The following is a 57,671-nucleotide window of genomic DNA, read 5'->3' on the forward strand; positions in this document are numbered from 1 at the left end:
TTCAAAACGTGAAAATGTAGATATTTTTGCGACCGGAGATATTTTGTCCTTGACAAAAGCCTTCTAATGAGTGAACCCGCCAGGAGTCGTGTAATGTTTACGCTGAATAGTTACGATTTGTTTGACTATAAATTTGAAATTGAAATGGTAGTAATTTGTGGTATAATTCCAAACATCAATAAAGGGGCCCATAGCTCAGTTGGTTAGAGCAGCGGACTCATAATCCGCGTGTCCAAGGTTCGAATCCTTGTGGGCCCACTTTTACTTTCCAACCCATTCACAGTCTACAGTTTCCAGTCGGCAATCAGCAGTCTACAATCTGCAATTTGCCGACTGCCGGACTGCACGCTTACTCTCCCGACAGCTTAAAATACTCGATAACCTGCTTCATGTCCTCCCGCGCGGCCTGGCCGGGGTCTATTTTTAAGAGTTCCAGTAAATAACTTTTTGATTTTTCGGCATCCCGCTTATTGACAAGATACAAAAATACAAGCCTTTTATAAGCATTTACCTCACCGGGGTAACGAACAATCATATGTTGAAATACGTTTATCGCATCATCGGCCATACCCATCCTGTAGCAAAGATTGCCCAGCGCAAGGAGGGCATTAAAATTGTCCGGGTCTAACTGAACCGCCCTGCGGTATGCCTGAACAGCCCTTTCTCCCTCTTCCAGGTTTTCATAAGCAAAGCCAAGATTGTAATAACTCTGCGGCTGATTTTGGTTTAACGCAACCGCTTTTTCAAAATACTCAATAGCATCATGCATCTTCCCCCGCTTTGCATAGTTTACCCCTACATTATTTATGGCAAGGATATATTTGCTGTCGTACAGAAGGGATTCTCGAAACTCCTCAAGGGCTTCATCAAGCTTTTCCATTGAATTGTAAACACTGCCAAGCCCATTGTGCGCATGCGAATAATCCGGTTTTATCCTGAGCGCCTCAAGATATTCCTCCTTTGCCTTATCAAGCTGCCCCCGGTTGTAATAAATATTGCCTAGATTGTTGTGCGGCTGCGCGTAATATCTGTCAAGCCGGATTGCCTCTATGTATTCTGCCTCTGCCTTTTGTTCTAATCCCTGTTTCGTATATACTATGCCAAGATTGCTGTGTATGCTGGCGTCTTCAGCATTGCAGAGCAATGCGGCCTGATATTCCTTTTGGGCCCGTTCAATATTCCCCTTTTCCAAATAAACGTTTCCAAGATTGCAATGCGCACGATGGCTTTGCGGAGACCTTACCAGGGTCTTTGTCCACAATGAAAATTCATCCCGCCAGTCTCCGTTTTTCCTTATAATAGAAAAGCCATTGCTGCCTACCATAAAAATTATGATGACCAGTTGCACCACTTTTCTTAAAGGAATAGCACGGGAAGACAGCGTTGTATCGGTAATACGGTAGATAAGTATCCCCTTTACCACACAAAAGCCCATAACGGGAAGATACAGATATCTTTCCGCCATAATATTTCCGATAGGAACAATATTCATAACCGGCAGGAGCGTGATGAAAAACCAGGCCATCCAGCAGGCAAAGAAATGCCTCACTTTGCATAGTTTCGCAAGGATGACAAAAACGGCACATAAAAACAAGACGGAGAGAATGCCTGACCACTCCAGAGAAGATTTTACAAGGGGCACCACATAGTCCGCATTCAGGTTAAACGGAAAGAAAGACGCCTTGATATAGGATGCCAGCACCTTAAGCATCGTAAAAATATTCAGCCAGAATCCCCCAGGCTGATACTCCGCCTGCACTGCCGGATTTCTTAATACTACAAATCGTATCACGATGTAAAACAGTGAAACGGCAAAATATCCAATATAAATACCTTTAAGCCTTCGCAAAATGCCTTGCCGCATGCCTTGGCCTGAAAAGATAACAAATAAGAATAAAATAGCCGGCAGGGTTATGGCCATTTCTTTTGAAAAAAGCGCAAGAAAATACGTAAGGAGAGAGAGGCAATAATACATGATAAAACGTCTTTTCTCCCCATTGCTTTCAAACAGCAATGTGTCAGATTTTACAAAACAGATGAGAGAGATAAGCATAAATGTTGCAGAAAGAAGATCCTCGCGATATCCAATAGCATTTACTGTTTCCGTAAGAATCGGATGTGTGATAAAAAAAAGTGTGGAAAGCCACAGTATCTTTTTATTTTTTATCACCTGGCGGAAGAAAAGATAAAAAAGCGTGGTATTTACTGCATGTAATAAAACGTTTGTCAAATGAAAACCAAAAGGGTTGAGCTGCCAGAGGCTATAATCAACAAAATAAGAAAAGGTCACAAATGGCCGGTAACTCATCTCCCCTGAAATGATAAAATAATCTGCAGAAAACAATGCGGGAAAATACTTCCAGTCCTTGATAAAACCGTTGTCCACGATAACCTTGAAATCATCATAAACAAATTTCCCGTGAGTGGCATTTATATAAAGCAGAAGGGAAAAGACCGGTATTAAGACAAGAATACAGGAAAAAAGGGAGGTACGTTTTGAATTTGATTTGATGAACAAAAAAGGCGTTTCCTATCATTTAATAAAAATATATCAACATTACGCTACAAAAAACGTCTTCCTATAATATAATATGAAAATATCGGAAACAAAATATTTTTACAAACTCTCTTAAATATACTATGGAAACGACCATTCAAACAGATTTTATAAAATTCCTCGGTACGGCCGGGGCGAGGATTGTCGTATCGAAACAACTCCGCGCATCAGGGGGCATTTGGTATTCATTGCACGGTTTCAACGTTTTGGTAGATCCGGGTCCTGGATGCCTTGTAAGATGCCTTTCAAGCAGGCCAAAAATGGACCCGATGCAACTGGATGCAATTATCCTCTCCCACAGGCATCTGGATCATGCCGCAGATGTGAATGTTATGATTGAAGCAATGACTGAAGGAGGATTTAAGAAAAGAGGAACACTCTACGCCCCCGAAGATGCATTAACGGAAGATCCGGTTGTTTTCCACTATGTAAGAAACTATATCACTAAAATAATTATCATAAAGGAAGGCGGGCGTTATCAACTGTCAGACGGTGTCTACTTTGAAACACCACTTAAACATCAGCATCCAAGTGAAACATACGGCATTAATTTCATTACCCCTGAATATACCATTTCACACATCGTCGATACCCGTTACTTTCCGGATTTATTGAAGTGCTACAATGGCGACACATTGATTATCAACGTTGTCCGCTATAACGCTGACCGCGATACAAGAAAGTGGCTGTATCACCTGACAATAAGAGACGTCAGAGAAATAGTTACCACACTAAAACCAAAAACTACATTATTGAATCATTTTGGAATGACCATGCTCAAGGCTCACCCCCACAAGGTTGCCGAACAATTATCAGCGGAAACAGGACTCAACATTATAGCCGCAAGCGACGGGATGCGATTTAATTTAAAAAAGTAGGGGCTAAGCATCTGCCGGTTTGGGTAAGAACGCATTTATGAAGATTTATGGCAAATGCTTCGCCCCTACAACAGGCCTGAAGGACAGAAAGCATATCGCTACGCCAGGCGTGTTCAGGTTATAAACATGGACCCGCCTGAAAGATCCTCCATATTTCTTATAGAGTGGATGCAGGAGCTTCCAATGCAATTACATTCCCATAAAATATGAGGAGTTACCCCTTACTTTTGAGATAACAGAGTTCATTTGGCCCAGTCTGGGAAGCTAGGGAACGAACGTTTTGCTTTTTCAAAAGACTAAAGTGTTACTAAAATGTTACTTTTCCTTCATCTTTTTGCTTATACCTTTGAGGATAAAAAATAATAAATCATAAGCAGAAAAAATGAGGGAAAATAAATATTTTACATTTTAAAAAATAGCGTATAATAAAGTTCATTGTTTCATTGGTCTGTCGTTTTTGATTGCCGACAGGCATTATGAAACATACAAAACGTTTCGGTTCAGTCATGGACGACTTAATCAACCGGAAGGAGGGGCACTAAGCAGGGACACTAAATCCTGCGTTTTTCTCTTGTTTGCACCACCCTGAAAACTCACATGCAAAATGAAAATTCCTTTACTATTAAATTATGAATACCGTAAACAAAGACCATATTGAAAAAGCATATCCTGATTATAAACACCTTATAGAAAAGGCATTTCAAACTGGCCAGTCCCACATTTTTAGCTGGTGGAACGAGATTACTACTGCCGAAAAGCTGCATCTTTTGAAACAGATATCTTCAATAGATTTTACGCTTTTACAAAAACTTTTTCACGAAAGCTTTATTTCAGCTTCTGACATGTTTCAGAAAAATTTACAACCCCCACCGATTATTGGCATTCCGGAAAATATTACTGGAAAAAAAGCTGCTGAAAAGGCGAAACAGGTGGGGGAGGAGTCCTTGTGCAATGGAGAAATTGCCATCCTTACCGTTGCGGGAGGACAGGGAACACGGCTGGGAATCGATGGACCAAAGGGCATGCTCCCCATATCGCCAATCAACAAAAAAAGCATTTTTCAACTTCATGCCGAGAAAATACGCGCTCTTCAAACGAAATACAACGCAATGTTTCCCTGGTATATTATGACAAGCGAAACAAATGATCACGACACGCAGGAGTTTTTCCGTTCAAACAAATTCTTCGGGCTTGACCAACAACGGGTATATTTCTTTACCCAACGAATGATTCCCACAGTAGATATGAACGGAAAAATTTTGATGAATGCAAAGTCAAATATTGTAATGAGCCCGAACGGTCATGGGGGCACAATTATTGCGCTTCAGGAAAAAAGTATTATAAATGATATAAAAGAACGGGGGGTCAGGCACATCTTTTATCACCAGGTGGATAACGTGCTTATAAAAATGGCAGACCCTGTATTTATTGGCTATCATCTTATGGATGGCGCGGATGTGTCATCAAAGGTGGTTAAAAAACGCAGCCCTGATGAAAAAGTAGGAGTGATTGTTTCTCTTGACGGACACTTGCACGTGGTTGAGTATTCGGAACTGAGCCAGGAGGACAAATATGCAAAAAACAATGATGGCACTTTAAAATATAATGCAGGAAATATTGCGATTCACATATTCAGCATCGCCTTTCTTGAAAAGCTGTTTCAAATGGAAACCTACCTTCCGTATCATATCGCAATAAAAAAGGTTCCTTTTATTGATTTGAACGGCAATTTGATTACCCCGAAAGAAAATAACGCCATTAAATTTGAAACATTTATATTTGACGTTTTAAAGCACGTGAAAAATGGTGTACTTATGGAAGTTATCCGCAAGGAGGAATTTTCTCCGGTAAAAAATGCAGAAGGAGACGATTCTCCCGCAACAGCGCAACAAGACATGGTAAATATATTTGGCCAATGGTTGCGAAAGGCGGGGGTTGCCATCCCGAAGGATTCTAATGATAATGTAAAGGGACTTATTGAAATCAATCCCTGTTTTGCATTTAATGAGGAGGACTTAATAAAAAATGTGGATAAGGATTTGGAATTTAGAGGTTTTTTGAATCTTTAGTATTGAAATTTGAATATTGAACATTTTTCTTATTGCGTAACATGAGTTACACGGTTTTGGAAGTTAATGCTCAATGTTCCATCGCATAAGACCGGAAGTATGGTAGCGGCGGAGGGAATCGAACCCCCGACCTGCGGCTTATGAGTCCGCTGCTCTAACCATCTGAGCTACACCGCCATTTGTTTAGATTCTTCAAATCTGATTTGGGAAGGGTTGTTTAAGAAGAATTGTGGAACAGATGAATCGAAATGGTATTTATATAAAAAAGATAACATCTGTTATCATCGTTTTCAAGGAATTTTCTCTAATTATGGCAACTATTTAGCCAACCGGGGGAAAAGCAGTAACATACGTCATTGCCCCATAAAAGCTAACGTGTTTTTGATATTTTTTGTACAATTTATTTTTATTAACAACTAAATTTAATAGAGAAATAAAATGATACGTCAACCAGCAGTAGCGGGGTCTTTTTACAGCGGGGATAAAAGCCGGTTACAACATGAGATCGATACTTTTATCATCAAGGATTGTGAAAAACAATCTGCTCTGGGGGCAGTTTCTCCTCATGCGGGCTATATGTACTCCGGCAGTATTGCCGGAAGTTTATATTCGCACATTACGATACCGGATTTGGTAGTGATATTGTCACCAAATCATACCGGATATGGCAAGCCCTATTCAATTTGGCCAGGAGGTTCCTGGATAACCCCTTTTGGAGAGATAGCAGTAAATGAGGAAGCGGTGGATGAATTGGTTAATAGTTGCCACCTTATAGAAAGAGACAAGGAGGCTCATTTGTATGAACATGCTGCAGAGGTACAAATACCCTTTATTCAATATTTTAATCAGAAAACAGAGATAGTTGTAATGACCATAGCCTCCAGAAAAATTCAGGACTTGAAAACCATAGGGAAGTGCATGTCCCAGATGCTGCAGAAATTGCACCCCGATGCGCTCGTAGTGGCATCTTCCGATATGACGCATCACGAGCCGCAGGCGTCTGCAAACAAGAAAGATAACATTGCCATCAATGAAATTTTAGCGCTTAACGAAGACGGCTTATACAACAAGGTGCGCGAATTACGCATTTCCATGTGCGGAATATACCCTGCAGTGATTATGCTTACTTGCTCCAAAGAACGTGGCGCAAAAGAAGCAATACTCGTACGCTACGCAACGAGCGGGGACGTCACCGGCGATTATGATCAGGTGGTAGGGTATGCGGGAATTATCATTCGATAGCTTCTGGTTTTGAAGGGAAACGCTCGACCAAGCTCCGGCTTTGAAAATCATTCAGAGACGAAAATATTGTATGCCATTTTCCATATCAGTCATAATACCAACTTATAATGCTGAAAAAACAATCGGGCAATGCTTACATGCCCTGAAACAACAAAATTATCCATCCGCTTCATATGAAGTAATTTTGGTAGATGACGGTTCAAAAGATGCAACGGGTGAAATTGCAAGGACGTATGATATAAAATATCTCCGGCAGGAAAATAGCGGGCCTGCGACGGCAAGGAACAAGGGAGCAATAGTGGCAAAGGGAGAAATTATTTTATTTACCGACTCCGATTGTGTGCCGGAACCTGATTGGATAAGGGAAATGGCTGCGCCGTTCAACGATAAAAGCGTAATGGCGGTAAAAGGGGCATATAGGAACAGGCAGAAAAGTATTGTAGCCCGTTTCGCCCAGCTTGAGTTTGAAGAGCGGTTTGAAATGCTGAAAAAGGCTGCATCAATCGACATGGTTGACACGTATTCCGCGGGTTTTCGTAAAGATGCGTTTCTTCAGCTTGGAGGTTTTGATACGAGTTTTCCCGTTGCGAACAATGAAGATACGGAATTGTCGTACCGCATGTCAACGCTGGGATTTAAAATGGTATTCAATCCAAACGCCATTGTTTTTCATTTAGACCATCCCGCTTCGGTAAAAAGGTATGCAAGGCTTAAATTCTGGAGGGGGTACTGGCGGACGGTAGTATATAAAAAATTTCCCGGCAAGATGCTTAAAGATACCTACACCCCTCAAACATTAAAATTACAGATTCTTTTTCTGTTTTTATTCCTAATGAGCATTTCCTTTTCTGTTTTTTCCCCCACTGGCTTGTATGCGGCATTTGGCGCAGGTGCATTTTTCTTCCTACTATCCCTGCCTTTAATGATATTGGGCGTCAGAAAAGATTGCCTCGTTGGATTATGTGTTCCGTTTTTACTTGTCCTCAGGGCAGGTGCTCTGGGATTTGGAATGTTATGGGGAATGGTGCGAACACGGTTTTATTAAATTATAATTAAAATATGGTAACCACGGAATACACGGAAAAAAAGAATTTGGAAGAGGATGATGAGTGAGAATGGAGAAAATTTTGTTGGAAGAAGAATCGTATGCTAAATGAGGTTATATGAGAATGTATTGTAAAATAAATTTCCGTGTATTCCGTACTACTATCCATCAATTTCTTGTTTTTTATGCGTGTTTTTCATGCCGCCATTTCCGTAAGTGCTTTAATATCAAGGGCTGAAGCGGTCATCAGTGAACAAGAGAACTTCTGGCCTTTCTCCGTCAAAACATAGCGGTTGGCCCTCGGAACTTTGCGGATTAGACCGTGTGCCCGCAGCATCTTTATCCGTCGGGTCGTTCGTCCGGAATATTTCTTTTGCTGATCCTTGCCGGATTGTTCGGATTCCCGGTAAAGCCACTTACGCAAATCATGGTTGCGGAATCCATTTATCGCGTTTTCGCCTTTGGACAGGAACATCAGCATCTGGTAATCATCCTGCTGCCAGGGATTCAAACCTCGATACCTCTTGCCCTCTTTGACAACCTTGTTACAAGCGCTGCTCACCACTTCTTTCAGTTTCTCCTCTACCTGAGCCGCCGCCAAAGCATCCCCATAACGATCATTGCATTGTTGGCTCACCTCACACCGTCGATGAAGATCGCTTACGCCCTTACGCATCTTCTGCCATGACGCCGGTTTGCCTTCATCATCATTGGGACTCCGAAAGACCTTAAAGTCCCGCGTATTATTGATCGTTGTCTCAATACGCAAGAGACTACCGCTCTTGTTATACATCTTCACTGAATTATAATTCACACTGTGCTTGACCCGTATACCTTCATAGCGTCTTCGATAGTCGCTGATAACCTCATCAGGGGCAGCGCCTGCAAGGTTACGCCTACCCAAATACTTCATCACCGAAGAACTGTCGCAAACCCGCATCGCATGATGAACAAACGATGGAAACAACTCCTCCAATGCCTCAACCGATTTAAACATGATGTCCGTCGCCCACTCCGTCTCATCCGCAGACCAGTAATACTCCGGTTCCAACGGACGAAGAATCTGCGACAATGCCGGGCAACTGCCCAACGCAAGCCCGTTCAGCAGCTTCGCCCAGTCAGTCTTAAGCTGCTCATGGAGCAGAACCTGCGCAGCCGCAATATCCTCTATACGCACAAAACAGTTGCCGTCCTTAACATAATCAATACCTTGCTTCTGAAGTTGCCGCTCCAGCCAATGACGACCATTGAGACAAATGAAAATATTAAACGGCGCCCAACTCTGGATACGAACATGACCAAAACCAAACACTGGATCGTTAAAATAATGATACACAAAGACACACTTGCGGGGCGCCATTACCAACTCGAGCTTCTTGCTGGCCTTGTTGCCCTTGACCATCGGCGCAATACAAGGCTCTACCACACTCAACAGGCAGATGGAACCTTCCGTAATCCTCTTATCCGCCGCGATCTGGCGAGCCAACTTCTCCTTATCAACACCGCTGCTCATCAAATACCGCACCTCGATACCCAAATCTTTCGCCCGCGATTCACAACTGTCTCGCACCTGTGCCGTAAGCCCATTGACCCAACCGGAAAAATCCTTAAGCAGAATTCTCGCTTGGTTCATGAATGTTCCCATCCCACGCTCACTGGCCAACCACCGCAATGTCCCGCGAAAACGAATCCTGTCCAGACCGCTTATTGCACCCACGATCCTGTCTCGATATAATTCCATCAACTTATTCATAAGTAGTGTCCTCCAAATTGTCTGATTACTATTTACGAGGATACTACTATACTTTATAATAAACTAAAAATCACCTTTTTGGTTGCGGCCAAAGGCCGCGCTAGGTGTTCCGTGGTTTTACTCCTTTATTCCAACCTCTCCGGCTTGGAGGGTTATGGAGATAACATTGACAGACAATATCGAAAAAACCTATAAAAGTATCTGCAGAATCTGTCACGGCGGCTGCGGCGTCATTGTATCAGTCCAAAATGGCAAGGTGGTAAAGGTAAAGGGCGATCCGGCGTCACCGATGAACAAGGGCTGGATGTGCATTAAAGGAGTAATGACTCCCGAAATAGCAAATCATCCCGACCGATTAAGGACTCCCCTTTTACGTAAAGGCAAAAGAGGGGGCATGCAGTGGGAAAGCATTTCATGGGAAAGGGCGCTGGAAGAGATAGCCCGTAAACTGGACGCCTTGAAAAAAGAACACGGTGCGGAATCGATTGCACTGGGACAAGGAACGGGAAGACACCATTACATGCATGTCGTGCGGTTCGCAAATGCGCTGGGTACGCCTAACTGGTATGAACCTGGTTTAGCGCAGTGTTTTATCCCGAGAATTACAGTTAGCAATATTATGTATGGCGGTTTTGTTGTCGGGGATTACTATGGAGACGTACCGCCAAAATGTATTTTATTCTGGGGGCACAATCCACTGGTATCGGGGCCGGACGGTGAATTGGCAATTTCCGTCAAAAGGGCATTGGATAAGGGGGCAATCGGCATCGCCGTTGATCCCAGGAGATCGGAGACTGCAAAACGCTGCAAGCAATGGCTGCCTGTCAGACCAGGAACTGATGCTGCATTAGCACTGGCAATGATGCACGTTATTATAAAGGAAAATATTTATGATAAAGAATTTGTGGAGAAATGGACGCATGGGTTTTCTGAGCTTAGGGAACATGTAAAAGCGTTCACCCCTGAATGGGCGGAGACGATTACATGGGTAGCTGCATGTGACATCGTAAATGCTGCGCGGACATATGCCCTGAATAAACCTGCAATATTAGAATGGGGGCTGGGCATTGAACAGAACACAAACTCCCTGCAAACCGTCAGAAGCATTGCCATTTTACGCGCATTAACAGGCAACATCGACAACCCTGGCGGTGATATTATTGGTAAAAATATCATCCGCAGTTACCCTACCCTCAAAGAGAAATTACCGGAAGGCATGTTGAAAAAGCGCTTAGGGGCGGATACATTTAAACTCCTGGGTGGCTGGAGGGCGTTCATGCCGTCTGCGCACATCCCTGCATTATTTAAGGCAATGAGAACGTGCGATCCTTATCAAATAAGGGCGCTTCTTATCTTTGGAAACAACCCTTTGACTACAGTAGCAAATCCGGGAGAGGTATATGAAAGCTTGCAAAGGCTGGAACTATTGGTGGTTACTGATCTTTTTATGACGCCTACTGCTGCACTGGCGGATTATGTCCTTCCCGCGGCATTTTGGCCTGAAGTTGAACAGGTAATTGGATATCCCCTGGTGGTAGAAAACATGGTCATGGCTCAACAAAAAATCACGCAACACGCAGAATGCAGGCAGGACGAATGGATAATCAATGAACTCTCCAAACGGCTTCACCTGCCAGGAAGCGAAGAAAGCCTGGAAGACGTAATGAATTATCAATTGGAACCTCTGGGAATAGATTATCAGAAGTTAAAAACCTCAGGATTCTTTTATCCGCCGCATCAATACAAAAGGTATGAGGAAAAAGGGTTCAGAACTCCTTCGAAAAAGGTAGAACTTTATTCAAAATCATTACAGAGATTGGGGTACGATCCTCTGCCAACATACAAAGAACCCCCGGAAAGCCCGGTGCAATCGCCTGAACTGGTGGAACAATTTCCCTATGTGCTCATTACGGGATGCCGTAAGAAAGAATTTTTCCAGAGCGAACACAGACAGATACCCTCTCTGAGAAAAAGGAGGCCGCATCCCCAGGCAGAAATGCATCCGGAGGTTGCCGCAGAAAAGGGAATAAACCATGGTGATTGGGTCATTGTGAGTTCTCCGCGGGGAAGCATCCGTATGAAGGCGCAGGTAACGGAAGATATTCATCCACGGGTGATAAGCGTGGAACATGGATGGTGGTTTCCTGAAAAAGCGGGTCCGGAATTCGGTGTTTGGGAATCGAACGCCAACGTATTAACAAACAACAAACCCCCTTACGACCCCGCCTTTGGGTCTTATCAACTAAGAGGTTTGTTGTGCGCTATTGAAAAGGAAAAAACATGAGAAACAATCCTGAATAATTGTAACACTTTAGCTTTTTGAAAAATCTAAAGTGTTACAGAGAAAAACTTTGTCCTGGCGCTATCTTACTTCGTAAGGGCAATCTTTACTTTTGGTTTATCTTTCACACCGCCTACGCTAAACTTCACATCGGCTTTTCCTTTATCCTTCTTCGCCCTTATGGTGAACGTTGCCTGTCCACTTGCATCTGTTTTTGCGCTGAGAGGTTTTACGTTAATCATTTTCCTGTTAGCCGAAGAAAGCTTCCGTGTTACTTTCACGCCCTCTGCCGTACATCCATCATTATCAGTTACAATAATTGTAACTTCTTCGCTGCTGCCTTTTGAAAGAATCAAGGTATCCGGATCAACAGACGCAGACGTTGCCATAACCTCTAAAGTATCGGGGCATTCATATGGAGGCGGTGTTGGAACAACGACAGCCGACAGCGCAAAGTCAAGCGTGGCTGTTTCTCCCGCCGTTAACGTTACACCCGTTACTGTTTTCAAAGTGTATCCGGTAGCTAATGCAATGAACGTATAACTTCCGGCGGGGATATTATCAATCTGATAATATCCATCCGCACCTGTCGTAGCGGTGAACATCCCGGACTGATTACGCACCGTTGCTCCTGCTACTCTCAACCTTCTATCATTATCCGTTACAAACCCTGCCAGCGTACCGGTTGCTACGCCAGGCGTTGGCAATACCACAGGTGTCGGATTTTGACCTGATGTATTTGCAGGATACAAATAAGTAATCCCATCCATGTCGTCCTGATGCAGCGTCCTTTGGCTGGTATCTCCGGGAGAACCGTAGCCATACATAGTTTTTTCCGAATCGCTTTTATCATAGAGATCCTCCAGGCTGAGGGAATGGCCGAGTTCATGCGTGCCTACATTCTGCACGTCAAATTTATCTGACGAGCCGTCTGTACTCCAGGTATTTTTGGTGTTAAAACGTATATCGCTGTCAATCATCTCTCCAGACGTATAAAACCAGAAAGAATTTTGCCCCAATACCCCTTCATCCTTAATAACCCCAAAATCAATAATATTAATGCCATCCTGTTCTCCGTGACTATTTTTTGAGGTTGTTCCACCGTCTACGAAAGTAAAAGAAGAGGTGTCAACGTCTGTCCACGTCTGCATTGACGCCAATAGAGCGTCAAGGCTGCCGGAAGGACCGTCAGTAGTGTTGATAAGATACGTTACCGTATCTTTTTTCCATTTTATTTCTTTTCCACTGTTTGTGGTACTGACTTCAAATCCATATATTTTTAAACAGCAAAGATTTAATGCTATGATTACGATAAAGGGAATAATATAGTTCCATCTTGTTTTTGTCATAATTATTCGACTCCTTTTATCTTGTTTATGAGGGTTTCTACGGACACTTCATTGTCGATTACCTCTTTACCATCAATAACAGAGAAACCGCTTTTTCTCGCTATGCCCTGGTTGTCGATATGATATTTTCCCTGTGCCTTTCCGACGATGCGAAATACGTCTTCTTTCTGTTCCGCCTTTTTGCTTTTCACTGTTTTAAGGAATAAGAGTATTTTTTCTCCTTTGCTGAGAACAGCCATATCCGATATCCTTAGTCCTATGCCGTCCACTTCTCCCCCTTCATATTCAACGGTAATGGTGTTTTGAACGGCTTTACCGCGGATAACCTCACTTATCTTTATTGAGGCGGTGGTAAAAATAGTTTTTCTGTCACTGCTCCAGTACGATTGAACATCCTCAACAGTGCCCGTGATAACGGCATGCGATGATTTTGTGAGTTCTTCCGTACTGAGTCCGGTCATAACGGCATGTGCATGATTCGTGAAAACACAAATAGATAGTACGGCTGCGAGTACTGCGGCAAAAGATGTTTTTATCATAATTTCCTCCTGACAGGTTAAATATATTTTTTCGATATCTGCAAAAAAATCATAGCGACATCATACCTAATAATATTGGAGCGGTTATTCTGCATGAACATGCCAGGCAAAAGATATTTATCAGGTTACATTAACTATGAAATCCAAGGGTATCTCAGGCGACCATCAATAATCTTGAAAAGGTAAAAAAAGAGGCGTGATGTATGAGGAACGACAAAAGACTTTTCTTCGTGGTATTGAACATTATAGATAACGGAGCTTTCATCAAAAATCGTGCATTGAAAAATATTTGGCAACTATTCAACGCAATATATTTGCACTGAATAGTTGCCTTTAGATTTATATTAACCCTTACCCAAGGTCTTCTTTCCCGGTTTCCATTCAACCGGGCAAAGTTCTCCGGTCTGTAAAGCGTTAAGCACTCTCAGAATTTCTTCAACACTTCTTCCAACACCTAAATCGTGAACAAGTTGGTATTTTATTTTTCCTTCAGGATCAATAATAAATGTGCCCCTTAACGCAATACCTTTATCCTCAATCAACACTCCATATTTTCTAGAGACTTCTTTTGTGATATCACTGAGCAGCGGGTAATTAAGTTTACCAAGATCCTTAAGCCAGGCCTTGTGTGAGAATACGCTGTCAATGCTTACCCCGAATACCTGGGCATTGAGCGATTTAAAATCTCCGTCTTTCTTTGAAAATTCTGTTATTTCCGTTGGACAAATAAAGGTAAAATCCAAGGGATAGAAAAACAGCACCACCCACTTACCCTTATAATTATCCAGACTAAAATCCTCAAATTTTTCACCCACAACACCTTGCAGTGTAAAACAAGGCGCACATTGTCCTACTTGTATACCCATATTTCCCTCCATTCTTTAATATGAAAATATTACCATTCAATAATGATTGCTGATTATATAACACTGAATATGAAAGTCAAGTAATATTTCGTTCTTATTTTTTTATCACGAAAAAGGTCAGTGCCATTACTTGAAAAACAATGGCTAGTAATAGATAGGAATGAACATCTCCGTTACGGTGAAGGTAGGCAAAAATGAGGGAGCCAAATACAAAGCACTGTATTACAGAGGCCAGGATTGGCAGCCAGGAGGCGGGTTCATAGGTAAGAGTGCGGTTAATATTCTTTACTTCGCGTAATATAGATTCCATGATATAGTCATTTTCTTCATATTTTTCTTCCGTTTTTGTTTGTCCGGCAAGGCAAGCGCCGCAGATTACCGTTCCGCCTTCCTGATACAATGCATTTCCTGATTCAATATCAATTTTTGAAAGACTTCTTTTGCAATTGGCGCATACTCTGATTTCTAACATAGGGGATTAATTATTCGAAAGGTTTTCATATTTTGTAACAATTTAGTTTTTTGAAAAAGACTCAAGTGTTACCTAAACTGGCATAGCCAGCATTCCTCAGTCTGCAATCTGCCGATTGTAGATTGCCGACTGCAGAAGGGACAATTAAATATTTTGCCAAAAAGCACGCACTGACGAATGGAAGTGTGCAAAGAAGTTATCGATAAGGTACTGAATTGTTGTCATCTTTTTTATTTCAAGCGGTAAAGGTCTAGCTTTCTATAAAGAGTTCTCTCGCCAATCCCAAGCATTCTGGCGGCTTCTTCTCTATTGCCTCCCACACTGGCTAATGTGCATTTAATGAGTTCTATTTCTGCATCCTCCATAGTCATTCCCGCCATCAAACCATGGGAGACTGGCATCTCGTCGCTCTTTTTTTCGATATGATCGGGCAGGTCTTCTACATCTAAATATTTTTTTGTGGTAATAACTACCATGCTTTCTATGCAATTCTTTAGTTCTCTGATATTGCCCGGCCACTGGTATCTTAATAATATTTTTCTGGCTTCAGGGGTAATTTGCAAAATTTCCTTACTATATAATCTGGAAAATTCGCGAATGAATGCATCAAGGAGCAATGGAATATCTTCAAGCCGTTCGCGGAGAGGAGGCAGTTTGATGCGAATAACATTTAATCTGAAGTACAGGTCTTCCCTGAATTTTCCTTCTTTTATAAGATTTCCAAGTTCCTGATTCGTGGCAGCGATTAAGCGCACATCTACTTCAATGGACTCATTGCTGCCGATGCGCGTAATCATTCCGTCTTCTAACACACGCAACAGTTTCGCTTGTGCGGAAAGAGGCATGTCGCCTATTTCATCAAGAAAGAAAGTGCCGCGGTGTGCGTATTCAAACTTCCCCTTCCGCTGATACAACGCCCCGGTAAATGACCCTTTTTCATGTCCGAACAATTCGCTTTCCAGAATATTTTCCGGAATTGCGGCAGAATTAAGAATTACCAGAGGATTGTGTTTCCTCAGGCTGTTATTATGTATGGTTTTTGCTATCAATTCCTTCCCTGTGCCGCTTTCCCCGGTAATCAATACAGTGGCATTCGTTCCGGAAATCTGATTTACCATGGTCAATACCTTTTGCATACTGGCGCTGTTGCCAATAATTCCTGTAAGGCCATATTTTTCATCAAGCTGTTTCTGGAGCAATATGTTATTTCTTACCAGATTTTGTTTTTCAACGAGTTTATTAATTTCTGCGCGCAGATGGTTAATATTAATTGGTTTCAGAAGAAAGGTAGCGGCACCTTTTTGCATGGCATCAACGGCTGTTTCAACAGTGCCGTATCCTGTTATCAAAATAATTTCCGCTTCGGGTAATTTTTCCTTAGTCGCTTTAAGAATTTCCATGCCGCTGAAATCATGCATAATCAGGTCGGTAATTACGACATCTATCTCTTCTGTTTCAATAATCTTCAATCCCGCTTTGCCACTGGTAGCAACAATACATTTATATCCTACCTTTTGTATTGCTTCCGCCGTAGCATTCGCGTGTTCTTCGTTATCATCGATGATCAGAATTGTCGTATTATACTGAGACATTTTCGAGGTTTATGGGTAATTGTATGGTAAAATTTGTACCTTTGCCTTCCTGGCTTTGAACGCTAATTGTGCCTCTGTGTTCTTCTATAATTTTTTTCGTAGTAGGAAGCCCGAGTCCGGTCCCGGCAGTTTTTGTAGAATAGTACACCTGAAAAATTTTATTGAGCGAATCGTTGGAAATGCCATGGCCTGTATCGGTGATATCTATCTGTACCGACTTTTTTACTTTTGAGGTTCGAATCATAAGTTCCCCTCCGTGCTCCATAGCCTGCTGCGCGTTGATAATAACATTAAGAAAGGCTTGTTTTATAAGTTTACTGTCAATATAACATAAAGGCAAACCAGGATGATAGCTTTTAAGAACAACGACATTTTTTTGTTTAATTTCCGGTGTTGCAAAGTTGATTACTTCATCCAGAATTTCATTAACAGCACAGTATTCTAATTCCAGTTTTTGTCCTTTGGCAAACCGGAGAAAATCATTCAGGATTTCTTCTAATCTTAGTGCTTCTTTCTGGATAATCTCTATTTTTCTATAAACTTTCCGGGTGTCGTCTCCTGAAGCGCCAATGATATTTTGCAGGTCTTCTTTTAGGAGTTGTAGATGAATGTTTAGGGTGCTTAGCGGGTTTTTAATCTCATGGGCAAGTCCCCCTGCCAACGTTCCGGCAAACGCCAATCGTTCAGAATCAATCGTGCGTTTTTCCAGTTCTTTTGTTTTACGGATTATTCCCCTGTTATAATAGTAATATGCTAACGGAACTACGATTATTACAGATGCAATAGCGCCGATCAGATATTGAATCACTTTTTTATTAAAAAAAAGAGCCAGGAAGATGGCTGAATGTGCTTCCTCCCGGCTCGTTAAATGATATTTTATATATTTTTTAAGAAGCTACGCGATTAACTTTTTGGGCTTGCAGGCCTTTCGCTCCTTCGACGACTTCAAATTCTACCTTTTCTCCGTCTTCGAGTGTTTTGAATCCGTCACCGCCAATATTGGAATAGTGAACAAAGACGTCTCCTCCGCCATCTTGCTCGATAAAACCAAAACCCTTTTTTGCATCAAACCACTTGACTTTGCCAATCGCCATTATCTCATTCTCCTTATATTTAATACTTACCACTTTAAAAAAACGAACAAACTTAGCAACATTTTTCTTTACCGTACGATTCTACATCCTCCTAAAAAGATAAAAAAGATATAAAATAGATATATTATTTGTTTACAGAATCTCTAATACGTCCTCCTTTTTGAAATTTTCTCAAATATTATACCCAATTATAGTTAATTTTAATTCTTAGGAGTAAGGGGTTGTTCGCTTTCCTTTAAAGCAGCTTTCCTGCTTAATTTGACTCTCTTCTGGTCATCTATGCCGATTACTTTTATCATTATTTCCTGGCCTACCTCCACAACATCACCCGCCTTTTCAACATATTCGTAAGAAAGCTCGGAAATATGTACCAAGCCATCGTGCCCGGGAATTATCTCAACAAACGCCCCATATTCTTTTATTGATAAAACTTTTCCCTTATACGTTTTTCCAACCTCAACTTCCTTCGTCATATTTTCAATCCATGTTTTTGCTTTTTCTGCCGATTCACCAAGGGTTGCGGAAATGATTACCGTTCCATCATCTTCAATTTCAATTTTTGCCCCGGTTTCTTCCTGTATTTTCTTTATGTTTTTTCCGCCAGGGCCAATAATCATTCCGATTTTTTCCGGGTTAATTTTAATCTGTACAATTTTTGGCGCGTATACAGAAATTTTTTCTCTCGGTTTTTCAATGACTTTTTCCAGTTCCTGAAGAATATGAAGCCTGCCCTCCCTGGCTTGCGCCAGTGCATCACGCATTATTTTCTCAGTAATTCCAGCAATTTTTATATCCATTTGCAAAGCAGTTACGCCCTGCGCGGTGCCTGCAACCTTAAAATCCATATCTCCCAGGTGATCTTCGGTCCCTAATATGTCAGATAAAATACATACACTGTTCTCTTCTTTCACCAAACCCATAGCAATGCCGGCTACAGGAGCTTTTATAGGCACACCGGCATCCATTAAAGCAAGCGTCCCGCCGCAAACTGATGCCATCGAAGAAGACCCGTTAGATTCGGTTATATCAGACACCACACGGGTTGTGTAAGGGAATTTGTTCGGTGGTGGAAGGACTTCTGCCAGTGCCCGCTCCGCCAATGCGCCATGCCCGATTTCTCTCCTGCCAGGACCTCGCAACGGCTTTGTTTCACCAACACAAAAAGGCGGAAAATTGTAATCCAGCATAAATTTCTTTGAATATTCATCTTCAAGTCCGTCCACTTTTTGTTCGTCCGATGTGGTACCTAGGGTTACCACAACAATTGCCTGTGTTTCTCCCCTTGTAAACAAAGCAGAGCCATGTACTCTGGGGAGAATGCCAACCTCACAGGTAATAGGTCTTATATCCTTCAATCCGCGGGAATCGGGTCGCAATCCTTTAGACACTATTTGTTCCCGGACTACAATTGTTTCAACTGTCTCAAATATTGCTTTAATTTCTTTTGGTGTAGGTGCATTTTCGACGCCTTCTACACAGTATTCATTAATTATGGCCGCAAGTATTTCATCAAGCGCTTCTTTTCGGTATCCTTTTCCAGGAGTCAGATTCTTTTCTACAATAGCGGTATAATATTTTTGTTTAACTTCTTCCATGAGTTCTTTATTCATCATGGAAGGAGCAACAATTTGCTTTTCTTTTCCGCATTTTTCAATAAGTTCGTGTTGAAGAGTTATGATTTCTTTTATAGCCGCATGTCCAAACATAATGGCATCCACCATCTGTTCTTCGGGAATTTCCTTTGCAGACGCCTCAACCATCATAACGGCATCCTCTGTCCCGGAGACAACAATATCCATGCTGCTTTGTGCCAACTCGGCATGTGTGGGGTTGATAATAAATTTCCCTTCAATTTGCCCAACTCTTACCGAGCCGGTAGGTTTGCTAAAGGGAATGCTTGAAATGGATAATGCGGCGGAAGCGCCCACCATCGCAAGTATATCAGGATCATTTTCCTTATCGGCGGAAAGCACTATTGACATAACCTGCACTTCGCGGAAGTACGTATCTGGGAAGAGTGGTCTGATAGGGCGGTCTATTAACCGCATAGTGAGGATTTCTTTTTGAGAAGGTCTTCCTTCTCTCTTGAAAAAACCGCCAGGAAATTTCCCGGCAGCATATGTCTTTTCCCGGTAATCTACGGTAAGTGGAAGAAAATCTACGTTTCCCTTTTCTTCTGATGCAGAAACCGCTGTAACTAATACGATAGTTTCGCCATATTGCACTAATACGGCGCCATCGGCCTGCCTTGCGACCCGGCCTGTTTCTATGCTAAGCGCTCTATTGCCGATCAACTTCTCCACTTTAAATTGTGCCATTTTGACCTCTCAATCTATGTTCTTTAAATTTTCCATTGACCAGCAAAGGAATGGTTAGTTTTAATTGTCTTATGCATTGGTGTGGGTATGTATATTGATTCCTCCATGAATTTAGATTTATTTGCGTAAACCTAGTTTATTTATTAGTTTTTTGTATCTTTCGCGGTCTGTTCTTGATAAATAATTAAGTAACGCTGAACGATTGCCGACCATCTGCAACAATCCTCTTCTCGATGCGTTATCTTTCTTATGCACCTTCAGATGGCCCGTTAAATGATTGATTCGTCCCGTGAGCAAAGCTATCTGCACTTCTGAAGAACCTGTATCATTTTCATGAATTTTAAGATCATTAATAATTTTCTGTTTTGCTTCTTTACTTATCATCGAAACACCAAATCCTTTAAAAATACCCACATTGCCCTATGTGTAAATACCTATTAACTTATCGCTAAAACAAACAATATAAAGGCAAAGTATAGCAAAGACCTTCCGTTCTTTGCAACAAAAAAAATGGGGTATCCCATTGTGGTTTTAGTGTGTATGATATGACAATCTGCGGTTTCACTCCCTTTTAACCAGCCTAAGCACGAAAACAGTCCTCAGTCTGCAATCCCCAATCTGCAATTTGCCGATTGCCGACTGTAGATTGCCGACTTTCTTACGGGGTTAATTCCCTGATAACCTTCCTCATTTCCTCCGCCTGTTTGTGCTGTGGATTTATACGTAATGACTCTTTTATGTGAAAAAGGGCTTTGGCAGTATCGTGAAAATGGTCTTTATAAACAACTCCAAGACTGAGATGAACATCGGCATTGCCGGGGTCCAGCTTGTAAGCTTCCAAAAGTTTATTATACGCATCTTCCACCTGGCCCTTTTTGAAGTAGATTACCGCCATATTATAGTGCGCCAGCGCGAAGTTGCTTCTGATTTTTAATGCCTTTTCTAATTCAGAAAGGGCTTCTTCATACCTTCCCGTGTCAATATAAACGCTTCCGAGATTATTATGCGCATCCGCATAATAGGGGTTTGTTTTAAGCGCCGCCACATATTCATTAATCGCCATGTCGGGCATGCCTTTTCTTTTATAAAGGAGTCCCAGATTGTTATGCGCTTCCGGGTATTGATCTCTCAGCCGAACGGCAAATTGCAGTTCCTCAATCGCCTTGTCCTGCATTCCCTTCAGAGAATACGCTGCGCCGAGATTGCTGTGCGCCTTTGGATGTGTCGGCATTGCCTGTATAGAGCCTTCAAACGCCTGAATTGCCTTATCGATTAAACCATTATTGTAATAAAAATATCCAAGGCCATTGTAAATCCTGTAACTCTTTGGCGAACGGCGTATCGTTTCCGTGCTGAAGGTAAATTCATTAAGCCAGATCCCGTTTCTCTGTATTGTCCCCCACATCAGCAAAAAACAAATTATCACCACAAATGACAAAAAATAATGCCTTCTTCTGTAAAAACATTGAAAGCCTTTGTTAAATGCCAGCCCGAAACAGGGTAAATCCTATGCGGGATATAAAATATCTTTCCGCCATATATTCAGCAGAGGGGAGTAGGGGCAACACGTACAAAAGGGAGGGCGGGGGGGGCGCGAAGGAAATTATTAAGCCAGATCCGTTTCTCTGTATTGTCCCCCACATCTGCAAAAAACAAATTATCACAACAAATGACAAAAAATAATGCCTTCTTCTGTAAAAACATTGAAAGCCTTTGTTAAATGCCAGTCCCGCAAACAGGGTAAATCCTATGCCCGGGATATAAAGATATCTTTCCGCCATTATATTCAGCAGAGGGGCTATGTTAAGCACGGGCAACATCGTTACAAAAAACCAGGTGAAAGCAAAAACCCACTTCCCGGAAAAACAATTTTTTTTCACCAGTACCATAGTGCAGCAGATTACTATAAGAGAAATAATAAACGCCCCATCGAAGACAGAATATGCAACAGGAACAACATAATCCGCATTTAAGGGCATGGGAATGAAGAAAAGTTTAAGGTAATACCCAACTACCTTCGTCATCATAAGGGCGTTTATAAAGATGCTTTTTTCAGGATAAAATATCACTTCTCCCGGATTTTTAAATACCTTGAATCGCAAAAACAAATATATGCCACTAATAATAATGTATCCAATATAGTGGGTAACAAAACGGCCACTGAGAAAATAAACGCTGCGCGGAAGCATACCGGCACACTGGCGGCTGACAATCTCTTTTCTTTTAAAAATAAAATCGTGGGCAAATGCAAGGAGGGGAAAGGTAATTGCCATTTCCTTTGATAATAACGCAAAGAAATAGGCAATCAGGGATACCACATAAAAGGCAGAAAGATTCCTGACGCATGCCGTTTTATCTGAAGATTTGAGAAAAAAAATAAACGCAATCAACAAAAAGGTCGCAGATAAAAGATCCTCCCGATAACTTATTGCGTTTACTGCCTCAGAAAATACCGGATGTATGGAAAACATCAGGCAAGAGATCAAAGAGACTATACGATTCCCAAAAAGCCGATGCGCCAGAAAATACAATAAAACCACATTGACGGTGTGGATAATGTTATTGACGAAGTGGTATCCGGCAGGCCTTAGCCCCCAGAGGGCATAGTCGATAAAATACGAAAGGGTAACAATGGGGCGGTACGTCAGTTCATTAGATACAGCGGCATATTTCTTGCTAAAAAGTGCGGTAATATAACGCCATTCACGAATAAAGTGATTGTTAGTTATCGTTAGGTAATCGTCATAAACAAACGTATTTGCCAAGGAATTGAGATAGACGATAAGAGGGGTGGCAACGATTATCGCAAATAACAAAATATGATATTTTCTGTTTAACATCTTCAAATGTATATTAATTTCAGCTTAAGTTCACAAAAATCAGCTCACAGGGTAACTGTTTTCATTTTTCATTTAGCAGTAATTTCTTTGCACTTTTTGGCAAAATATTTAATGTTGAAATACGAATATTTAATTTTTTAATCTGTACTACTATCCATCAACTTCTTGTTTTTAATGCTCGTTTTCCATAATGCATAACCGTAAGGCATTGATTAGGTGAGGCTTACATAAAGTTTTGAGCATTGGGTTTTTTGTCATTTGAAATTGTTTCATATTTCGATATTCATATTTAGAATTTGGTTGCCGCCAAAGGCTGCGCCAGGTATTCCGTGGTTGCCTTTAAGCGGAAATTTATTTTACAATACGTTCTATGGTTGCTTTTGGATAGTGTCCAAAGTTGACCAGTAAACCAACATTCATCACTGTTGCCTTTAAATAGTTGTGCAATTGAGCACGGTGTTCATCACATATCTCTTTCACCGCCTTTATCTCAACAATAACTTTATCAAAACAGATGAAATCCGGCTTGTAGGTTTGCTTCAGTGTTTCATTTTTATAAAACAATCGCAGATCTTGCTGGACAACAAATGGAATATTTCGGATTTGAAGTTCTTTTTCCATGCATTCCTGATATACAGCCTCCAGAAAACCGCATCCCATTTCACGGTAAACATCAAATACCGCTCCCCGAATGGCATACGTCTCATCTTCTAATAATATTTTCCCCATCTGTTTTTCCTTTCTTCCGTAAAAAGAATTTTAACCACGGAACACCTAGCGCGGCCTTTGGCCGCAACCAAAAAGGTGATTTTTAGTTTATTATAAAGTATAGTAGTATCCTCAAATAATTCACATACATTTGCATTTGACCCAAATCCTGATGTTTTAAGTCACCAATTTCGAGGTCAATTATAGTGTAACAGCGCAGAAGTCGGTTGTAAAAAACCAGATCTACATAAAAATGACGATTCTCGAAGGAGAAGCGTTTCTGGCAGGACTCGAACAGGAACCCCTTACCCAATTCCAGGAGAAAATACTCTATTTTGTCGATAAGAGCTGTTTCCAGATCATGCTCACTGAATGCTTTGCATTCTTCCAATCCCGTAAACTCTAAAATGTAAGGATTTTTGATCACATCCGCCGGTTTTTCGAGGAGTTGTCCATGTGTGGATAATCTTCTCACCTCCTCTTTGTCACGACTCAAAGCAAGCCGATCATAAAGAGCCGAGTTAATCTGACGTTCCAGTTCACGATATCCCCAGCCGTTTTTTCTGCGGCTTCAATTTCATAAAACCGCCTTTCTTCACTATTTTTAACCGTGAGAAGCGTGACATAATGCGTCCAGCCAAGCACAAAGCGAGCTGACAGTTTTGCCGTGATTTCCTGCAGGCATGCCCTTGTTTCTTGAGATTGGTCAGGCGCTGCCTGCCGAATCTTTTGGGTATCGACATTCAGAGATTGCGCAAACACAGTCTGTGTAATTTTTCCCCAGTTGTTTGTATCGATAGAAGATTGGTCAGGCGGTGCCCGACCAATCTCTTTGTAGGTTTCGTAAAACAGCCTGAACTGCTTCAAATTAGTTAGTGAAACACCTTTCAGCCCAGCCTGTTTGAGCTCCGCAGAAAGGCATTGAAGAAGTTTCTTGCCATACAGTTCCGCCCGCTCTGCACCGCCATTTTCAAACTCCACGATATACCAGCCAAAGAGCCAGTTGCGAATTACTAAAGCAATATCAACCGAACGGGCCGCCTGTTTCTGTAGTTCACTCTGTGTCTGCGCAAATAGCACAACCAGTTTTTCGAATCCAAATCCGTGTTTATCTGTATTCATCTGTGGTTCTTTCCCTAAATCGATCGGACATCAGTACATGGAGATAGGATCTTAAATATCCGCTCCAGATTGATCTTTACACTGTCGCTGCCGTATGAGCTATCGCGGAATACCGCACGCAGGGGTTTGCGTTTTGCCAGGCGTTTCACCAGCTCTTCGGTAATGCCGTTATCAAAACAGGTCGTCAGCACATTATCGTCCACAAAAAACACGGTTTTACCCTCAATCGTTTCTTTCACCGCCGGCAGGGTCTGTTCAATGTCCCGATCGATAAATACCTGAAACAACAAGTCTTCCGGCCTGCGGTCTTCCTGGCAAAATAGGGACAGAAATGTTATCTGCTTACTTTTCCAAATCTCCAGAAATGGTCGCTGTCCCTATTTTACTGCAAATATCTCTCTCCTCAATTCCCGGAAAGTCATTTTCTACTTTGCAGAATACATCCTGCCGAATTAAATATCCGGTGTGTTCGTAAAGATGTCAGAACTTAAATATTCTGAAACAGAATCAACAATTTGATTTAATATTTCGCCCGATTGTTGTCTTGCTTCCAATGAAAGATGATAGAGAAAATGATTTCCCATATCACGTGTGTCAAGTTGTCTTTCGCTGCTTATGTGAACTTTCTGATGATTGTTTTGATGAGTTGTTTTTATCTCAACGCTCCATGTTCCTGACTGCAAATCCCTGATTTGTTTTTCTGGGCCAACCCAAGAATTAAGAATGTTTAGAAAGTCAGAATTGGCGTGAAGAAACTTTCTAAGTATAGCCTTGTCCGCTTCATTCAAGAAAATAGAAATTACTGCTAAAGAGTTTTGATACCGATACTTTTTAGATAGTTGAAAGTTTTGTCGTAGTATTCTGGCTTTCTGGTATGGTCTTCAACATTTCCTTCCGGGAGAACGATTACCATTCCTTGTCGAGCTCTGGTTAACAATACTCTGTAAGCATTAATCAAATATCTTTTTCTTTCTTCCTTGTGAATGTTTTGCCATTTATTACCAACAAAAGAAAAAGTTCCCCATCCGCTTTCAGAATATCTTAAATCACCGTCCCAAGTAACACAAGCCCAATCCAACTCCAAGCCCTGAACATGAAATTCCGTTGCAACATCTTCCAAATAATAGGAAGAACGAACATCATCTTTACCCTCTAAAAACCAGTTTACAGGATTCATTGGGGATTTAACATCAATTGCAAGGGGCTTTAATCTTTGGGCTTGGGAGGATACTACTATTCCGTATCGTTCGGTTCCTCTTGATTTTTGTTTCAACCATTTCTTTGCTTTTGCTAAATCTCTTGTTAACATAATTGGATAATTTTCTGAGATAGATGATAGCGTTTCTTTTACTTCATCTACGTTTAAGTCCAAAAGTGATTTTACAAAAAAAGAAACTTTATCTGCCCTGAAAGACCGCATTGAAACAGAGAGATGTAAATCTTTATTATATTTTGTAACCCCTCTTTCTTGAAGTTTACTAATAGATTCGATTGCCGCATATTCACTATCAGTTAGGTTTGGTGAAATACAAACTTCCCAGTCAGTAAATTTACTGTAAATGGCATTTAACCATTCTGATATTCCTGCCTCTCCAGTATTTATTTCCTGCCCACCTCCAACTAAACAAACGATAACAGCCCAATCTTTATGTCTATCAAGGCAAGAAATGAGAAACTCTGGCTCTGAATAATTAAAATTACTCTGATTCTTTTTTTGCCTCATGAATTTAACGGTCTGATCTTTATTCCATGCCCTTTGTGCTTCATCAAAAATCGCAACATGATCATAAGTAGTACGGAATACACTGACATTTATTTTACAATACATCCTCATATAGCATACGATTCTTCTTCCAATAATATTTTCCCATCCTTTTCCCAATATTTTTCTTCCGTGTATTCCGTGTATTCCGTGGTTACCCCTTTTTCTTTATCTTTTCGGTATCTGGCATTCAGAAATTGCTCAGACGCAGTCTACGTAATTTTTCCTCAGTTGATTGTATCAATAGAAGATTTGTCCGACAGTGCCGGACCAATGTTTTGATATTTATGGTAGAAAGAACGGTATAGTTTCAAGCGTGTGGTAGAAGTGCCTTTGATTTTCAATGGCTTGAGCCGAAAAGAGCCAGTTGCGAACTACTAAAGCAATATCAACCGAGCGGGCTGCCTGTTTCTGCAACTCACTCTGTGTCTGCGCAAACAGCACAACAAGTTTTTCGAATCCAAATCCGTGTTTATCTGTATTCATCTGTGGTTCTTTCCCTAAATCGTTCGCCCTTCAGTACCTGGAGATCAGAGCTTAAAGATATGCTCCACATTGATCTTTACACTGTTGCTGCCGTATGAGCTATCGCGGAATACCGCACGCAGGGGTTTGCGTTTTGCCAGGCGTTTCACCAGCTCTTCGGTAATGCCGTTATCAAAAACAGGCCGTCAGCACATTATCATCCACAAAGAACATGGTTTTACCCTCAATCGTTTCTTTCACCACCGGCAGGGTCAGTTCAATGCCCCAATCGAGAAACACCTGGAACAACAAGTCTTCCGGCCTGCGGTCTTCCTGACAAAATAGGGGCAGAAATGTTATCTACTTACTTTTCCAAATCTCCAGAAATGGTCGCTGTCCCTATTTTGCCGTCCCTATTTTGCCATTTTGCCATTATTTTTGGTGGATACGCTTCGCTTAATCCACCCTACCAACTATTGTTTCTAAACAAATATTTCTTGACAAATAAAGGAAATAAAATGAAAATTGCAAAAAGAGCGGTAAGACCGCTGTGGGTTGTCCATGGTATTCCCTTCCGGAGGTTGGCAAAGCTATGGCGAAACAAGCTCACAGGGCGCGCTCTTTTTTATTTTTCAGGCAAATAGATCGTATCATATCTCACATTTCCCTTGAATACGCTGAACCATTCGTAGTCTTTCTTTTCATATTTCCTGAATATTCCCTAGGAAAACGTATCAACCGCCTGCAATCCCATATTTTCGTGCGATGTCCAGTGATATATATCGAGCGGAATCCGTAGGTCAATGCGCCCCTTGATGTGGCGAATGATATATTCGTTGAACTCGCGGATCTCTTTCTTGCTTTTACTCTTGTCTATTATCACTTCTATCCGCGTGGTGGCATTATTAACCGGAATCCGCTCAAGCGCGTTTCGTGCGATAAAATTGTAAACTCTGTCTTTCTGTTTTGCGAGGCTGTCGTAAACACGCCGCTTGTTCAGGGTAAGTGAGTATATGTCAAACGGAACAGTGGAAACCTGCCGGTAGAAATAGTTCTTTACCCCTATCGAGTCCTTAGCACCCTTCATTTCAGATTGACCATTTGGTAGCTTCCTCTTAATGGTTTTTTTCACGGCATTAATCAGTCGCCTGTTATTCTCTATTCCGCACACAGTCAGGATAGTTACGGTAAAGAATTCCGATGGCTTCTTCGCAAAGAAATCGAACCCCAGGTCTCCGCTTTCGTCATTGCGAACCTGCTCAAGGTTCGTCATTCGACAAGGTATCAGAGTGTCAGAGGGGTGCATTCCCGATTTTTTGTAAAAAAGCAATTAGGGGGGGAATAGTAACTCAAGCTTCCAGCTTGAGTTACAAATATCACAAGCAGGATGCTTGTGATACAGTACCAGTCTGCCGACAGGCTGGTGTAAAGAGTTACAAAAAATCTGGAATGCAGCCTATCAGATATCAGAGAGTGTTAGTATCAGAAACAGATAAGTTTTCTATTCGGAAGACTAGGCCCATAGGACAGACAATCTTCCCCTCTTGCAAGACAAAACAGATGTCTTGTCCCATTTTGTCTTTAAATTACAACGTTAAAATACCCTATTGAAGGATTGTCCAAATCTCCAATTAACATTGCTCTGTCAAGCAGCATGTTTGATTCTTCGCAACAAGTTTCTGGTAATAATGCACAGTTGTGACAAGCTGCAAAGTTGCATGAGTTAGGACCCTGTCCGTGGCTGTCTATACAGATCGGGTCGCTTGAACACCACCTTGCATTTTCAACTGCGTTGTAAACTATTGTTTCAAGATTTCCTGGCTTTCCTTGTCGTACCAGTCCGCCCATAGAACCTTCTGAATCACCAGATGCAGTATAAATCAAAATTCCGTTCATTGTTTCTGATTCCGATTCAAGATTACAATAAATTCTTTCCCTCAATGCAGAACTTCCGTAGCCACATTCATAACTGAACTGATTTATTACTAAATGAGCAAAGGTGTGGATTAAAACAAATTGAGGAGTAATATTTCTTCCTTCTTGCCCTCTTTTCTGTCTTTCTGAAGTGTAATTATTTGAAAGCTTAGCGATTCTTTCAATTATTTCTGGTTTTAATGACCATTCTTTCAAACGTTTCTCATTAAATTCAAAAAAAACCCCTTCGCCTCTTACCACAATTGCCGGAAGCCATGAGATACTCTTGCCAAGTTTTATAAAATCCTTTCGCGCTTCTAAACTTTTGCCATCGTCAGGAATCCATCTTGAAAAACCTACAAATGCCCTTGTTTCCCTCAACTTATGAAGTAAACCTATACTTGTAAAACCTTTACTGATTGCACCGCCGGTTTCCGTATCAGCATAAATGTTGGCCATATTTTTAGTAACACAGAAATCCTGATTTTCTCCACCTGCTTCTGAAAGAATTGCATCATACTCCATTTTTCTATAGTTCTCTTCTGAATCATCAGTGATAGAGTTGCTCACACCTGTTAATCTTTTTGTAGCTGCTTCAAGTAACTTGTCTGTATAGTAATCAATTTTATCTTCTGAAAAATTTCTTTCAGCAACTAATTCAAAAGTAACTCGCTGAAATTTTCCGTTCTCCATGCGTCTTGTGAGAAATCCCCAATTTTTTTCCAATACTTCAATTAATCTTCCGTCAACTGATTTTTCCCATTGAGGTAAATAAATTGAACTGCGAATCTGTGAGAAGTATACATTAGATGCACCTTTTTGAACTACTACTAAATGTTGTACGCAATGTTGCGCGTTATTCCTTTCTGCTTCTTCACCCAACCAGGGTCTATCTCCTGAACAATCAACCCCGATCTTATGTAATGCTGCTTCGTTGAACGCTCCCGCCATTGTTTTATGTGTACCACAACCGCAAGTGATTTCTATACCTGACAATGACCCGGAACTTCTGCCTGCTCTTAGTCTTAATTGATGATTTCCTTCTGTTGGTGTTGCGCCGTGAACCCATTCCATGAATGGGAAATCCTGTATGTGCCCGTCTGGACAAATAGCAATAAAACGAACAGGAATTAATCTTTGACGTTTGTTGGGAGCAATACTTGAACAAGACCTTCCAGAACCAAAGGAAACACCTGAACAAGTTGGTTTTTGAGAATGAAAGATTGAAACATTTTCCATGTGTCCGCAGCGTGTGCAGTAATGCCACTTTGGAAATCTTACAAATGGAATTTTTAAAGAAGGATTTGTAACGCCATGTCCCGGATCTCTGAAATCAGGTGGCAGCCTGAAGTCTCTTACACCTAATCTCTTTGCTAACCGTTCTTCTATTACTTTGAATTCTTCAAGGTCAGAAAGGGTTCTGAATTTTTCTTCCCACAAATCAAGTCCGGCAACCATCAATGATTCATCCTTTGGGAAATTAATCATTTGCCCAACACCCCAGGGGGAAATAAGCTGTGACCTTCTAATTGGTTTTTTTGCTGGCATTGTTAGTTGTCAATGTTTATGTAGTCAGTTATTACGATTGCATCACAAGTTGAATCAACATTTCTCATTGATGTTGGTGTTGGCCATGCCCTTGCTTTAATATCTTCTGACGGATTTGTCCCGGCCGGGTACATCAACGGAATGTTTGTTATTTGCCCGAATGAGCCATAAATCAACGGCAATTCATTTTTCCAATCCTTCAATTTTTTTTCAATCAGTACAAGTGTTTTTTCATACTCAACATCATCAATCAAATTCACTCTGTCAAAAATTATCTGTTTCACTCTCTCTATTGTTTCACTTGCAGGAAAAGGTTTTGGAGAATTTCTGCTTTGCTCTGAATAAAATCGTATTAATCCAATTAAGATTGCATGTAATGCTCTTTCTCTGGCCGGTGCTGAAAAGGGTGTTACACTTGTTGGTTCAACCTTGCTGTAAATTTTTGAATGGTATTCCTGAAAGTGTTCAAAATGGGAACGGTCTCTTGGCTTGGAACAATTGTAAATTGTAAAAACAAGTCCGGGTCCTTTCTTAGAACGGCCAACACGGCTCGTTGCCTGAATATACTCAGATGTTGTTTTTGGTTGCCCGACAACGGTCATTAAACCTAGTCTTGGAATATCAACGCCAACCGAGATCATATTTGTTGCAAGGCAAACATCAACCGGATATTCTGATTTATCACCTGTCCATGATCTGGAAAGTTGTTCAAGGTATTCAGGAATATCGGTGCTGTTAATACGGCTTGTCAGTTCAATATCCCTGTTGATAAACCTTCTTTCATCTCCCTTGATCGCCTTTCGGATCCAAATTGAATTCATGTATTCACGGATGTCTGCACGAATCAGTGTTGCCGCATGACCTAATTCACGGATGCTATTGAAGTAAGTCAATGCTGTCCAATAAGGGTCTCGTTCCTTTTCGTCTGCTACAGATATAGATTTGACTGCTTGAAGTAATGCTGATAAAACTCTAACCTGTGCTGTTGCATGAGAAGGCAATGCAGATGCAAATATGCCCACATACAATCTGCCTGTGCTAGCATTGTCCTCGTATGCAAAGAATGAATCACCAGCACTTAAACATTGAGCCGGAAAAATATTTACGTTCTGAGTTCCCCTGCCGTAAAGGGAATTTATTTGTTCTTTTGCCCTGCTGATTGTTGCTGTTGACGCAATAATTTTTGGCTTTACATTATTTGCTGTACAGAGTTCCTCAATCATTGTTTCATACAATCCAACCATTGAACCTAATGGCCCCGAAATCAGATGTAACTCATCCTGAATAATTAGCTCTGGTGGTGATAATCTTTCCCTATTATCTCTAAAACCAAAAAGCGTTCTCGCTTCAGGCCTCCATGTGAGCATTGCAAACTTATCAACTGTTCCAATTAACAAAGTAGGGGGATTATCATAAATGTCTTGGTCAATAACAAACAAGGGTAAAGTGAAATCAGTTCTTGAAAAATCACATTCCGAATTGTCACATTGGTAGATGATAGTTTCTGTTGTTCCAACTTTTCTTCTTTTGTAACCCTTTACTTTATTTCTCCTTTCATCTTTCAGATAACCCATTTGAGAGCCGCACCAGGGACATTTCAAAACAATAAAGGGATTATCTTCTTCTCTGCCTTGTTCCATTTTTTTAAATATTTTTCTTGCATCATCACGATGAGTCGGTGTTAAACTTTCTCCCACCCAAAGCCCGATTGAAATTCTTGCCGTTCCCAACTCTTCTTCATTTTCTTTTCTGATTTTATCACAGGCACAGATTAAAGATGCCGCTCTCTGAAACTGTTGTGCTGTCAGCAAACGCAGTGTGTATCGCATTATTACTGTTGTGCCTGCATCGTTTTTATCCTTTAATCTTTTCAGGAAAATTGTAAATGCCGATAAGCCTAAATATGCTTCTGTTTTTCCTCCACCAGCAGGAAACCAAATCAAGTCAACCATTTCTCTGTCGGGGTGGTTTGCATCTAGCATAGAATTCAGATTCATGAGAATAAATGCAAGTTGAAAAGGTCTCCAGGAACCAAGGCCGGCTTTCCATGTTGTGCTATCATTTATATCTGGAATCATTGCATTTTTCAGTCCGGTTATGTTTCCATTTTCAATTATCCAGTTTCGTGTTTCAATACTGTAATGAAGTTGCTGAAGCAACATTGCCCGATTCATCAACCTGAAAGCCCGATTGACTTTCTCATTTGACTTTAGTAATTCGACACCATCTTTTATTCTGGAGAAACATGAGCGGCAGATTTCTATGTGCCTGAAAGCAGTTTCCAAAAGTTCTCCAGATAGTTCTTTTTTTGCAGTAACTTCCTGTTCATTTATCCAAGCCTCATATTCAGAATTTAATCTCACCAAATTTTCTGTAATGTCTTTGTCTGACAAATCACTCAGGTCAAACATTTTCAGCGGAACATTTTCCAATTCTCTCGGAACAATCGGTTTAATTTCATAACCAGGAAGAACTTCTGTAACAATTGAGTTTGCAAATTCAGTTTCGCTATCATCCCATTTTGGCGAACAGCCATGACCTACTGCAAAAGTCTTTTTCTTGCCGAAGAGCAAGTGATTTGATTTTTCATCTTCCTTGTCGGTTTTTGATGCTGCTACCTTGTAAGGAGAAAAACACCTTTCGTTTGCACTTACTGAAAATGAAACCTGGAAAAAACATTTTTCATTTTTGATATTTTCTGTTCCACCTGTATTTAAGTTTATCAAAGTGAAAGTAAGCAGGTGAATATCTTTTCCTGAACTTTCTCCGTGTGTTCTGTTTCTGATATTGAGTTTCAGATTTATTTCCTTGCCGTCTTTGTTAAGCAAAAATTTGTCAAAGCATCTTCCTGACTGTAATGGAATTTCACTTGCCACCAAAGTCAATTCTTGGTCTAACGGAATTCGGTAATATGCCTTATCTCGAGTAACAGTTGTTCCATCTTCTTTTGTGTAGGAATACTCTTTGCTTTCGTAAACAGCAACATTCACTTTTACCCTGAAACCGTCTTTCGGAATTTTGGAAAAGCAACTGAAACCCATTGCTGACGGAAGAAAACTGTTTGCCAATCCTATTTCTTCCTCAAAGTCCTCACTCACATCAACCGGTGCTTTGCTGTCTTCAGTTTTTACGGGGTCATCAGTTTCTTTTTTATCCTCTTCAACCTTTTCCATAATCTTTTCTTCATCAGCAGAAGTTGAATCTACTTTTTCAAATGTTGCTGCTCTCGGGAATAAAATTCCTGTACCATACCTTAACCGTGGCGGCTCGTTGATGAGGATTTCTTCTCCGCTCTCCTGTATATGCGGCGTTACGGGGTCAGGACCGATAAGTTCACGTCTAATGAATTTCAGAATATCTTCTCTCATGTTAATTTTAGTTTGTTTTTTAGAATTTTTTTATATTGACTTCTCATTGATTCTGCAATCAGAAGTATCAAACCATATCTTGCCCTGCTCATACCTACATATAATAATGATTTCGCAGTTTCACTAGCTAATTCTTCAATGTCTGTAATCAAAACATAGTTACTCTCCATTCCCTTGTATGCTTGCACTGTTGCAAAGCCAAAGAAATATTGAGTGGTAGAAATTTCGTTTGTATATTTTATTTCCGCAATTGTAACGTCTGAAACAAGACCAGCACAAGAGTTTTCAAATCTTTTTGGCGAAAGAATTATAAGTTCATTCAGAGGCAGTCCGCTGTCAGAAAGTTTTCTTAATTGTTCTTCCAACAGTTGTATTTGATGTGTCTGGTCGTTGTAGAAAGCATATTCAACAGGAATTCCTTCCAGATATTCAAGTAAAAAAGGTGGCTTTTCAAATCCTGAAAGCAAAGAAGTTTCTTCACCAATTTGCTTTGTGTTCCGGCAATTTATTTTCAGAAGAAATTTTGTTGGTTGTACAATCTTGTTTATCAGAGCAAACATTTCTTCTTTGGAAAGTTGGGCATATATTGCCTGCCGTTCAAAATCACCATAAATTTCCCAAAAACCATTTGCCAAACCTTCATTCAGCACTGAATCAAACAAACTTAAATATTCTTCTCTGATTAAATCCTGACCTTCATCAATAATCAATTTGTCAAACTTCTTGTTGATTCCTTTTAGGTAAATATCTCTTAGCAAAAGAGGGAGATACTTTGAATAAAAATCTTGCTTGTTTGATTGTGTCTGGTCGTAATTAAATCCTTTTGATTGTTCGAATAAGAAGCTGTGCAAACTTGAAACCGTAATTTGGTCTTTGTATTCTTCAAGTTGCTTTTGCATCCATTCACCTATCAAACGATTATAACAAGTCAGGAAAACTGTTTTGCCTTCATGTGCTGCCCGCACAGATGATTCCATTGCAATCATTGTCTTGCCTGTTCCTGCACTGCCTTGCGTAATGCTTCTTTCATTAAATTGGATGTGGTCAAGAACTCTGTATTGTTCCGCTGTGTAGGATTTGACCTGTTTGTTAAATTCTTCCAATCTTTCTTTAACTGTTCTTAATCTTTCAAAATCACCTCTTAAAAAATCACATAGAAGTAACAAATCATTTGCATCGGGCAATGAATCTTTTTCAGAAAACCATTTTTGACCTTTGTGTTTTTGTATGAACTTCTGAACTAAATTATGAAAGAAACTTTCTATACAGTTTTGGATTGTATCTTTATCAAGAATCTGCCAGTATTCAAATTCCACACTGTGCTTGTCAAAACTTATGTGTGGAAAAGCACAAAGAAAGCCAAGCAATATTTTAGTGAATTTGTGGCCTCTGCCAAATTCCTTTTCAATAGCTGTACGCAACGAAAACATTGCCTCTCTTGCCTGATTAAACGGGCCAACATTGCTTGTGCAAGTCTTATTGAACCTGTCTGTGAACTGCCATACTCCCCCAACACATCTTACAGCTCCTCCTTTTACTTCCATTACATAAATACCCCCACCCGGAATGAGAATAAGAAAATCTATTTCACCATAAAGTCGCTTTGTGTGTTGAGAAAGGTTAAGGGAATGTAAAACAATCCAATCCTTTGTAAATGAACTGTTCTTAAAAATGTCATACAACATTTTTTCACCCGTGCTTTTGCAGTTCTTGTCAATGTATGGTGGTAAAAGTTTCGCCACTAAATGAAATCCTTTTGTATTAGGCGGTGAACATATCTTTTATCAATTTCTTCAGATTCTTTTCTCAATTCGCATATCTTCAATATTTCTACTCTGCCCAAGCCCTGAATTTCAATTGATGTATTTATAATGGAGGTGTTGGCAATGGCCATCAGTTTGCTTTTTATTTTATCTCTGACAATTGTTGCTGCCCGAAACCTTAAACTTGTCATTTGGTTTATTGCCTCTCTGACCTTTGAAACATTATTATAGAGTAATTCCGAAGTGGTCAACACTGCAATACTAAGCAAATCATCATTGCTGTCAGGACCTATGAGATTGTCGTCCTGCAACCAATTTCTGATTGTCACCTCATGCTTTTTGCATTCATACTTTTTCAAATCTTCCACTAACCTTTTGAAGTTGTTGCCGATTGAAGCATTGTATTCTCTCAAAAGATTTTTCCATAAGTCAATCCACTTTTTAATTTTCGCTAATTCATCCGGTTTTGTGTTCCTCTGTACTAATTCAACCAAAACATCTCTGTCGGTATTGATGAATGCTATTACATCGCCTGTTTGAAGTGCTTCATACTTTTTGCTGTAAATGTTTGGGTTTTGTTTGGCGGAATCAATCAGTTCGTTTATCACAATGAACTTGTGTGATTCAGTGGCATAAATGAAAGTGCTGTTTTCAAAATCAATTCGTTTTGCTTCACAACTTTCAGCAATATCTCCTTTTGCCGCGTATTTTGAGTACTGAGTATTGTCAAGTTTCAATTCAAACGCAACAATGTCAAATGAGCTTTCAGAAGTTGTTTCACCAATTTCAGCACCTGAATACAAATCATCAAACCCTTTTGATTTTTTTAATTCACCTTCTAAACGAATGCCTTTGCTATTTATCGTTGCCCTTATATTTTCACTGTCTTTCCTGTTTCTTCTTTGCAACGAATTGTAATACTTGTCTTCAAATTGGTAGAACAAAACCGTGAGTTCTGAAAAAAGAAACGAGGAAAGAATTCTATTGATGTTGTTGGCTTTTGCCCAACCTGTTAAAATTGCTTTGATTGGGCTGTTTGAAAGCAAATTGTCGTTTACATTAGCAACTGATATTACCTGCGGTCTATGTGTATAGGCAGATGTATTAAGAAAGTTGTTTAGTGCTTTAGATTCATCTTCTGTTGGGCATATGATGAAATCATAGCGGTCTGCGTTCATTAACTCTTTCAACCTTGCACACTTTTCAGAAGGTGTTGATGAAAACTTTTCAACAACAGATTTGAGAAGAGAAATACTTTCTTGAATCGGTTTGTTTGAATCTCCTAACCATAAGCTGCATTTTGAAAAATGCGTTTCAATGTTGTTTAACTTCTGAATGTAATTTGAAATCTCAGATTCATTTGGAACATGGCAGATTCTTGAAAGCAAATTTGAAAGTTGAATCAACATACCTTTGAGAATATTCAGATTCTCGTCTGAATCATCCTTGGGAAGTGAGTGAAGTATTTGCGAAACAGATTCAAGTTCTGTATTGCTGCAAACGTCTCTTTCAAACTTAAACACAACATAGTTTAGGAGTTTCTTTTCAAATATCTCAAACGGTGATTGATTGCCTGAATTTTTAATTGTAATATTTTCTTTCGTGAAATTGAAAAACTCAAAGCCAAAATTTTTAATGTCTTCAAAAGTTTCAATTTCCGAAAGATCAGTAACAAGAATAGTTGGAATGTTGAACTTTCTGTCTATATCTGAAAAGTCACTTCTAGAAGTTACAGTATTGAAACCATCAATAATAATATATGAAACCATATTAGATTGCGCTAAAGAGTGAATAAGACTGGAAAAATTATTTGAAATGAGAAGCGGATATTTCCCCTCTATATTACCATTTTCATCTATCTTGTCATATTTGAAATAATCAGAAATTATGGCTTGATTTATTAAAACATTAGCAATTGAATCATCAAAGGATTTAAACTTGCTTGTGAGGCAGAGGCACTTCTTTTGAAACAGTTTATTACCATCTGTCTTTATTTCCAATAGACTATCAATCGGCGAGATTGAACGTGAAGATATTGCTTTTCTCACTCTATCATATGAAGACAAGGCATTCCGACTTTTTGGTGCAGGTTGCAGTTTATAAATATCTTTTAAAGGAACACCGATCTCTTCCTCATTATTCTTGTTTGGTTTATGTTTGAAATAAATGAAATCGGACTCTGCTCTAGACCACTTAACAACTGCATCATTGTTAAGAATCATCAGATCCCCTTTTTTATATTTTTTATAAGCATTATAAATATCATCAGAATATTGAAGATAATCAGACTTAATTAAATCTAAAGCTACGGGAACAGAAAGCCATTGTGCTGCATGTTCCTTTGATGGGAATACAAGGCAAAGTTTGTTTGTTGTGTTGTGCTCAAAAAATTCAGAGATAAGTTGAAGTGAATCTTTCAGAGGCAGTGGCAACGGGTAGGTCTCATGCTTTCCTGTATAGGAATATTGCAGTTTCTGAATTAATTCTTGATTCATTATTATTCACTTCCCAAAAAGGAACAACCATTATGGGCTGCCTTTCATCCTGCATTCAACCATTAGGTAAAAGGTATTTTACTGCTGCTGCAATTTTTTCTGCCATAAGGGGAGGTACTGCATTCCCGATTTGTTTAAAGGCTGCTGTTCTGCTTTTTCCCTCTTTTACTCCCTCAAAATAATAATCGTCAGGAAATGACTGTAATCTGGCAGCTTCCCGAACCGAGATTGAACGATTTTGTTCTATATCAGGATGAATGTAATAGTGTCCGTCTTTGGCAATATGCGCTACAACTGTCTGTGAATAATTTACATTATCAGCTACGACCTTAAATCTGTCTAAGAAAGCGTTTCTGTTTTTATGGGTTTTAAGCCTTTCCGGAAGGTCATTATAATCAAGTCTTTCCTTGCTTCTTTTCCATTTTTCAACTGCAATTCTGTAAATTTCTTTATCCTGTTCTGTGTGTGGTCTTGTAATGTGTTGTGTCAAAACATCAAAACCATTTCTTATTTTTGCAAAACGCAAATAATCATTGATTCCATCAACATAATTACAATATTTATCTTTACCTTCTCCTGCGCTTAATTTAGGTAAGTCTTTAAAAATTTTACCGACTTCATATTCCTCGCTGCTTTGCTCTTTTATTCGGCCAAATGAAAAATTTAAATCTTTTTTCCATCCTATAATAATTACCCTTTTTCTATTTTGAAGGACGCCAAATTCTTTTGCTTCTACTTTAACGTGTTCAACTACATATCCCAATTTCCTGTAATCATCCTGAATATTTTTGAAATGTTTTCCTTTTTCTGCCGAAAGCAACCCTGTTACATTTTCAAAAACAAATAGCTTTGGGCTATATTTCTTTAGAAATTTTCCATACTGAATGTACAGGTAGTTTCTTGGATCATCCCGCATTCCGTTTCTATCTCTTGCCCGTCCTACTAAAGAATATGCCTGACAGGGAGGACCGCCTACTATCACATCTATATCTTTCCTGCCAATAAGTTTTTCTACTATCTGAAAAATCTTAGAGTTATTTTCGTCACTGATGGAAAGATTAATTACAGATTCTAAAATATGGGAAGGAACAATCGAATAAAGTTGCTCTCTGTTTATTTCGCCTTTAAGATATTTAATATAAATATCAAGTTTGTTATTTTCTTTGAGATAATGGAAGGAATGCCTCGTTTTTAAGGTAAAACATGCAGCGGGATCCACCTCAACAAATGCCACAGGTTCAAAACCGGCTCTTTTGAAACCTTCTGAGAAACCACCTGCTCCTGCAAATAAGTCGATATATCTCATTTTGTTAATCTCGTTGCTAACCGATTCAAGGTATTTTCCATATTCCCATGTTTTAATTTGCACTCAAACACCGTTAAGATTTTCCAGCCCAGCTTTTTTAATTTTCCAGAGTTTTCAGTATCTAGCTGCTTATTCCGGTTAATCTTCTCAAGCCACCATTTCCTGCGGGTTTTAGGTACTACGAAATATTTACAGCCGTCGTGACCGTGCCAGAAACAGCCATGAATAAATACAACCGTTTTATATTTCGGGAAAACAAGGTCTGGCTTGCCAGGTAACATTTTATCATGAAGTTTATATCGAAAGCCATTCCCAAAAAGGAATTTCCTGACAATGATTTCCGGCTTTGTGTCCTTGCCCCTGATCTTTGACATGTTATAACTTCTGGTTTTCTTGTTGTGAACGTCTGTCATGAATTTTTTCTGAATAATAAGCCATTTTCTTTAATTCCGCAACCAATAAGAAGATGTAGATACCCTATCTTACTCAATAAAATTAATGGCGATGTGTTAGCAACCCATCGTCTATTCATGGTATATTTCTTCTTTTATTTCTTCAATGGTATACTGAAACGGCGAAACTCCAAATTTCCCCGGTGAAAATATAAATTCAGCGCGCGTGAGACCCGATATTTCCGCAGCCTTTTCCTGCGATATTATTCCCATTTCATACCATTTAACTGCTGCCGCGAGTCTTAATTCGCTGGCAAACGCGGAAGGCTCCTTTCGGAGTGCCGAAAATGCCCCTTCTGGCCTTCAACGCTAGTCGTTCCTTTCCAATCCTATATCACTTTCCGCTAAGTATGAAAATTCAAAGCCGAGCATTTCCATCATTTCAAGTAAGGTTGCTTCTTCTAATTCCATAATTTCTGCAGCCTTTCTTAGACTTATTATGCGTGTACTCAATGCGCCTAAAACCAAGAGAAATCCTTCCTTTGTTTTTTCGTCATGGAAAAAAGGGACTTCATCAACTATTTTTAACATTGTATATCACCCCTCCTCATTGTTTTCTAAAACAATCAGTCATTCTCTTTATTCCCGGTTTATTTTGCGATTTTAATGCTTCGCCTATTAGTGTTTGTAATGCTGAAAATGGAATCAAATATTTCACCTGATACAATCTTCAATTATAAGAATTCTATCTGATTCTTCATTTTTGCCAGTGATAAAATTTCTGCATAAAAGGCCAATCTCTTGATACACTCACCAACGCTCAATTTGTTCATTTCAACAAATATTATACCCCAGTGATTTTCCCCCACCTCTTTCTAACTTTTTTGCAATTTTTAGAAAATGATGATCATGGGTAAAAATAACGGCTTTAATGGCTGACGCATGCTTGAAATGTTCTATATCTGAGGTGCTCCATCATTTCTTTTTCATGAGCAGAAAAAGCCTTAATTCCACGCCCTCTTTAAACCTTCAGCAATACGGACATCAACATTTTCGTCAGTGTATATCTTTAATCTTGCCAAGCTTCTTCTCCAGAATGGAAGAACGCAATTTCTTAATATCTTCGGTTTCCTGAATTGCTGCTTTCCATATGCTATCTATCTCGTTCTTGTGTTCATAGTAGTATGAAAGTGCATCATGAATCTGCGGAAGGTTTATCTGTGGTAGTACAACCATTATATCTTCGGGAGACTGCCCCATGATTTCATATCGAATGGCTATATCCAGCACCCGGATACCCGTGCCAGAAATAACAGGCGCACCACCTCTTATTTTTTTATTAATTGTGATATAAGGGTGTTTGATTTGTTTCGTTATCATGCCCATTACACTTCCTCCTGGTTTACACTTTTAAGAGATTTAAAAGCGTATTTATAATCTTCTAAAAGTTCTTCTTTGCCCATTTACGCCTCTTCTTTTTGCCTTATGATAGGCATCCAATTAATTTGACATGTTATAAACTTCTGGTTTTCTTGCCGTGAACGTCTGCCATGAATTTCTAAGGCAGAAAAACATTTAAGCTTTTTAAGGTGGTCGCAATTTGCAGCCACTTCAGCCTTTTCTTCAAATTTTCTGTTTCTTGGTTTGCTGGGTTTTCCTAAGAGAAAGCAGCAAACCCTTTTCTATCCTGAACCAGTACTGGGTGGATTAAGGAGCGGCCCTTTCGCGACGAATCCAGCAATAATATGGAGTATGCTTTTTCAATAGTTCTTATGTTGCACAATCTCACTGGTCTGTTTTTTCTGATGGCCAGTAATATGCATCGGGAGTATTTCTTGCCCCGAAAATTGCCGTGCCAATTCTTACCATGTTTGCGCCTTCCTCAATAGCTATCTGGTAATCATTTGTCATCCCCATGGATAGGTAGTCCATTTGCACCCTATCGATCCCTTCCGTTGCAATAGTATCACAAAGTGCTTTCAACACTTTGAAGCACTTCCGGATCTTTACCTCGTCCTTTGTAAATAACCCGATAGTCATAAGTCCACGAATATTTAACGTGTCATATTTTGCGATTTGTTTTATCAGGGATATTGCCTTTTCTGGTTCGATGCCATACTTGCTCTCTTCATGAGAAGTATTGACCTGCACAAGGATATCAAGCGACCTCACTTCCTGCATAAGCCGGTGATCGAGTTTTTCTGCCAGTGGAAGTCTGTCTACGGAATGTATCATATGTGCAAATTTCAGGGCGTCTTTTACTTTATTTGTCTGCAAATGCCCAATAAAATGCCATTCCACCTTTTCATCTTTCAGTTCCTGGTATTTTTTGAGCGCCTCCTGTATTTTGTTTTCGCCGATGATATTTCCGCCGGCCTTGATTGCTTCACGTATCCGGTCAACATCCACCGTTTTTGTTGCCATAACCAGGGTGATATCTTCCGGCTTCTTCCCTGTTTTAATTGCTGCATTGGCGATGTTTTGTTTTACATTCTCCAGATTTTCCTTAATCGACATATCTGCTCCCCTGTTCAAAATGATATTGCATCCTATTCAAGCGCCTCTTTTGTAATGGATTTTACGGCGTCAATCATTGCCGCCGCTTCACACTGAGATCTTGTTTCTGTATAAAATCTTACTTTTGGTTCCGTGCCGGACGGCCGAATCAAAAACCAGGAATTATCGTCCAGTACTATTTTAATGCCGTCTGTGGTGATAACAGAAGCTATTTTTTTCTTCTTTTCACCTATCAAAAATTCTTCACCTGTTTTAAATCTTTCCAGTAGTTTAGAAAGTTTTTTTGCGAGCGGTTCCCCTGCCAGAGAACGCGCGACCTCAATTCCTGCCCTTTCAGGATAGTATGCGCCGAATTCTTCTTCCAGCATGCAAAGATATTCACTGATGTTTTTTCCTGTAACAGCCATCATTTCAATGGCGATCAAAAGGCCAAACAAGGCGTCTTTTTCAAGGGTATTGTTGTATCCGGTTATTCCGTCGCTCTCTTCGTAGGCGACAATTGCCCTTTCACTGGCTTTTTGTAACATATAGGGCCTAAAATTCTTAAACCCTACGGCCGTTTCTTTTACCGGAATACTCAGTTTTTGAGCAATGGCATTTCCAAAATTACTGGTTGCTACCGACTTTACCAATACGCCGAAAATATTTTTATACGTATGTAAAAAGTGGAGCGCCGTCGCGCCAAAATGGTTTATGGTGATATCTCTGTTTCCGTCAGTAAATCGTATTCTGTCTCCATCCGGGTCAATAACCACGCCCAGCTTAAATCTGTTTCCTCTTCCCTTCAGCATATCCATTGCCGGTTGTATGTTTCTGGCAGAAGGCTCCGGAGAAATGCCGCCAAACAAATAGTCGTCTTCAGTTCTCAGATAAGATATTTTATTGCTTTCTCCGAGAATTGAAGCAGGTCTTTTTCTTGATGCGCCGTGAACATGATCTATGCAAATAAAACAATCTTCGTTTTGAATAAATCGCCTGATTTTCTCAATATCCAATGTACCCCGGCGCAGAAGAAAATCTTTATAAAGTTTTATGGTATCTATCTTCTCTACATCTCCGGGCAAAATTGCCGGTATGGTTTTGTTGTTTGCCATTAATTGGTTTGCATTCCTTTCAATGACACTTGTGATCTCAGTGCCGGCAGGGCCGCCATCGGCCGGATTAAACTTAAATCCGGCATAATTGGAAGGGTTGTGCGAAGGGGTTAAATTTATCGAGCCGGCGGCATTTACCATTTCAATAGAGGCTGATAATTCAGGTGTGGTCGCTTCACCTGTGTAATACACCTTGATGCCTTCCTTAGACAATAAACCCATAACAGCATTTGCAAATTCAGGCCCAAGGAACCTGTTATCGTGTCCCACAATTATGCCGCGTTTTTTTATATCCCCGAAATTCTCCGCCCCTAAAGCGCTCAGTAATTCAGCGCTTGCGTTTTTAAACATTTCAATTATTGCGGTGGTTACTATGCGCACCGTATGAAAGGTGTAGTCTGTGCCCATTTCTCCTCTCCAGCCGGATGTCCCAAAAACGATCTTTGCCGGAGCGGTGTTTTCTTCCGCAAACCTCTTGATTTCACTCAGTAAATTGGCATTTCCTTTTACATCTGACAGGATAGACCTCCAACATTCTTCCGCATTCTTAAAATGATGTGCCATGCATTATATCCCCCAAAAAAGTGATAATAAACAGATACCTAAGCTGGCATAGCCAGAAACCAAACAAACATGAAATGAAAAATACGAAATTCGAAGTCCGAGATACGAAACAAATTCTAATGACAAAATGATGTAAATTCTAAACAAGTACACCTTTCGTATCGTACATTTCATGCTTCATATTGTTGCCTGCCTGTGCGTGACCGCACGCAGACAGGGATGTTTTGGATTTGTTTTGAATTTTATGCTTTGTTATTCGAATTTGTTTCGCATTTCGTGTTTCAGATTTTACAATTATCAGATTTCACCATTAAATATTTTACCAAATAATGCAAAGAAATTACTGATACCGTGGTGCGTCATATCTTGATGATTGAACGGAGGACATTTTCCCTTCGCGCCAAAAACTGAATTAACGTTTGGTCAAGAAAGAGGTGTGGAAGAATCTATCAGCCAGTAATCTATCTGATTTTCCAGGCATGTTTTTTTGAATTGATCAATAAAGCGGTTTATTTCTGCCAGATACCGGTCTTTTATCGTCTTTGGGTCTGCCAGTATCTTTCTATCATCTTCCATCGATTCGAAATAAGTAATCGTTTCAAACGGGAAAGTGAGTTCATAAGGGTCCAGAATGTGAAATAATAATACTTCGTTCTTTTTAAAATGGAAATATTTTAATTGCCGTATAATTTCTTCCCTATTATCAAAAAAATCAGATATGATGATAATTAATGAACGATGGCGGATCTTTTCAGCAAATTCTTTAAGAACGGCGCCGATATTGGATGCACCACCAGCCTCTAATCCTTCAAGTGTTTTGATTATCGCATAAAAATGGGAAAGTCTCGACCGCGGAGGCACATACTGCTTCATGCCTTCGCGGAAACAAACCAATCCCACAAGATCGGACTGCCTTAGCAGCAGATACGAGAGAGAGGCCGCAAGGGTAATTGCATACTCAAGTTTGCTTACCCCTTTTGACTTATATCCCATAGAACCGCTGGCATCGACAAAGAGGTAGCTTTTAAGATTTGTTTCTTCCTCGAATTGTTTTACATAATATTTATCAGTCTTTGCCTGTACCTTCCAGTCAATATGTTTTATCTCATTGCCGGGAGAATACTCTTTATGCTCAAGGAATTCGATGCTGGAACCGGTGTAAGGACTTTTATGAATGCCGGACATTACCGCATCCGCTACCAGCCTTGCGCGCAATTCCATATTCGCAATCTTTGAGAGTGTTATTGGATCGAAAGGATTTTCAGGCATTTTTTAGAAGTAGTCTATAGTATGCAGTCGGCAATCCACAGTCTTCAGCCGGCAAATTGCCGATTGAGGACTGTGGTTTGTGGACTGCGCGATGTGAGGAATCTTAAGATTCCTCACTTTGGTAGAGCGGTTGAGGCTATATTGCGCCGTGTTTCATTCATTCTTTTATGGCGTCAACCAACTGGTCGATAATGTGAAGGGTTGTTTTCCCTTCGGCTTCTGCATGAAAATTCGTGATAATGCGGTGTTGTAATATGGACTTTGCAAGCTTGCGAACGTCGCTGCATGTCGCTGCATACCTGCCATCCAGTATTGCCCTGGCCTTACCGCCAAGGATAAGATATTGCGACGCACGGGGGCCTGCCCCCCAGCTAATCCATTTTTTAATAAAATCAGGCGCCTCCGAATCGTTTGGCCTGGAAGCGCGAACCAATCTTACGGCATAGTCAAGCACATGATCAGCAACGGGCACCCTGGTAACCAATTCCTGAAGATGTATTATTTCTTCGGGACTGAATACCTTAGAAACACAGGGTTTAAAAGCAGATGTGGTGGTTCTCACAATTTCTATTTCCTCCTCCCTGGAAGGATACTCTACATTAATCTGAAACATAAACCGGTCAAGTTGTGCTTCAGGCAGAGGATAGGTGCCTTCCTGTTCAATGGGATTCTGGGTAGCAAATACCATGAAAGGGGGATCAAGTTTATAGGTAGCGCCGCTTGCAGTCACTTTGTTTTCCTGCATCGCCTGAAGGAGGGCAGCTTGCGTCTTTGGAGGTGTGCGATTAATTTCGTCCGCAAGCAAAATATTGGAGAAGATAGGGCCTTTAATAAATTTGAAAAACCTTTTTCCCGTATCGTGATCCGTCTCTAAAATATCTGTGCCTGTGATATCCGCAGGCATGAGGTCTGGCGTAAACTGTATACGATTAAACTTCAAATTCAAAACATCTGCTAACGTACTTACCAGTAATGTCTTCGCAAGGCCTGGAACTCCCACAAAAAGACAATGCCCTTTGCAAAAAAGGGCAACGAGAAGTTCGTCAATAACGTCTTCCTGACCGATAATGACCTTTGCAATTTCCTTTTTAATCCTTGTACGGCCGTTTACTATCTTTTCAATTGACTGGAGGTCGGATTTTTCTATTTCAAGGGGTGCCATAAAGAATGATATTTTCTATAAAGGTAATGGCCGCCATGTTCTCTGTTCAAGAACTATATGTTTATTATTTATCGGCTTAAGACACGGTAGCAATTCTACCAGGGTAGGGGCGAAGCATTTGCCAGTTTAGGTACGAACGCATTTATGACAATTTATGGCAAATGCTTCGCCCTTACAGTTTGTATAAAGAAAAAAAAGAGCGTCGGTGTCGAAGCTGCTCAGATAAGCCCAAAACTGAGCGATATACTACCAAGGCTTTTCCCCGGCACCAACGCCCTATTATTTTTACCAAAAATCAGTTTAATTGTGAATGAAAATTTTTAATTTATCTGCCTTTCCTTTAATGCGCCTGCAACATCTTTCTCTCCAACAACATGCCCATGGCCTTTGCGCTTCTTTCCGGAGAGGGGTATACGGGATAATGCCGTTCTTCCAATAACCGTTTTATCTTCGTGGCGAAAACTCCGCCAACGGTACACACAACAGCGGGTTTCCCCGATGCCTTCATTGTCTCATCAATAACGGATACAATTTTCTCAGACATCCCTTTCGGCGACATAAGCGGTATAATAATAACCGCGTCATATTCATCGCTTTCGACCATACAAGTTTGCAAAACAACGCGATAATCATCATCGCACGCGCTTCCCGTTAAGTCTACCGGATTATTCACAACGTAAAACTTAGCGAATTTCTCCTTTAATTTCTCCTTTAATTCAGGCGAAGGAGGCGTCACTTCCAAACCGTTTTGGGCGCAATAATCCGCCACAATAACGCCAAAGCCCCCTCCATTTGTTACGATTAATATTTTGTTACCCATGGGAGGGGATTGCATGGAAAGGGCCTTTATCCCGTCAATAAATTCTTCAAGGCCATTTGCCTCAATAATGCCTGCCTTCAGAAATGCCGCTTTATATATTTCATAGTTTCCTGCAATTGCTCCGGTATGCGATTTAGCAGCCGCTACCCCTGCAGCGCCCTTTCCTACTTTCAACGCTACAATAGGTTTTTCCCTGGAACAGGCTTTTGCGGCTTCAATAAACCGTCTTCCGTGATCAACCGATTCCATATAAATGGCTACAACTTTTGTATGATGGTCTTCCTTTAAAAACGGCAAAAGATCGGACTCTCCCACATCCATCCGGTTTCCGTAATTCACCATTTTAGCGATACCTATTCCCTCCTGGGCCGCTAAATCCAATACAGTGATGGCAAATGCCCCGCTTTGCGAAAGAATTGAGAGGGCGCCTCTTTTTGGTTTAGTAATCCTTTCCCATGACAAGAAAGATGTGGTAAAGTTCGCATAATTATCTAAAACCCCCAGGCAGTTGGGGCCTATAATGCGAATATTATTTTCAAGCGCAACTTTCCGGATATCCTCTTCCATTTGAATACCCTCTGCGCCCATTTCGCGAAATCCCGCACTGATTATTACGGCATAATGGACTCCCTTCTGCGCCTGCTGCTTCACGATTTCCAATACAAACGAAGCCGGTATTGCAATAACGGTAAGCGCAATTTCCTCAGAAATATCAGACAGTGCAGGAAAACATTGTAAGCCAAAAACTTCCCTATATTTTGGGTTTACGGGATAAATTCTTCCGGCAAAACCCATATCTAGAAGATTTTTCAGTATAATTCCAGGCACACTGCCGGTTTTTTCCGTAGCACCGATAATGGCAACCGATGAGGGATTAAAAAAAACGTCCATGCACATTTTCTCCACCATGCCCGTGTATGGCTATGGGATATGGATTCTTTTAAATAAATTCGTTTTGAAAAAAATAATGACTGGCAGGTAGGGAAATGAATATGTTTTTAAAATGTCCGTTTAGGGATGATTATTTAGAAAACCACAGGAAGACAATTGTGCCTAAGAGCGTAATCCAGAAACCAAAAAGCCACTTAAGCAGGTCGATTTTAGCAATATAGATTTTGCCTGATAGTTCAAGCTTGGAATTTTCAATTTTGCCTTCAAGTTCACTTTTTGTTCGATCGATTTTGCCTTCAAGTCACTTTTTTTGGGTGTTTTTTTTTCCTTTTTTGGGTTTTTTTTTTTTTTGTTCACTTTTTGTTCGATCAATTTTAACACCAAGCGCGTTTCTCGTTTTTTCACCGTCAATTTTTAGCAACTCAATGTCTGCTTTGGTTGCACCGTCTCCCCTGTAAGCCTCAATGAACTCGATAAGATCCCGGGCTTCATCTTCGCCAATTTTTGGTTCCAGTTTTTTTATAAGGTCATATGATTTAAACATGGATTTATAGATAGCAAAAATAGTACAAAAAAGCAACGAGAAAGCAACTATTCAGCGTAAAACGATACACGGCTCGTTCCCAAACAGATACTTCACTATGTTCAGTACAAGGTTTGGGAACGAGTTGCGCTCTGATCTCCGGGTAATTTAATAAATTACGCTGAATAGTTACACGAGAAAAATAACAACGCATACAAACCTCACCAACGACATCTTTTACTCCCTGGTTTTTTCTTCAATCTTTTCGAGTAATTCCCTGGCGACCTTATCATCAGGTGCAAGCGTTAGCGTGTTTTCCAATGCCTCCTTCGCCAGATCATATTGTTCCCTATTATAATAAACAACGCCAAGTATCCTGTGTGCATCGATTGATTTTTTATCTATTTGTATTACTCTCTGGCACTCGTGCACTGCATTTTCCCAGTCGAAATTTTTCAGGTAAATATCTGCAAGTAGCAAATAAATATTTACATAACCATGCTCCGGGTAGGCCATATTAAACTCGCGTAAAAGGGTTTCTGCCCGGTCATGCTGCTGTAAATCAACATATTCCCCCGCTAAATTGTGTGTATAAATGGGATTCTCAGGCGCCAATGACACGGCCTTCTGAGAATATCGGACGGCCTCATCATATTGTTGTTTTTTTTTATAAATAACGCCAACATTATTATAGTAGTCTGCAACGGAAGGATTCCGTTCAATGAGTTTTTTGTAACAATCCAAAAGTTCTTCATATTTTCCCGCAGACAAACAGGCATTTGTTAAATTCTCCAGGTAAACTTGTCCGTTCTGACTAAGTTCCAGCGCCTTTTTGAAACTTTCAATCGCTTTATCCGGCATGCCTTTTTTAAGAAAAATCGCACCTAAGTTATTATAATACACAGGTTCTGCAGGATTTATTTCAACCGCCTTTTCCGCAAAATAGAGTGCCTTCTCCATCTCCCCTTTTTGTAAATAAATATTGGTCAATCGCTCTAAATAGGTGACGGTTGCTGGCCGAATCAAATACGCCTGATAGAATTCCTCCAGTGCGCGATCCGTATTCCCCTTATTGAGATATAAAAACCCAAGATTGCCGTGAAATTGCGCCTGAAACGGGTCCATTTCTATCGCTTTGCTATAAAAATCAATCGCCTGATCAATCGTAGGCCGATTAAATTTTTCCGCTAACATCTGATAAATCATGCCAAAATGAAAAAAACCTACAAAATGTTCCGGAATAACCTTTAAAGAATTACCCGCATGGACAAATGCCTTTTGTATCCATTTCTCATCATTTGTATTTGATGCTTTTTGTAAATATACTTTGCATAATTCGTCACGATACGTGGTTTCATAAGGGTTGAGAAGGACTGCCCTGTTGATAAAGAACAGTCCTTTATCAACCATCAGTGCTGAATTTTCTCTCTCAGAATAATTCAATATCCTTCTGCCATATTCAAAATTCATATCCGCCTTGTATATACGCAAAACAAATAAGGTGATAAAACCCAACATGGCAAGTATCGATACACAACAAATCCACTTAAAACAGATTTTGCCAGGGGAAGGGACATTCTCTTTCTTTTGAAGGATTTTTTTTTGCTTTAACTGCGCTTCTTCGCCCGCGCCATTTCCTTCGGCGGTATTTATTTTTATTATCGAAATACAAAGCCCCATCATCACCCAGAAAAGCGTCACAATGGGGGTGTTTCCAAAGCTAAATTGATTCTGAATGAGATAGCAAACTATTCCGGATGAAAGCCCTAATATAAGGATCTTATCCCGATTGTTTAATCTCCTGTAATTCCTGCCAACATATACCCCAAAGGCAGTCAACAGCCACACATACGTTCCCAAACCCAGGATGCCCCGGGTGACGGCAGTATCAAGGATATCATTATGGATTCTATCCTGACGGGGAAACTGAAATCCATTATCCTCTTCTAAAACAGAAAATACCTTTGCCAGATTTTTTTGAAAAACAATCCCTATGGTATCTGGACCAATGCCAAGGGCCGGATAGTCCTTTATGATTTCAACAGCCGCCAGATATTGAAAAATCCTGGAAAAGGAGGATCCTGTAACAGAAAATTTTCCGGCAATCCATGGCCTTGGCTTCCGGGATATACTTTTTTCTTCCGCCTCTTTATCAATAAAAAAATCTGACGAATCCTTTTCATTTTGCACATCAGCAGCAAAATGTTTAATAAATGACGTTTCAGGCTTCACATTAAAGAATATCCCTATAATAAAGAATGAAACAACAAGTATTAAGAATGGATACCTTTCGGTAGATCGTTTTATAAAAATGAAAAAGAGAAACGGTACGATCCCGCCAAGAAGCGCTACAAAACATGCCCTGGTATTGGTAAGCCAAAAGGCGATGTATATGATCACCGATACTACATAAAAACTCCAGATGGCATATCGATTGTTAATGAAAATACCATCTTTGCCCTCTTTCTCTTTAAAGCCTATGAAAAATAAAGAAACGACCACGGGCAGTACCATAACAAGCTGCGCTGCAAAGAATACAGGATTTCCAAATGTTGAAAATACCCGGGGGCCACTGCTGCTCCATGTAAAATAATCCACACCGCATCGCTGAAAAATCCCATAAATTGAAGAAATTAACGCGCAAACGGCCATAGATATCAAAAGCATATAAAGCCTTGTACGCGTAGTGATGAAATGTATTGTGACGTAAAAAAGAAATATATAGCAGAGTGTGGCCGCCAGCCCTTCAAAACGCTTGTAGGTACCGAAAAGGCTCATAACCGGATTTATCGATACCGTTGTTGCAATGATAAAGATTGCTATATAGGCAAGAATAGGCGTGTTTATCGAGACATGCGAAAATGAAAAATCATGTTTGACCGTTAGTAAGATTGTCCAGATTACGAGCGTAGCTATTGAAAAAAAATATAAAACCGCGACCTTGCTAAGGTCAAAAACGCTGTAGAGGCGTATATCAAAAAACAGGGGAATAATGACAACTGCAGCAAGCAATAGACCTATTATTGCTTTCTCGCAGTAGTTTGATATGGATTTGGGTATAGTAATCATTTTACTATGTTTCTTTCAAAAGATTAAATACGAAGCTTACAAAATACTACTAATTTTTTGTCTTTTTGCAACAAATTATAAAAAACCAGCTTAAATAGTGAAACGATTTCATTTCATTTCGACTCTTTCCGGTACTTCTTTGTTTTGGAATGGTTTTGAGGTTCTTGCATTTGCAGGCAGGGGGTATCCCATTTTCTCTCCGGCAATAGGACAACAACGGGGGATTTTTCGTTTTTGGGGTAGTTGGTAGTGTTCTCTGCATTCTTCTGATCTTCTGGTTCTGCCGGGCATGGCATTAGTACCTTATTGGTAATTTCTTTGCACACTTCCATTCGTCAGTGCGTGCTTTTTGGCAAAATGTTTAATTGTCCCTTCTGTAGTCAGCAATCTGTCGTCGTCAAATTGCAGATTGAGAATTGAGGACTGCAGATTGTTTTCGTGTTTGTTTAGTTTCTGGCTATGCCGGATTAGGAATGTGGGTGCTATATAAATAAATGCCTTCCATAATCTACAATCAAAAATTATACACCAGGCTGATACCAATCAAGTGGAGATCACTATCATACTTTCCACTCGCGCTGGTGGCACTATTTACCAGGGAGTCAGAGGGATTGTCATCAATGGAATTGTTTTTACTCCTGCCTTCGAGCCGCTGATAACCATATGCTATGTCGATTCTGAATTGTTTGAATTTAATATTGGTTCCGAGGGTAATAAGATGTGTATTGGCATCGGGGACAATGGGGTCAAAAGTTTTGTCGGGTACAGGGTTTCCGCTGTACAGGTAACCTGCAAGCAATGCAAATGTTTTATTTATCTGATATTTGGCGCCAAGATTTACTGAATAGGTATCTTTCCAATCTTTTTCGGTAACGGATGTTTTACTGCCGGCAACCGGCTGATCAAGATTTATCTTTAATTCGTCAAAGGAAGACCAACCTTCCCATCTCAAACCAGTTTCCAGCGTAAGACAGTCTATGCCTCTATAGGTAATTCCCACATGAGCCTGTTGCGGAAGTGTCAGGTCTGCATTGCCTCCGGTATTTTGAAATAGTGTGCTGATTAGTGAAGGGGTACCGTTGGGAAGGTCAAAATCGGCGTCGCCATCAATATCAACCTCGATTTTGCTGCGGTACGATGTACCGATGGAAATATCTTCGTTAATGTCGTAGATAAAGCCAAGATTATATCCAATGCCATCACCATCTCCGTCAAATTGTTGTCCGGCGTCGGATAGCCCGTAGGGAGACAGATTTATCTGTTTCTCTAAAGTAGTATCGAGCAGAACGTAGTTAACTCCTGCCGCGAATGCGATATTTGGCATTATCTGATATGAAACCACGGGGTTTATATTAAAGGTTTGTAATTCTGAATTGGTAGCTATATACCTTCCTTCCCAATCATCACCCCAGTCAATTCCCAATCCAAAAGAGTTAAAGACGCCCAGTCCGGCACTAACCTTATCATTGAACTTATGGGTGATAAAAACCGTGGAGGGGAAAAACACGTCTTCTTCTGTTTTAAAAGTCTTTCCGGATAAATCACTTCTAAATTCATTAGAAGGCAAAAGCACGGTCGTCCCAGCTTCTATCTGTGTCCCGTCGAGTTTATTAATCAATGCAGGATTAAAAAAGATAGCCGACGGGCTATCAGAGTTGGCAATTACGGCATTTGCCTGTCCGAGTGCGGTAGCCCCTTGGGTAAAGATCGCGAAGCCGGAACCATACGCGTTTGGAATGATACAAATGACAAACAATACACAGAGAGGAACAGCTATTCCTTTCAATAATCCTTTTCGACTCATAGTAAACATCCTCCTGTTTGAGATAAGAAATGAAATGCAAAGGTTCAAGTGTGATAACGTGCCTATATAATCAAATCTAAATATCATTATCAATCAAAAAAAAATTAACACGAAAACTGCCCTTTTGTTAAAGGTTATTGCAGAGTATTAATACTCTGCAATAACCTGTTAAATGCGTCTATATAAAATTATTATTCAAATTAAGTGGTATTTAGAGTACAAATAACGCATGAAAAAACTTTTATTAATAAATCCAGTAGGTCGCAGAAGTGGTTATCTCCTGAGTAAATTTTCCACCTTTCCTCCATTAGGTCTGGCCTATGTAGCCGCAGTGACTCCCTCAAATTGGAATGTTAAAATTGTAGATGAAAATTTTGATAAGTTTGTGTTTGAAGAAGCGGACCTGGTGGCTATCACTGCCTTTACTACTACGATTAGCCGTGCTTACGAAATTGCACGTATGTATCGTGAACGAAAAACAAAGGTGGTTATGGGGGGAATACACGTCTCGATGCTTCCGGACGAGGCGCTACAGTATGCTGATGCGGTATTAATTGGTGAGGCGGAAGGTATATGGGAAAGGGTGATTAACGATTTTGAAAATAATCGTCTGTCCTCAAAATATGTAGGCGTTCAAATGGACTTAACCACGTTTAAAACCACTCCCCGTCATGATCTCCTGCACCCTGACTATTTCTGGCATTCTGTGCAGACTTCACGCGGATGCCCGTTTAATTGTTACTTCTGCTCGGTATCTAAGCATCTTGGTAAAGCATATCGCCAACGTAAGCCCCAGGAGATACTGAATGAACTTGAGGAGATAAAGGGAAAATATATAACCTTTGTGGACGATAATCTGATTGGTTATACCACGGAGAGTAAAGCCCGGGCTATGGAATTGTTTAAGGGCATGATCCAGCGGAAATTACATAAGAGGTGGTGGATGCAGACCTCTATTAATGCAGCAGATGATGAGAGAGTAATTGAACTGGCAGCCCAATCCGGATGCTTGTATGTGTTTATCGGTTTTGAGACCATCAGCCAGGGAATGCTAAAGGACATGAAAAAAGGGATTAATCTGAAGATTGGCGTGGAAAATTATAAAAAAGTAGTTGATCGTTTTCACAAGTACGGAATAGGGGTATTAGGGGCATTTATAATTGGCAATGATAATGAATCTTCTCTATATTATAAAAAATTAGCTGATTTTTTAGTCCAATCGGGAATTGATATTGTTCAGATCACATTGCTTACTCCCCTCCCCGGCACCCAGTTGATGGATCAACTGCGAGGAGAGGGCAGATTACTTTATCAAAACTTCCCACAAGATTGGGATAAATACCGCTTCTCTTATCTGGTACATCCGCCACAAGGTGTGGAGATAGATACCGTATATATAGGCAACAATTATATCAAGAATCGAATATATTCTTTTCCTACATTCCAGTTTCGCCTTATGAAATCATTTCTTAAATTAAAGAGCATGAGAAATTTCTACGCCATTTACAAGTCTAATAAGGCAGGTAAAAAGAGCTGGCTAAATTCACACTATCACCAAAAATATCCATCCGTTTTTAAATCTGATTCTGAATTCTAATAACACAGGAGTTTAAATACATGCAGGGCAAAGAATACTTAATGGAAAATGATGAAGAGGCTTTGCGTTTGGACATAAAAACAGATACAAGCGTTGTTGAGAAACAGGCCCTCTGGGCAGGTATAGAGACAGGAATGCGTGTAGCTGATATTGGCTGTGGTTCAGGAAAAACAACCTCTATACTTCATAAATTGGTTCAACCTGATGGTGTGGCAATAGGTGTGGATGGCGCGGAAAAAAGAATTGAATTTGCTAAAGAACGTTACGGTGTCAAAAGAATAGAATTTATATGTAAAGATATACCGGAACCCCTCAACGACCTGGGGGTGTTTGACTTTGTATGGGTCCGCTTTCTTCTGGAATACTATCGTTTGAATAGTTTCAATATCGTTAAGAATATATCCGAAATTGTAAAACCCGGGGGTATTTTATGTCTGATTGATCTTGACCATAATTGCTTAAACCATTTTGGTCTTTCTCCAAGGCTGGAAACGACCCTCTTCGCTATAATGAAATATTTAGAAGAAAAAGCAGATTTTGACCCTTACATGGGGAGAAAGCTTTATTCTTTCCTGTATGATCTTGGTTATCAGGATATAAACATAGATGTTGCCTCACATCACCTGATATTTGGGGAATTAAAGGATGCCGATGCCTTCAACTGGATGAAAAAATTTGAAGTTGTCTCAGGAAAGATAAATTTCCATTTTAAAGAATATGAGGGGGGATATAGAGAGTTTTTGGATGAATTTAATGAATTTTTTACTAATCCCAGAAGATTTACCTACACGCCGGTAATTTGTTGCCGTGGACGTAAACCTATGGCTTAGTTAAATAGCCAATCATGTTTTTTGAAAGACTAAAGTGTTACAAGGTTTTTCATTATGCCGTTAACCTACCCCTGGCCTTCCCAGCAGGGGAATTTGAGAAGAGCCACCTTGGGAGTGGATTAAGGGAGGAGAGTCTTTGGGCGTTTCTCTTTTAAAACCTAAGATGGCATAGCCAGAACCAAACAAGCACGGAATACGAAACAAATTCTAATGACAACTGGAAATTGTCTTTGTAGTGCGACGAGGTTCATCGCCAAAGTAATCAATGGAGCAAAGGGTCTAATTCTGCACCCAAAAGTCAGCTAACAATGCAATTGCACACGAATTGTTAATCTGCGTTTTTTGGAAATTTGGAAATTTAGTTACTGCTTGTTCAGACTGTAATAGCGGAAAATCAAACAAGATCATTAATAATTTGTAGGTACAACTAAACTAATGGAGACGTGATGCCAACTATCTCTATGTTTTACGGAATCATTATCAGGATGTATTGTTCTCCGAGAGAACATAACCCTCCGCACGTCCACGCATATTATCAAGACTACAAGGCCATTATTGATATTTGTGCATGTGAGGTATCAGAAGGTAAGTTGCCACCAAAACAAACGAAACTTGTTTTGGCATGGGCTGAAATTCATAAGGAAGAACTTTTAGCTGATTGGGAATTAGCATCAAAAGGCGAACTTCCTTTCCCAATCGAACCTTTAAAATAAGGAGGAAATCTATGTATTTGTCGGTAATAAGCGTAAAGCCATTAGATGGGTGTAAGCTTTTGATTAAATTTGAAAATGAGGAAGAAAGAATTTTTGACGTCTCACCGTATTTTAACATAGGTAAATTTGCAGAATTAAAAGATATTTCCATGTTTAACACTGTAACTGTCAAGTTTGATACGATAGAATGGGCAAATCATTTGGATATTGATCCAGAAGTATTGTATGAAAAAAGTATTAAAGTAGAAACTCAACACATAACAAATCAGTCGAGGTGACGCCTTTATCACGCACGGTTTCTGAGTTTCTGGATTCTTTGTTTGTGTTATTTTTTTTCATAGTTTTCTACGCCTGTACGGCCACCTCACTTTAGTCGTTATTTCCCCTGTTATAATAACTAATAAATGCCTCTATAACATTTTTGTCAAAATGTATTTTACCTTCCTCTTTTAAAAGCTGAAACGCTATATCAATGGGCATCGGGTCCCGGTAATGACGTTTTGATGTGATAGCTTCAAAAAAGTCAGCCACCGCGATTATTTTGGCTCCCAGGGGAATATCTTCTCCCTTAATACCTTTTGGATAGCCGCTTCCATCGATCTTTTCATGATGGCACTCTGCAATGTAGGGAACCTCCGTATAAATGCCCTCAAAGTTTATCTGTTCTAATATTTTCCTGGTTTTTGTCGTATGCGTTTCTATCTCATTACGCTCTTCGATGTCCAGTTTCCCCTCTTTCTTTAAGACAGAGTCTTTGATGCCTATCTTGCCATAATCATGCAGTAGCGCGGCCACTCTGATCATTTCGCAATAATCCTTTGGCATATTTAATTCATTGCAGATGCCCAGGGCATATTCTGTAACCTTTTCAGAATGTCCGGCCGTCAGGGAATCGCGGGCATCGATACTGGCGGCCAGAACCAGGAGTATGGACTTGAATTGTCGTTCCTTCGCCTCGATAAGAGTGGCATTATGAATGCTTATCCCGATTTCTGAAGCAATACCCATTAACAAACTTATATCACTCTGGCGGAATGGTTTTTTTGTCTTTATATTATCTACAACGAGGACCCCTAACGA

Annotated in this window: 49 protein-coding genes, 2 tRNA genes and 1 pseudogene (1 of these 52 running past the window's edge); 11 read left to right on the forward strand and 41 right to left on the reverse strand. The window is 40.2% G+C overall.

Annotated elements, in window-relative coordinates; translation table 11 throughout:
* The first annotated feature begins 184 nt into the window (after nt 1–184).
* A tRNA-Ile gene (locus M5U24_RS03870) sits at nt 185–258 on the forward strand.
* A gap of 91 nt (nt 259–349) precedes the next feature.
* Here M5U24_RS03870 and M5U24_RS03875 read toward each other — a convergent pair.
* Nucleotides 350–2,518: a tetratricopeptide repeat protein gene (locus tag M5U24_RS03875; protein WP_099325410.1), complete on the reverse strand. Its 2,169-nt coding sequence runs from the start codon at nt 2,516–2,518 to the stop codon at nt 350–352.
* 122 nt (nt 2,519–2,640) lie between these two features.
* Between M5U24_RS03875 and M5U24_RS03880 the strand changes: the two genes are divergently transcribed.
* Both M5U24_RS03880 and M5U24_RS03885 read left to right on the forward strand, forming a co-directional pair.
* The gene (locus M5U24_RS03880; RefSeq protein ID WP_099325409.1) at nt 2,641–3,435 is read left to right on the forward strand and encodes an MBL fold metallo-hydrolase; all 795 of its coding nucleotides are present in this window, start codon (nt 2,641–2,643) and stop codon (nt 3,433–3,435) included.
* A 629-nt stretch (nt 3,436–4,064) separates the two neighbouring features.
* Nucleotides 4,065–5,504 carry a UDPGP type 1 family protein gene (locus M5U24_RS03885; RefSeq protein WP_099325408.1) on the forward strand — a complete coding sequence of 480 codons (1,440 nt, stop codon included), beginning with the start codon at nt 4,065–4,067 and terminating at the stop codon, nt 5,502–5,504.
* Nucleotides 5,505–5,604: 100 nt separating this feature from the next.
* On the opposite strand, the gene M5U24_RS03890 is transcribed toward M5U24_RS03885, so the two are convergent.
* Nucleotides 5,605–5,681: transfer RNA gene (locus tag M5U24_RS03890), tRNA-Met, on the reverse strand.
* Nucleotides 5,682–5,942: 261 nt separating this feature from the next.
* On the opposite strand from M5U24_RS03890, the gene amrB reads away from it, so the two are divergent.
* Both amrB and M5U24_RS03900 read left to right on the forward strand, forming a co-directional pair.
* On the forward strand, nt 5,943–6,746 hold the full coding sequence (gene amrB, locus M5U24_RS03895; protein ID WP_099325407.1) for an AmmeMemoRadiSam system protein B: 804 nt from the start codon (nt 5,943–5,945) through the stop codon (nt 6,744–6,746).
* Between the two features lie 70 nt (nt 6,747–6,816).
* Nucleotides 6,817–7,791 carry a glycosyltransferase gene (locus tag M5U24_RS03900; protein WP_298201634.1) on the forward strand — a complete coding sequence of 325 codons (975 nt, stop codon included), beginning with the start codon at nt 6,817–6,819 and terminating at the stop codon, nt 7,789–7,791.
* Nucleotides 7,792–7,987: 196 nt separating this feature from the next.
* Here M5U24_RS03900 and M5U24_RS03905 read toward each other — a convergent pair whose 3' ends face one another.
* A complete protein-coding gene (locus M5U24_RS03905) occupies nt 7,988–9,544 on the reverse strand; it encodes a hypothetical protein (protein ID WP_099323647.1) in 1,557 nt (518 codons plus the stop codon).
* 166 nt (nt 9,545–9,710) lie between these two features.
* Between M5U24_RS03905 and M5U24_RS03910 the strand changes: the two genes are divergently transcribed.
* Entirely contained in the window at nt 9,711–11,828 is a 2,118-nt protein-coding gene (locus M5U24_RS03910) for a molybdopterin-dependent oxidoreductase (RefSeq protein ID WP_298201636.1), read from the forward strand.
* An 83-nt stretch (nt 11,829–11,911) separates the two neighbouring features.
* On the opposite strand, the gene M5U24_RS03915 is transcribed toward M5U24_RS03910, so the two are convergent.
* The 18 genes from M5U24_RS03915 to M5U24_RS04000 form a co-directional block, all read right to left on the reverse strand.
* Nucleotides 11,912–13,174, reverse strand: a complete 1,263-nt coding sequence (locus M5U24_RS03915; RefSeq protein WP_099325405.1) for a carboxypeptidase regulatory-like domain-containing protein — start codon at nt 13,172–13,174, stop codon at nt 11,912–11,914.
* A 2-nt stretch (nt 13,175–13,176) separates the two neighbouring features.
* Nucleotides 13,177–13,713 carry a hypothetical protein gene (locus M5U24_RS03920; RefSeq protein ID WP_099325404.1) on the reverse strand — a complete coding sequence of 179 codons (537 nt, stop codon included), beginning with the start codon at nt 13,711–13,713 and terminating at the stop codon, nt 13,177–13,179.
* 344 nt (nt 13,714–14,057) lie between these two features.
* Nucleotides 14,058–14,579, reverse strand: a complete 522-nt coding sequence (locus tag M5U24_RS03925) for a peroxiredoxin (RefSeq protein WP_099325403.1) — start codon at nt 14,577–14,579, stop codon at nt 14,058–14,060.
* Between the two features lie 94 nt (nt 14,580–14,673).
* Nucleotides 14,674–15,051: a hypothetical protein gene (locus M5U24_RS03930; protein ID WP_298201638.1), complete on the reverse strand. Its 378-nt coding sequence runs from the start codon at nt 15,049–15,051 to the stop codon at nt 14,674–14,676.
* A 230-nt stretch (nt 15,052–15,281) separates the two neighbouring features.
* Nucleotides 15,282–16,643 carry a sigma-54 dependent transcriptional regulator gene (locus tag M5U24_RS03935; RefSeq protein ID WP_099325401.1) on the reverse strand — a complete coding sequence of 454 codons (1,362 nt, stop codon included), beginning with the start codon at nt 16,641–16,643 and terminating at the stop codon, nt 15,282–15,284.
* Nucleotides 16,630–17,451 (reverse strand): ATP-binding protein, encoded by an 822-nt coding sequence (locus tag M5U24_RS03940; RefSeq protein WP_169704098.1) that lies wholly within the window; start codon nt 17,449–17,451, stop codon nt 16,630–16,632. The genes M5U24_RS03935 and M5U24_RS03940 overlap by 14 nt, the downstream gene beginning before the upstream one ends.
* 79 nt (nt 17,452–17,530) lie before the next feature.
* Complete coding sequence (locus M5U24_RS03945) at nt 17,531–17,737, reverse strand: cold shock domain-containing protein (RefSeq protein ID WP_099325399.1); 207 nt, start codon at nt 17,735–17,737, stop codon at nt 17,531–17,533.
* Nucleotides 17,738–17,937: 200 nt separating this feature from the next.
* Complete coding sequence (gene pnp / locus M5U24_RS03950) at nt 17,938–20,055, reverse strand: polyribonucleotide nucleotidyltransferase (RefSeq protein ID WP_099325398.1); 2,118 nt, start codon at nt 20,053–20,055, stop codon at nt 17,938–17,940.
* A gap of 117 nt (nt 20,056–20,172) precedes the next feature.
* Entirely contained in the window at nt 20,173–20,439 is a 267-nt protein-coding gene (gene rpsO, locus M5U24_RS03955; RefSeq protein WP_099325397.1) for a 30S ribosomal protein S15, read from the reverse strand.
* 274 nt (nt 20,440–20,713) lie between these two features.
* The gene (locus M5U24_RS03960; protein ID WP_298201690.1) at nt 20,714–21,484 is read right to left on the reverse strand and encodes a tetratricopeptide repeat protein; all 771 of its coding nucleotides are present in this window, start codon (nt 21,482–21,484) and stop codon (nt 20,714–20,716) included.
* A 49-nt stretch (nt 21,485–21,533) separates the two neighbouring features.
* The gene (locus M5U24_RS03965; RefSeq protein ID WP_298201641.1) at nt 21,534–22,871 is read right to left on the reverse strand and encodes a hypothetical protein; all 1,338 of its coding nucleotides are present in this window, start codon (nt 22,869–22,871) and stop codon (nt 21,534–21,536) included.
* Between the two features lie 375 nt (nt 22,872–23,246).
* Entirely contained in the window at nt 23,247–23,624 is a 378-nt protein-coding gene (locus tag M5U24_RS03970; protein WP_164995650.1) for a GxxExxY protein, read from the reverse strand.
* An 82-nt stretch (nt 23,625–23,706) separates the two neighbouring features.
* Nucleotides 23,707–24,099, reverse strand: a complete 393-nt coding sequence (locus M5U24_RS03975; RefSeq protein ID WP_298201643.1) for a PDDEXK nuclease domain-containing protein — start codon at nt 24,097–24,099, stop codon at nt 23,707–23,709.
* Entirely contained in the window at nt 24,096–24,725 is a 630-nt protein-coding gene (locus M5U24_RS03980; protein WP_197705169.1) for a DUF1016 N-terminal domain-containing protein, read from the reverse strand. Before M5U24_RS03980 ends, M5U24_RS03975 begins: the two co-directional genes overlap by 4 nt.
* A 14-nt stretch (nt 24,726–24,739) precedes the next feature.
* Nucleotides 24,740–25,012, reverse strand: coding sequence for a hypothetical protein (locus M5U24_RS03985; protein ID WP_099325395.1), 273 nt, complete (start codon nt 25,010–25,012; stop codon nt 24,740–24,742).
* Nucleotides 25,013–25,177: 165 nt separating this feature from the next.
* Nucleotides 25,178–25,513: a PD-(D/E)XK motif protein gene (locus M5U24_RS03990; protein WP_157820536.1), complete on the reverse strand. Its 336-nt coding sequence runs from the start codon at nt 25,511–25,513 to the stop codon at nt 25,178–25,180.
* A gap of 17 nt (nt 25,514–25,530) precedes the next feature.
* Nucleotides 25,531–26,607, reverse strand: coding sequence for a DNA/RNA helicase domain-containing protein (locus M5U24_RS03995; protein ID WP_298201645.1), 1,077 nt, complete (start codon nt 26,605–26,607; stop codon nt 25,531–25,533).
* Between the two features lie 165 nt (nt 26,608–26,772).
* On the reverse strand, nt 26,773–26,973 hold the full coding sequence (locus tag M5U24_RS04000) for a hypothetical protein (protein ID WP_164994266.1): 201 nt from the start codon (nt 26,971–26,973) through the stop codon (nt 26,773–26,775).
* Nucleotides 26,974–27,042: 69 nt separating this feature from the next.
* Between M5U24_RS04000 and M5U24_RS04005 the strand changes: the two genes are divergently transcribed.
* Nucleotides 27,043–27,297, forward strand: a complete 255-nt coding sequence (locus M5U24_RS04005; RefSeq protein WP_164995651.1) for a hypothetical protein — start codon at nt 27,043–27,045, stop codon at nt 27,295–27,297.
* 376 nt (nt 27,298–27,673) lie between these two features.
* On the opposite strand, the gene M5U24_RS04010 is transcribed toward M5U24_RS04005, so the two are convergent.
* The 19 genes and pseudogenes from M5U24_RS04010 to M5U24_RS04100 all read right to left on the reverse strand — a co-directional run bounded on the left by M5U24_RS04010 (nt 27,674) and on the right by M5U24_RS04100 (nt 53,451).
* A complete protein-coding gene (locus M5U24_RS04010; RefSeq protein ID WP_164995652.1) occupies nt 27,674–28,225 on the reverse strand; it encodes a DUF3800 domain-containing protein in 552 nt (183 codons plus the stop codon).
* A gap of 308 nt (nt 28,226–28,533) precedes the next feature.
* Nucleotides 28,534–30,414 carry a DUF1998 domain-containing protein gene (locus M5U24_RS04015; RefSeq protein ID WP_164995653.1) on the reverse strand — a complete coding sequence of 627 codons (1,881 nt, stop codon included), beginning with the start codon at nt 30,412–30,414 and terminating at the stop codon, nt 28,534–28,536.
* 2 nt (nt 30,415–30,416) lie between these two features.
* Nucleotides 30,417–33,782, reverse strand: coding sequence for a helicase-related protein (locus tag M5U24_RS04020; RefSeq protein WP_169704095.1), 3,366 nt, complete (start codon nt 33,780–33,782; stop codon nt 30,417–30,419).
* Complete coding sequence (locus tag M5U24_RS04025; protein ID WP_298201648.1) at nt 33,779–35,098, reverse strand: ATP-binding domain-containing protein; 1,320 nt, start codon at nt 35,096–35,098, stop codon at nt 33,779–33,781. Before M5U24_RS04025 ends, M5U24_RS04020 begins: the two co-directional genes overlap by 4 nt.
* Nucleotides 35,099–35,523: 425 nt before the next feature.
* Nucleotides 35,524–38,040: a DrmE family protein gene (locus M5U24_RS04030; protein ID WP_164995656.1), complete on the reverse strand. Its 2,517-nt coding sequence runs from the start codon at nt 38,038–38,040 to the stop codon at nt 35,524–35,526.
* 55 nt (nt 38,041–38,095) lie between these two features.
* Complete coding sequence (gene dcm, locus M5U24_RS04035; RefSeq protein ID WP_164995657.1) at nt 38,096–39,346, reverse strand: DNA (cytosine-5-)-methyltransferase; 1,251 nt, start codon at nt 39,344–39,346, stop codon at nt 38,096–38,098.
* Nucleotides 39,343–39,759, reverse strand: coding sequence for a DNA mismatch endonuclease Vsr (gene vsr, locus M5U24_RS04040; RefSeq protein ID WP_298201653.1), 417 nt, complete (start codon nt 39,757–39,759; stop codon nt 39,343–39,345). Before vsr ends, dcm begins: the two co-directional genes overlap by 4 nt.
* Before the next feature lie 111 nt (nt 39,760–39,870).
* Nucleotides 39,871–40,086, reverse strand: a pseudogene (locus tag M5U24_RS04045) (UPF0175 family protein); the annotation flags it as partial.
* Nucleotides 40,087–40,107: 21 nt separating this feature from the next.
* On the reverse strand, nt 40,108–40,329 hold the full coding sequence (locus tag M5U24_RS04050; RefSeq protein ID WP_164995659.1) for a hypothetical protein: 222 nt from the start codon (nt 40,327–40,329) through the stop codon (nt 40,108–40,110).
* A 465-nt stretch (nt 40,330–40,794) separates the two neighbouring features.
* A complete protein-coding gene (locus M5U24_RS04055) occupies nt 40,795–41,118 on the reverse strand; it encodes a DUF433 domain-containing protein (protein WP_205713344.1) in 324 nt (107 codons plus the stop codon).
* A 405-nt stretch (nt 41,119–41,523) separates the two neighbouring features.
* Nucleotides 41,524–42,255 carry a YggS family pyridoxal phosphate-dependent enzyme gene (locus M5U24_RS04060; RefSeq protein ID WP_298201655.1) on the reverse strand — a complete coding sequence of 244 codons (732 nt, stop codon included), beginning with the start codon at nt 42,253–42,255 and terminating at the stop codon, nt 41,524–41,526.
* A gap of 32 nt (nt 42,256–42,287) precedes the next feature.
* Nucleotides 42,288–43,913, reverse strand: coding sequence for a phosphomannomutase (locus M5U24_RS04065; protein WP_099325389.1), 1,626 nt, complete (start codon nt 43,911–43,913; stop codon nt 42,288–42,290).
* A gap of 423 nt (nt 43,914–44,336) precedes the next feature.
* On the reverse strand, nt 44,337–45,182 hold the full coding sequence (locus tag M5U24_RS04070; RefSeq protein WP_298201657.1) for a DUF58 domain-containing protein: 846 nt from the start codon (nt 45,180–45,182) through the stop codon (nt 44,337–44,339).
* A 157-nt stretch (nt 45,183–45,339) separates the two neighbouring features.
* Nucleotides 45,340–46,344: a MoxR family ATPase gene (locus tag M5U24_RS04075; protein ID WP_099325387.1), complete on the reverse strand. Its 1,005-nt coding sequence runs from the start codon at nt 46,342–46,344 to the stop codon at nt 45,340–45,342.
* A 340-nt stretch (nt 46,345–46,684) separates the two neighbouring features.
* Nucleotides 46,685–48,055 carry a CoA-binding protein gene (locus M5U24_RS04080; protein WP_164995664.1) on the reverse strand — a complete coding sequence of 457 codons (1,371 nt, stop codon included), beginning with the start codon at nt 48,053–48,055 and terminating at the stop codon, nt 46,685–46,687.
* A gap of 301 nt (nt 48,056–48,356) precedes the next feature.
* The gene (locus M5U24_RS04085) at nt 48,357–48,599 is read right to left on the reverse strand and encodes a hypothetical protein (RefSeq protein ID WP_298201659.1); all 243 of its coding nucleotides are present in this window, start codon (nt 48,597–48,599) and stop codon (nt 48,357–48,359) included.
* 216 nt (nt 48,600–48,815) lie between these two features.
* Entirely contained in the window at nt 48,816–51,647 is a 2,832-nt protein-coding gene (locus M5U24_RS04090) for a tetratricopeptide repeat protein (protein ID WP_164995665.1), read from the reverse strand.
* Nucleotides 51,648–51,760: 113 nt separating this feature from the next.
* Nucleotides 51,761–51,979, reverse strand: coding sequence for a hypothetical protein (locus M5U24_RS04095; protein ID WP_099325382.1), 219 nt, complete (start codon nt 51,977–51,979; stop codon nt 51,761–51,763).
* Nucleotides 51,980–52,161: 182 nt separating this feature from the next.
* Entirely contained in the window at nt 52,162–53,451 is a 1,290-nt protein-coding gene (locus M5U24_RS04100) for an OmpP1/FadL family transporter (RefSeq protein ID WP_099325381.1), read from the reverse strand.
* Nucleotides 53,452–53,680: 229 nt separating this feature from the next.
* Here M5U24_RS04100 and M5U24_RS04105 point away from each other — a divergent pair, with 229 nt between their 5' ends.
* The 4 genes from M5U24_RS04105 to M5U24_RS04120 all read left to right on the forward strand — a co-directional run bounded on the left by M5U24_RS04105 (nt 53,681) and on the right by M5U24_RS04120 (nt 56,869).
* Nucleotides 53,681–55,048 carry a radical SAM protein gene (locus M5U24_RS04105; protein WP_099325380.1) on the forward strand — a complete coding sequence of 456 codons (1,368 nt, stop codon included), beginning with the start codon at nt 53,681–53,683 and terminating at the stop codon, nt 55,046–55,048.
* A 20-nt stretch (nt 55,049–55,068) separates the two neighbouring features.
* Nucleotides 55,069–55,878, forward strand: coding sequence for a class I SAM-dependent methyltransferase (locus M5U24_RS04110; RefSeq protein ID WP_099325379.1), 810 nt, complete (start codon nt 55,069–55,071; stop codon nt 55,876–55,878).
* Between the two features lie 446 nt (nt 55,879–56,324).
* Nucleotides 56,325–56,591: a DUF4160 domain-containing protein gene (locus tag M5U24_RS04115; protein WP_099325378.1), complete on the forward strand. Its 267-nt coding sequence runs from the start codon at nt 56,325–56,327 to the stop codon at nt 56,589–56,591.
* A gap of 17 nt (nt 56,592–56,608) precedes the next feature.
* Nucleotides 56,609–56,869: a DUF2442 domain-containing protein gene (locus M5U24_RS04120; RefSeq protein ID WP_197705167.1), complete on the forward strand. Its 261-nt coding sequence runs from the start codon at nt 56,609–56,611 to the stop codon at nt 56,867–56,869.
* Nucleotides 56,870–56,960: 91 nt separating this feature from the next.
* Here the strand turns inward: M5U24_RS04120 and M5U24_RS04125 are convergent, their stop codons facing one another.
* Nucleotides 56,961–57,671, reverse strand: partial view of an HD family phosphohydrolase gene (locus tag M5U24_RS04125; RefSeq protein ID WP_197705166.1) — the 3' portion only. Its footprint extends 1,209 nt past the window's final position; only the last 711 of its 1,920 coding nucleotides appear in the window; its start codon lies off the right edge, out of view; it ends in the stop codon at nt 56,961–56,963.

The sequence above is a fragment of the Candidatus Kuenenia sp. genome, from assembly GCF_027493735.1.
Lineage (GTDB): Bacteria > Planctomycetota > Brocadiia > Brocadiales > Brocadiaceae > Kuenenia > Kuenenia stuttgartiensis_A.

Coding starts and splice junctions, on each gene's coding strand:
- M5U24_RS03880 (WP_099325409.1), top strand. CDS start 2,641: ATGGAAACGACCATTCAAACAGATTTTATAAAATTCCTCGGTACGGCC.
- M5U24_RS03885 (WP_099325408.1), top strand. CDS start 4,065: ATGAATACCGTAAACAAAGACCATATTGAAAAAGCATATCCTGATTAT.
- amrB (WP_099325407.1), top strand. CDS start 5,943: ATGATACGTCAACCAGCAGTAGCGGGGTCTTTTTACAGCGGGGATAAA.
- M5U24_RS03900 (WP_298201634.1), top strand. CDS start 6,817: ATGCCATTTTCCATATCAGTCATAATACCAACTTATAATGCTGAAAAA.
- M5U24_RS03905 (WP_099323647.1), bottom strand. CDS start 9,544: ATGAATAAGTTGATGGAATTATATCGAGACAGGATCGTGGGTGCAATA.
- M5U24_RS03915 (WP_099325405.1), bottom strand. CDS start 13,174: ATGACAAAAACAAGATGGAACTATATTATTCCCTTTATCGTAATCATA.
- M5U24_RS03920 (WP_099325404.1), bottom strand. CDS start 13,713: ATGATAAAAACATCTTTTGCCGCAGTACTCGCAGCCGTACTATCTATT.
- M5U24_RS03925 (WP_099325403.1), bottom strand. CDS start 14,579: ATGGGTATACAAGTAGGACAATGTGCGCCTTGTTTTACACTGCAAGGT.
- M5U24_RS03930 (WP_298201638.1), bottom strand. CDS start 15,051: ATGTTAGAAATCAGAGTATGCGCCAATTGCAAAAGAAGTCTTTCAAAA.
- M5U24_RS03935 (WP_099325401.1), bottom strand. CDS start 16,643: ATGTCTCAGTATAATACGACAATTCTGATCATCGATGATAACGAAGAA.
- M5U24_RS03945 (WP_099325399.1), bottom strand. CDS start 17,737: ATGGCGATTGGCAAAGTCAAGTGGTTTGATGCAAAAAAGGGTTTTGGT.
- pnp (WP_099325398.1), bottom strand. CDS start 20,055: ATGGCACAATTTAAAGTGGAGAAGTTGATCGGCAATAGAGCGCTTAGC.
- rpsO (WP_099325397.1), bottom strand. CDS start 20,439: ATGATAAGTAAAGAAGCAAAACAGAAAATTATTAATGATCTTAAAATT.
- M5U24_RS03970 (WP_164995650.1), bottom strand. CDS start 23,624: ATGGGGAAAATATTATTAGAAGATGAGACGTATGCCATTCGGGGAGCG.
- M5U24_RS03980 (WP_197705169.1), bottom strand. CDS start 24,725: ATGAATACAGATAAACACGGATTTGGATTCGAAAAACTGGTTGTGCTA.
- M5U24_RS04000 (WP_164994266.1), bottom strand. CDS start 26,973: ATGAATACAGATAAACACGGATTTGGATTCGAAAAACTTGTTGTGCTG.
- M5U24_RS04010 (WP_164995652.1), bottom strand. CDS start 28,225: ATGACGAACCTTGAGCAGGTTCGCAATGACGAAAGCGGAGACCTGGGG.
- M5U24_RS04015 (WP_164995653.1), bottom strand. CDS start 30,414: ATGCCAGCAAAAAAACCAATTAGAAGGTCACAGCTTATTTCCCCCTGG.
- M5U24_RS04020 (WP_169704095.1), bottom strand. CDS start 33,782: ATGAGAGAAGATATTCTGAAATTCATTAGACGTGAACTTATCGGTCCT.
- M5U24_RS04030 (WP_164995656.1), bottom strand. CDS start 38,040: ATGAATCAAGAATTAATTCAGAAACTGCAATATTCCTATACAGGAAAG.
- dcm (WP_164995657.1), bottom strand. CDS start 39,346: ATGAGATATATCGACTTATTTGCAGGAGCAGGTGGTTTCTCAGAAGGT.
- vsr (WP_298201653.1), bottom strand. CDS start 39,759: ATGACAGACGTTCACAACAAGAAAACCAGAAGTTATAACATGTCAAAG.
- M5U24_RS04050 (WP_164995659.1), bottom strand. CDS start 40,329: ATGTTAAAAATAGTTGATGAAGTCCCTTTTTTCCATGACGAAAAAACA.
- M5U24_RS04055 (WP_205713344.1), bottom strand. CDS start 41,118: ATGATAACGAAACAAATCAAACACCCTTATATCACAATTAATAAAAAA.
- M5U24_RS04060 (WP_298201655.1), bottom strand. CDS start 42,255: ATGTCGATTAAGGAAAATCTGGAGAATGTAAAACAAAACATCGCCAAT.
- M5U24_RS04065 (WP_099325389.1), bottom strand. CDS start 43,913: ATGGCACATCATTTTAAGAATGCGGAAGAATGTTGGAGGTCTATCCTG.
- M5U24_RS04070 (WP_298201657.1), bottom strand. CDS start 45,182: ATGCCTGAAAATCCTTTCGATCCAATAACACTCTCAAAGATTGCGAAT.
- M5U24_RS04075 (WP_099325387.1), bottom strand. CDS start 46,344: ATGGCACCCCTTGAAATAGAAAAATCCGACCTCCAGTCAATTGAAAAG.
- M5U24_RS04080 (WP_164995664.1), bottom strand. CDS start 48,055: ATGGACGTTTTTTTTAATCCCTCATCGGTTGCCATTATCGGTGCTACG.
- M5U24_RS04085 (WP_298201659.1), bottom strand. CDS start 48,599: ATGTTTAAATCATATGACCTTATAAAAAAACTGGAACCAAAAATTGGC.
- M5U24_RS04090 (WP_164995665.1), bottom strand. CDS start 51,647: ATGATTACTATACCCAAATCCATATCAAACTACTGCGAGAAAGCAATA.
- M5U24_RS04095 (WP_099325382.1), bottom strand. CDS start 51,979: ATGGAAGTGTGCAAAGAAATTACCAATAAGGTACTAATGCCATGCCCG.
- M5U24_RS04100 (WP_099325381.1), bottom strand. CDS start 53,451: ATGAGTCGAAAAGGATTATTGAAAGGAATAGCTGTTCCTCTCTGTGTA.
- M5U24_RS04105 (WP_099325380.1), top strand. CDS start 53,681: ATGAAAAAACTTTTATTAATAAATCCAGTAGGTCGCAGAAGTGGTTAT.
- M5U24_RS04110 (WP_099325379.1), top strand. CDS start 55,069: ATGCAGGGCAAAGAATACTTAATGGAAAATGATGAAGAGGCTTTGCGT.
- M5U24_RS04115 (WP_099325378.1), top strand. CDS start 56,325: ATGCCAACTATCTCTATGTTTTACGGAATCATTATCAGGATGTATTGT.